At 69.7% G+C, this 56,754-nt stretch carries 51 protein-coding genes (2 of these 51 only partly in view); 28 read left to right on the plus strand and 23 right to left on the minus strand.

All coding sequences use genetic code 11. The features are described 5' to 3' along the window. From ILP86_RS05905 to ILP86_RS05940, 8 genes are all read left to right on the plus strand, one after another. Window positions 1-665: the 3' end of an HNH endonuclease signature motif containing protein gene (locus tag ILP86_RS05905; RefSeq protein WP_193761588.1), read on the plus strand. Its footprint begins 703 nt before the window's first position; only the last 665 of its 1,368 coding nucleotides appear in the window; its start codon lies off the left edge, out of view; it ends in the stop codon at window positions 663-665. 311 nt (window positions 666-976) lie between these two features. Beyond that, the gene (locus ILP86_RS05910; RefSeq protein ID WP_227750922.1) at window positions 977-2,506 is read left to right on the plus strand and encodes an ABC transporter substrate-binding protein; all 1,530 of its coding nucleotides are present in this window, start codon (window positions 977-979) and stop codon (window positions 2,504-2,506) included. 70 nt (window positions 2,507-2,576) lie between these two features. Continuing rightward, on the plus strand, window positions 2,577-3,518 hold the full coding sequence (locus ILP86_RS05915; protein ID WP_046749688.1) for an ABC transporter permease: 942 nt from the start codon (window positions 2,577-2,579) through the stop codon (window positions 3,516-3,518). Further along, on the plus strand, window positions 3,515-5,320 hold the full coding sequence (locus tag ILP86_RS05920; RefSeq protein ID WP_193761589.1) for a dipeptide/oligopeptide/nickel ABC transporter permease/ATP-binding protein: 1,806 nt from the start codon (window positions 3,515-3,517) through the stop codon (window positions 5,318-5,320). The genes ILP86_RS05915 and ILP86_RS05920 overlap by 4 nt, the downstream gene beginning before the upstream one ends. Next, window positions 5,317-6,150, plus strand: a complete 834-nt coding sequence (locus tag ILP86_RS05925) for an ATP-binding cassette domain-containing protein (protein ID WP_046749686.1) — start codon at window positions 5,317-5,319, stop codon at window positions 6,148-6,150. The genes ILP86_RS05920 and ILP86_RS05925 overlap by 4 nt, the downstream gene beginning before the upstream one ends. A 47-nt stretch (window positions 6,151-6,197) precedes the next feature. After that, a complete protein-coding gene (locus ILP86_RS05930) occupies window positions 6,198-6,785 on the plus strand; it encodes a TetR/AcrR family transcriptional regulator (RefSeq protein ID WP_046749685.1) in 588 nt (195 codons plus the stop codon). A gap of 34 nt (window positions 6,786-6,819) precedes the next feature. Beyond that, window positions 6,820-7,530 carry an alpha/beta fold hydrolase gene (locus ILP86_RS05935; protein WP_193761590.1) on the plus strand — a complete coding sequence of 237 codons (711 nt, stop codon included), beginning with the start codon at window positions 6,820-6,822 and terminating at the stop codon, window positions 7,528-7,530. Between the two features lie 72 nt (window positions 7,531-7,602). Next, the gene (locus ILP86_RS05940; protein WP_193761591.1) at window positions 7,603-8,592 is read left to right on the plus strand and encodes a methyltransferase dimerization domain-containing protein; all 990 of its coding nucleotides are present in this window, start codon (window positions 7,603-7,605) and stop codon (window positions 8,590-8,592) included. Window positions 8,593-8,708: 116 nt separating this feature from the next. On the opposite strand, the gene ILP86_RS05945 is transcribed toward ILP86_RS05940, so the two are convergent. From ILP86_RS05945 to ILP86_RS05955, 3 genes are read right to left on the minus strand one after another with little or no spacing between them, the layout of a single operon-like run. Continuing rightward, entirely contained in the window at window positions 8,709-10,055 is a 1,347-nt protein-coding gene (locus ILP86_RS05945) for an amidohydrolase (protein WP_113680982.1), read from the minus strand. 58 nt (window positions 10,056-10,113) lie between these two features. Next, window positions 10,114-10,437 carry a multidrug efflux SMR transporter gene (locus ILP86_RS05950; RefSeq protein ID WP_058632908.1) on the minus strand — a complete coding sequence of 108 codons (324 nt, stop codon included), beginning with the start codon at window positions 10,435-10,437 and terminating at the stop codon, window positions 10,114-10,116. Next, entirely contained in the window at window positions 10,434-10,802 is a 369-nt protein-coding gene (locus ILP86_RS05955) for a multidrug efflux SMR transporter (RefSeq protein WP_046749681.1), read from the minus strand. The genes ILP86_RS05950 and ILP86_RS05955 overlap by 4 nt, the downstream gene beginning before the upstream one ends. A gap of 207 nt (window positions 10,803-11,009) precedes the next feature. On the opposite strand from ILP86_RS05955, the gene ILP86_RS05960 reads away from it, so the two are divergent. Beyond that, on the plus strand, window positions 11,010-12,458 hold the full coding sequence (locus ILP86_RS05960) for a glyceraldehyde-3-phosphate dehydrogenase (RefSeq protein ID WP_193761592.1): 1,449 nt from the start codon (window positions 11,010-11,012) through the stop codon (window positions 12,456-12,458). A gap of 57 nt (window positions 12,459-12,515) precedes the next feature. Beyond that, window positions 12,516-13,577: a winged helix DNA-binding domain-containing protein gene (locus tag ILP86_RS05965; RefSeq protein ID WP_193761593.1), complete on the plus strand. Its 1,062-nt coding sequence runs from the start codon at window positions 12,516-12,518 to the stop codon at window positions 13,575-13,577. 64 nt (window positions 13,578-13,641) lie between these two features. Here ILP86_RS05965 and ILP86_RS05970 read toward each other — a convergent pair whose 3' ends face one another. Then, window positions 13,642-15,084: a helix-turn-helix transcriptional regulator gene (locus ILP86_RS05970; RefSeq protein WP_058632906.1), complete on the minus strand. Its 1,443-nt coding sequence runs from the start codon at window positions 15,082-15,084 to the stop codon at window positions 13,642-13,644. 109 nt (window positions 15,085-15,193) lie between these two features. Between ILP86_RS05970 and ILP86_RS05975 the strand changes: the two genes are divergently transcribed. Beyond that, window positions 15,194-17,056 carry a phosphoenolpyruvate carboxykinase (GTP) gene (locus tag ILP86_RS05975; protein ID WP_193761594.1) on the plus strand — a complete coding sequence of 621 codons (1,863 nt, stop codon included), beginning with the start codon at window positions 15,194-15,196 and terminating at the stop codon, window positions 17,054-17,056. Between the two features lie 278 nt (window positions 17,057-17,334). Here ILP86_RS05975 and ILP86_RS05980 read toward each other — a convergent pair whose 3' ends face one another. Both ILP86_RS05980 and ILP86_RS05985 read right to left on the minus strand, forming a co-directional pair. Further along, on the minus strand, window positions 17,335-19,221 hold the full coding sequence (locus ILP86_RS05980; RefSeq protein WP_193761595.1) for an ABC transporter ATP-binding protein: 1,887 nt from the start codon (window positions 19,219-19,221) through the stop codon (window positions 17,335-17,337). Between the two features lie 77 nt (window positions 19,222-19,298). Continuing rightward, window positions 19,299-19,505 (minus strand): hypothetical protein, encoded by a 207-nt coding sequence (locus ILP86_RS05985; RefSeq protein WP_045262938.1) that lies wholly within the window; start codon window positions 19,503-19,505, stop codon window positions 19,299-19,301. 74 nt (window positions 19,506-19,579) lie between these two features. Here ILP86_RS05985 and ILP86_RS05990 point away from each other — a divergent pair, with 74 nt between their 5' ends. Then, window positions 19,580-20,203: an HAD family hydrolase gene (locus tag ILP86_RS05990; protein WP_193761596.1), complete on the plus strand. Its 624-nt coding sequence runs from the start codon at window positions 19,580-19,582 to the stop codon at window positions 20,201-20,203. Here the strand turns inward: ILP86_RS05990 and ILP86_RS05995 are convergent. Beyond that, on the minus strand, window positions 20,200-21,660 hold the full coding sequence (locus ILP86_RS05995; RefSeq protein ID WP_046749673.1) for an MFS transporter: 1,461 nt from the start codon (window positions 21,658-21,660) through the stop codon (window positions 20,200-20,202). The two genes, ILP86_RS05990 and ILP86_RS05995, sit on opposite strands and share 4 nt — an antisense overlap. A 150-nt stretch (window positions 21,661-21,810) precedes the next feature. Between ILP86_RS05995 and ILP86_RS06000 the strand changes: the two genes are divergently transcribed. Genes ILP86_RS06000 through ILP86_RS06010 form a run of 3 tightly spaced genes read left to right on the plus strand, consistent with a single transcriptional unit; the run spans window position 21,811 to window position 22,678 of the window. After that, on the plus strand, window positions 21,811-22,308 hold the full coding sequence (locus ILP86_RS06000) for a metallophosphoesterase (RefSeq protein ID WP_113680979.1): 498 nt from the start codon (window positions 21,811-21,813) through the stop codon (window positions 22,306-22,308). Beyond that, window positions 22,305-22,514, plus strand: coding sequence for a hypothetical protein (locus tag ILP86_RS06005; protein WP_211368729.1), 210 nt, complete (start codon window positions 22,305-22,307; stop codon window positions 22,512-22,514). Before ILP86_RS06000 ends, ILP86_RS06005 begins: the two co-directional genes overlap by 4 nt. A 5-nt stretch (window positions 22,515-22,519) precedes the next feature. Further along, complete coding sequence (locus tag ILP86_RS06010) at window positions 22,520-22,678, plus strand: hypothetical protein (RefSeq protein ID WP_230977834.1); 159 nt, start codon at window positions 22,520-22,522, stop codon at window positions 22,676-22,678. A 30-nt stretch (window positions 22,679-22,708) separates the two neighbouring features. Here ILP86_RS06010 and ILP86_RS06015 read toward each other — a convergent pair whose 3' ends face one another. The 7 genes from ILP86_RS06015 to ILP86_RS06045 all read right to left on the minus strand — a co-directional run bounded on the left by ILP86_RS06015 (window position 22,709) and on the right by ILP86_RS06045 (window position 28,310). Next, on the minus strand, window positions 22,709-23,062 hold the full coding sequence (locus tag ILP86_RS06015) for a hypothetical protein (protein ID WP_046749662.1): 354 nt from the start codon (window positions 23,060-23,062) through the stop codon (window positions 22,709-22,711). Window positions 23,063-23,115: 53 nt separating this feature from the next. Further along, window positions 23,116-23,589 carry a 6,7-dimethyl-8-ribityllumazine synthase gene (gene ribH, locus ILP86_RS06020; RefSeq protein ID WP_058632892.1) on the minus strand — a complete coding sequence of 158 codons (474 nt, stop codon included), beginning with the start codon at window positions 23,587-23,589 and terminating at the stop codon, window positions 23,116-23,118. Further along, window positions 23,586-24,854, minus strand: coding sequence for a bifunctional 3,4-dihydroxy-2-butanone-4-phosphate synthase/GTP cyclohydrolase II (locus tag ILP86_RS06025; protein ID WP_058632891.1), 1,269 nt, complete (start codon window positions 24,852-24,854; stop codon window positions 23,586-23,588). The genes ribH and ILP86_RS06025 overlap by 4 nt, the downstream gene beginning before the upstream one ends. After that, the gene (locus ILP86_RS06030) at window positions 24,851-25,480 is read right to left on the minus strand and encodes a riboflavin synthase (protein ID WP_046749659.1); all 630 of its coding nucleotides are present in this window, start codon (window positions 25,478-25,480) and stop codon (window positions 24,851-24,853) included. The genes ILP86_RS06025 and ILP86_RS06030 overlap by 4 nt, the downstream gene beginning before the upstream one ends. Beyond that, entirely contained in the window at window positions 25,480-26,541 is a 1,062-nt protein-coding gene (gene ribD / locus ILP86_RS06035; RefSeq protein WP_193761597.1) for a bifunctional diaminohydroxyphosphoribosylaminopyrimidine deaminase/5-amino-6-(5-phosphoribosylamino)uracil reductase RibD, read from the minus strand. Before ribD ends, ILP86_RS06030 begins: the two co-directional genes overlap by 1 nt. A gap of 285 nt (window positions 26,542-26,826) precedes the next feature. After that, window positions 26,827-27,690 carry an Fpg/Nei family DNA glycosylase gene (locus tag ILP86_RS06040; RefSeq protein ID WP_193761598.1) on the minus strand — a complete coding sequence of 288 codons (864 nt, stop codon included), beginning with the start codon at window positions 27,688-27,690 and terminating at the stop codon, window positions 26,827-26,829. Window positions 27,691-27,746: 56 nt separating this feature from the next. Then, entirely contained in the window at window positions 27,747-28,310 is a 564-nt protein-coding gene (locus ILP86_RS06045; protein WP_193761599.1) for a GNAT family N-acetyltransferase, read from the minus strand. Between the two features lie 78 nt (window positions 28,311-28,388). Here ILP86_RS06045 and mfd point away from each other — a divergent pair, with 78 nt between their 5' ends. From mfd to ILP86_RS06065, 4 genes are all read left to right on the plus strand, one after another. Further along, window positions 28,389-31,964, plus strand: coding sequence for a transcription-repair coupling factor (gene mfd, locus ILP86_RS06050; RefSeq protein ID WP_193761600.1), 3,576 nt, complete (start codon window positions 28,389-28,391; stop codon window positions 31,962-31,964). Between the two features lie 35 nt (window positions 31,965-31,999). After that, a complete protein-coding gene (locus ILP86_RS06055; protein ID WP_046749654.1) occupies window positions 32,000-32,623 on the plus strand; it encodes a gamma carbonic anhydrase family protein in 624 nt (207 codons plus the stop codon). Beyond that, the gene (locus tag ILP86_RS06060) at window positions 32,620-35,622 is read left to right on the plus strand and encodes an aminotransferase (RefSeq protein WP_193761601.1); all 3,003 of its coding nucleotides are present in this window, start codon (window positions 32,620-32,622) and stop codon (window positions 35,620-35,622) included. The genes ILP86_RS06055 and ILP86_RS06060 overlap by 4 nt, the downstream gene beginning before the upstream one ends. Before the next feature lie 159 nt (window positions 35,623-35,781). Continuing rightward, on the plus strand, window positions 35,782-37,209 hold the full coding sequence (locus tag ILP86_RS06065; protein ID WP_227750923.1) for an APC family permease: 1,428 nt from the start codon (window positions 35,782-35,784) through the stop codon (window positions 37,207-37,209). Window positions 37,210-37,273: 64 nt separating this feature from the next. Here ILP86_RS06065 and gdhA read toward each other — a convergent pair whose 3' ends face one another. Continuing rightward, window positions 37,274-38,644 carry an NADP-specific glutamate dehydrogenase gene (gdhA, locus tag ILP86_RS06070; RefSeq protein WP_058632509.1) on the minus strand — a complete coding sequence of 457 codons (1,371 nt, stop codon included), beginning with the start codon at window positions 38,642-38,644 and terminating at the stop codon, window positions 37,274-37,276. A gap of 132 nt (window positions 38,645-38,776) precedes the next feature. Then, window positions 38,777-41,470, minus strand: coding sequence for a phosphoenolpyruvate carboxylase (locus ILP86_RS06075; RefSeq protein WP_193761602.1), 2,694 nt, complete (start codon window positions 41,468-41,470; stop codon window positions 38,777-38,779). A 107-nt stretch (window positions 41,471-41,577) separates the two neighbouring features. Here ILP86_RS06075 and nhaA point away from each other — a divergent pair, with 107 nt between their 5' ends. From nhaA to ILP86_RS06095, 4 genes are all read left to right on the plus strand, one after another. Next, complete coding sequence (gene nhaA / locus ILP86_RS06080; RefSeq protein WP_113680147.1) at window positions 41,578-42,747, plus strand: Na+/H+ antiporter NhaA; 1,170 nt, start codon at window positions 41,578-41,580, stop codon at window positions 42,745-42,747. 131 nt (window positions 42,748-42,878) lie between these two features. Further along, on the plus strand, window positions 42,879-43,484 hold the full coding sequence (locus tag ILP86_RS06085) for a MazG family protein (protein ID WP_082682688.1): 606 nt from the start codon (window positions 42,879-42,881) through the stop codon (window positions 43,482-43,484). An 84-nt stretch (window positions 43,485-43,568) separates the two neighbouring features. Then, window positions 43,569-44,819, plus strand: coding sequence for a HisS family protein (locus ILP86_RS06090; RefSeq protein WP_227751076.1), 1,251 nt, complete (start codon window positions 43,569-43,571; stop codon window positions 44,817-44,819). An 81-nt stretch (window positions 44,820-44,900) separates the two neighbouring features. Next, window positions 44,901-45,722, plus strand: a complete 822-nt coding sequence (locus tag ILP86_RS06095) for an SGNH/GDSL hydrolase family protein (RefSeq protein WP_374168944.1) — start codon at window positions 44,901-44,903, stop codon at window positions 45,720-45,722. Here ILP86_RS06095 and ILP86_RS06100 read toward each other — a convergent pair. Next, window positions 45,691-46,233, minus strand: coding sequence for a glyoxalase/bleomycin resistance/extradiol dioxygenase family protein (locus ILP86_RS06100; protein WP_046749648.1), 543 nt, complete (start codon window positions 46,231-46,233; stop codon window positions 45,691-45,693). The two genes, ILP86_RS06095 and ILP86_RS06100, sit on opposite strands and share 32 nt — an antisense overlap. Window positions 46,234-46,320: 87 nt before the next feature. On the opposite strand from ILP86_RS06100, the gene ILP86_RS06105 reads away from it, so the two are divergent. Beyond that, a complete protein-coding gene (locus ILP86_RS06105) occupies window positions 46,321-47,112 on the plus strand; it encodes a helix-turn-helix domain-containing protein (protein WP_193761605.1) in 792 nt (263 codons plus the stop codon). A 33-nt stretch (window positions 47,113-47,145) separates the two neighbouring features. Here the strand turns inward: ILP86_RS06105 and ILP86_RS06110 are convergent, their stop codons facing one another. From ILP86_RS06110 to ILP86_RS06130, 5 genes are read right to left on the minus strand one after another with little or no spacing between them, the layout of a single operon-like run. Next, window positions 47,146-48,375: an APC family permease gene (locus ILP86_RS06110; RefSeq protein WP_193761606.1), complete on the minus strand. Its 1,230-nt coding sequence runs from the start codon at window positions 48,373-48,375 to the stop codon at window positions 47,146-47,148. 4 nt (window positions 48,376-48,379) lie between these two features. Further along, entirely contained in the window at window positions 48,380-50,083 is a 1,704-nt protein-coding gene (locus ILP86_RS06115) for a CocE/NonD family hydrolase (RefSeq protein ID WP_193761607.1), read from the minus strand. After that, on the minus strand, window positions 50,080-51,378 hold the full coding sequence (locus ILP86_RS06120; RefSeq protein ID WP_058632516.1) for an MFS transporter: 1,299 nt from the start codon (window positions 51,376-51,378) through the stop codon (window positions 50,080-50,082). The genes ILP86_RS06115 and ILP86_RS06120 overlap by 4 nt, the downstream gene beginning before the upstream one ends. 35 nt (window positions 51,379-51,413) lie before the next feature. After that, the gene (locus tag ILP86_RS06125) at window positions 51,414-52,442 is read right to left on the minus strand and encodes an alpha/beta hydrolase (RefSeq protein WP_193761608.1); all 1,029 of its coding nucleotides are present in this window, start codon (window positions 52,440-52,442) and stop codon (window positions 51,414-51,416) included. Beyond that, on the minus strand, window positions 52,439-53,449 hold the full coding sequence (locus tag ILP86_RS06130) for an alpha/beta hydrolase (protein WP_193761609.1): 1,011 nt from the start codon (window positions 53,447-53,449) through the stop codon (window positions 52,439-52,441). Before ILP86_RS06130 ends, ILP86_RS06125 begins: the two co-directional genes overlap by 4 nt. 105 nt (window positions 53,450-53,554) lie before the next feature. Between ILP86_RS06130 and ILP86_RS06135 the strand changes: the two genes are divergently transcribed. After that, window positions 53,555-54,559, plus strand: a complete 1,005-nt coding sequence (locus ILP86_RS06135; RefSeq protein WP_193761610.1) for a LacI family DNA-binding transcriptional regulator — start codon at window positions 53,555-53,557, stop codon at window positions 54,557-54,559. Here ILP86_RS06135 and ILP86_RS06140 read toward each other — a convergent pair. Further along, window positions 54,540-55,010 (minus strand): PaaI family thioesterase, encoded by a 471-nt coding sequence (locus ILP86_RS06140; protein WP_193761611.1) that lies wholly within the window; start codon window positions 55,008-55,010, stop codon window positions 54,540-54,542. The genes ILP86_RS06135 and ILP86_RS06140 overlap by 20 nt on opposite strands. Before the next feature lie 108 nt (window positions 55,011-55,118). On the opposite strand from ILP86_RS06140, the gene ILP86_RS06145 reads away from it, so the two are divergent. The 3 genes in view from ILP86_RS06145 to ILP86_RS06155 are tightly spaced (each overlapping or abutting the next) and all read left to right on the plus strand, a layout consistent with a single transcriptional unit that may run on beyond the window. Continuing rightward, a complete protein-coding gene (locus tag ILP86_RS06145) occupies window positions 55,119-55,517 on the plus strand; it encodes a GntR family transcriptional regulator (protein ID WP_193761612.1) in 399 nt (132 codons plus the stop codon). After that, window positions 55,514-56,584, plus strand: a complete 1,071-nt coding sequence (locus ILP86_RS06150) for a DUF1648 domain-containing protein (protein ID WP_046749642.1) — start codon at window positions 55,514-55,516, stop codon at window positions 56,582-56,584. The genes ILP86_RS06145 and ILP86_RS06150 overlap by 4 nt, the downstream gene beginning before the upstream one ends. Further along, window positions 56,581-56,754 carry the beginning of a CPBP family intramembrane glutamic endopeptidase gene (locus ILP86_RS06155; RefSeq protein WP_193761613.1) on the plus strand. It continues 777 nt past the right edge of the window, so 174 of the gene's 951 nt are visible here — the first part of the coding sequence; its start codon is at window positions 56,581-56,583; the stop codon falls past the right edge of the window. The genes ILP86_RS06150 and ILP86_RS06155 overlap by 4 nt, the downstream gene beginning before the upstream one ends.

Below are 56,754 nucleotides of genomic sequence, written 5' to 3' on the forward strand. Positions count from 1 at the left end.
GCGCCGCATTCGCCGCCCGGAAGGATGCGACGGCCCCGGACGCGCCCGATGCCGATCGTCGCACCGTGCCGATGATCCAGGCCGATGCGCTCGCGGTGTTCGCCGGGCATGTGCTCGACTGCGAGGCTCGCGTGCCGTTGGCGGGCGCGACCGTCATCGTGCGGGTGGATCTCGACGCGCTGGAAGCGGGTGTGGGATCGGCCGAGATCGACGGAATCGAGCAGCCCGTCAGCATCGGAGCTGCGCGGCGGATGGCTGCGGGCGGGGGAGTGATCCCGTGCGTACTCGGTACCGTGAGCGAGGTGCTCGACTGGGGGCGGGAGAAGCGCCTCTTCACGCGGTCGCAACGACTGGCCCTCGTGGAGAGGGACGGCGGCTGCGCCATGTGCGGACTCCCCCCGGAGATGACGAAGGCGCACCATATCCGCTGGTGGACACGCGACCAGGGGCCGACCGATCTCTCGAACGGCGTGCTGCTGTGCGAGACCTGTCATCACCGCATCCACGACAACGGGTGGGGCATCCGCATCGGTGGCGGTGGCGGTGGCGGTGGCGGTGGCGGTGGTGGTGGTCGCGAAAAGGTGTGGTTCCTGCCGCCCGCCTCGGTTGATCCGGCGCGCACTCCGCGGCTGGGTGGGCGAGCACGCTTCGATGTCGCTGCCTGAGAGGGGCGCTGCCTGAGAGTGGTGCTGCCTGAGAGGGGCGCTGCCTGAGGGTGGTGCTGCCTGAGAGGGGCGCTGACTGAGGCGGGCGTCGGCTGAACGGGGTGCCGATCTGCCGCTATGCCTGCGCGCTCGGACAAGCCCGGTGCGCCCCCGGGCATGGGGTGGGGCATCCGTGGCAAGAATCACCCTTGCGCTCTTTTTCCACGCCTGTAGACTAACCAGCGCGACACATCGAGGTGACGCCGGATCCGGCTACCGGCCAGCGGCACTCCGAGCCTTCTTCACCACCCTTGCACCCGAGAGAAGGAACCATGAAACGAATGCCCCTCGCGCTCGCCGCAGCCGTGGCCGCGACCCTCGCGCTCACCAGCTGCAGCGGCGGCGCAACGCCCTCCCCGTCCGACGGCAGCGCTGCCGAAGGCCCCGACGCCCTGAACATCGGCAACTTCCTCGACATCACGTCGTGGGATCCCTCCCTCGCCGACATCGGCTTCGACGGTCCGTACCTCTCCGCGGTCTACGACGCCCTGATCGCCCTCGACGCCGACGGCGAACCGATCCCGTCGCTGGCCACAGACTGGACGGTCGCCGACGACGACCTGAGCATCGACCTCGACATCCGCACCGACGCCGTGTTCAGCGACGGCACCCCGGTCGACGTCGACGCCGTCATCACCAGCCTCGAGTACCTGAAGGCCGGAGCGCGCTCCGGGGAGGCCTACGTCAACGTCGCCTCGTTCGAGAAGGTCGACGACGACACCGTGCGCATCGTGCTCACACAGCGCGATGACACGATCCTCTACTTCATGGGCCTCGGCCGCAGCTACGTGGCCTCGCCCGCGGCCATCGAGGCGGGAACACTCGGCAGCGAGCCGATCGGCTCCGGCCCGTACGTCCTCGACAGCGCCACGAGCGTCGCCGGTGCGGAGTACCACTTCACCAAGACCGCCGACTACTGGGATGCCGAGACCTATCCGTTCTCCGAGCTCGCGATCTACCCGATCACCGACGCCACCGCCCGACACAACGCGATGCTCAGCGGCCAGATCAACGTGCAGTACGGCGACGTCGCCAACCTCGAGCAGGCGAAGCAGCAGGGCTGGAACACCGCGGAGCGCGTCTCCGGCTGGGCCGGACTCGTCATCACCGACCACACCGGCGCGAAGAGCGAGCCCCTCGGCAAGCTCGAGGTGCGCCAGGCCCTGAACTACGCCTTCGACGGCGCCGCGATCCTGGCCGCCGTCGGCAGCGGTGCCGGCGTCGCCACGAACCAGGTGTTCCCCGACGGCGGCACAGTCAACGACCCCGCCCTCAACGAGACCTACGCCTACAACATGGACAAGGCCAAGAAGCTGCTCGCCGACGCCGGCTACCCCGACGGGTTCGCGATCTCGATGCCCATGTCGCCGATCTTCGAGATGTGGAAGCCCTCCGCGGAGCAGGCGCTCAACGAGCTGGGTGTCACGGTCACCTGGGACAACATGCAGATGCCCGACTACCAGCTGAACGCGCCGAACTACCCGATGTTCATCTCGTTCCTCGCGATGGACGGCAACGACGTCGCGACGGTGGCCCGTCAGGTCACCAGCGTGCAGTGGTTCAACCCCGAACCCGACTACGCCCAGAACGAGGTCATCGCCCCGCTCGTCGACAAGGTGCAGAAGGAACGCGGCGACGCGCAGACCGACGCCGTCAAGGAGCTCAACAAGGCCCTCGTCGATCAGGCGTGGTGGTCGGTCTGGTACCAGGCCAACAACATCTACTACACGGCACCCGGCATCCAGCTGCAGCCCGTCGTCGGGATGATGTTCCCCACCCTGCGCTACATCACCCAGGGCTGATGCCCTCCGGGGGCGGCCACGACACGGCCGCCCCCGGGTCCTGCCCCCTCCGACCCCTCCCGAGGTTCTCATGCTTGTGTTCACGGCGAAGCGGGTGCTGTCCGGCATCCTCCTGCTCGTCGCGGTCTCGATCGGCACCTTCTTCCTGGCGCACCTGGCCATCAGCGACCCGACCGCATCCCTGCTCGGCACCACGGCGAGCCCAGCGCAGCAGGCGGCGTTGGCCGAGAAGATCGGTCTCGACCGTCCGCTCCTCGTGCAGTTCTGGGACTGGCTCTCACACGCCGTGCTGCTCGACTTCGGCGTCTCCTGGCGCAACTTCCAACCGGTGAGCGCGCAGCTCGCGATCAAGGTCCCGGTGACGCTGAGCGTCGTGACCTTCGCGACGCTCATCACCGCGGTCGTCGGCATCGGGTTCGGCATGATCACCGGACTCCGACCCGGCACCTGGTTCGACCGCATCATCAAGGGCATCTCCGTCGTGCTGTTCGCACTCCCGGGATTCTGGGTCAGCCTCGTGCTGGTGATGTGGCTCGCCGTGCAGCTGAAGTGGTTCCCGGCCGTGGGCTACGTGCCCCCGACGCAGTCCGTCGACGGCTGGCTGCGCTCCATCACCCTTCCGGCGATCTCGCTCGCGCTGGGCGGCATCGTCGCGGTGTCGGAGCAGCTGCGCAACGCCGTCATCGCGCAGAGCCGACAGGACTGGGTACGCACTCTCCGCAGCCGAGGACTCTCCGCCGCCCGCGTCAACCTGCACATCCTCCGAAACGCCTCGCCGGCGGCCCTCACCGTGATCGCGCTCATGTTCGTCGGCCTCCTCTCCGGCGCGATCGTGGTCGAGCAGATCTTCAGCCTCCCGGGGCTCGGCCAGCTCACGAATCAGTCATCGCAGAACGGCGACATCCCCATGCTGCTCGGCATCACGGTCGTCTCCGTCGTCTTTGTCGTCCTCATCAACCTCCTGCTCGACCTCGTGCTCGGCTGGATCAATCCGAAGGTGCGCGTCGCATGACCACGACAGACATCAGGGTCGCGTTCGACCGCGCGGCGCAGAAGCGGAGGTCGAGCCTGTTCCGGCGGTTCCTCCGTCACCCCGGCGGGTACATCCCGCTCGCGATCTTCGTGCTCATCGTGCTGGTGGGCGTGTTCGCCCCGCTGCTCGCACCGATGGACCCGAACTTCGTCGACCTGTCCGCTGCGAAGGCCGCACCGGGACCGGAGCATCTGCTCGGTGGCGACTCCACGGGGCGGGACATCCTCAGCCGCCTCATCTACGGCACCCGCACGACGCTGTGGGGCGCGCTCATCACGATCGTCACCGCCCTCGTGATCGGTGTGCCCGCCGGTGTCGCCGCCGGTTATTTCGGGGGAGCGTTCGACCGGGTCTCCACATGGATCAGCGATGCCCTGCAGTCGATCCCCGGCATGATCATCCTGCTCGTCGTGGCTGCAGGGTCTCGCAACAACTTCGAACTGCTGATGGCCACCGTCGGCGTGTTCATGGTGCCCGGCTACTTCCGCATCGCCCGCTCGCAGACGCTCGCCGTGCGCAGCGAGCCCTACATCGACGCTGCGAGGGTCTCCGGACTCTCCGACGGACGGATCATCTTCCGCCACGTGATCAAGGCCGTCTATCCGCCCGTGATCATCCAGACGGCGCTGACCGCCGGTATCGCGATGGGCATGCAGGCAGGCCTCCAGTTCCTCGGCATCGGCGACTCCAACGTCCCGAGCTGGGGAGCCATGATGCTGGAGGGCTTCCGCCTCATGCTCACGTATCCGCTCATGCTGCTGTGGCCGTCGGCGGCCCTCGGGCTCACGATCGCGGTGCTCGCGATCATGGGGTCGACGCTCGCCGAGCTGGTGCAGGTGCGCACGCCACGGGTGTCCCGTCGTCGGAAGGACGTCGCCGTCTCCGCTGCCGGGTCCGCCGCCCTCTCCGGACCGGATTCCCCGTCCGGCACGGCGCAGCACGCCGCGGAGGCCTCGGCTCTGCGCGTGGAGAACCTCCGGGTCGTGCACGCCACACCGAACGGCGAGACCGAGGTGGTGCACGGGGTGACCCTCGACGTCGCCCCCGGCGAGGTCGTCGGCATCGTCGGCGAGTCGGGATCCGGCAAGTCGCAGACGGTCTTCTCGGTGCTCGACCTGCTTCCGGCCACCGGGCGGGCGACCGCCGACGCGATCTGGGTCGGTGGTGTCGACGTCACGCAGGCGACACCCGCGCAGCGCCATGCCCTGCTGGGGCGCTCCATCGGCTACGTGCCGCAGGAGCCGATGAGCAACCTCGACCCCTCGTACACGATCGGCCATCAGCTGGTCGAGCCGCTGCGCCGCACGCATGGGCTCAGCAAGGCTGCGGCGAAGGAGCGCGCCAGGGCGATGCTCGTGCGAGTGGGCATCACCGACCCCGACCGGGTGATGCGCAGCTACCCCCACCAGGTGTCGGGAGGCATGGCGCAGCGGGTGCTGATCGCGGGGGCTATCGCCGGCAAGCCGTCGCTCCTCGTCGCCGACGAACCGACGACCGCGCTCGACGTCACGGTGCAGGCCGAGGTGCTGGAGCTGCTGCGCGAGCTGCAGGCGGAGTACGGGATGGCGTTGCTCATCGTCACGCACAACTTCGGCGTCGTGGCGGACATCTGCGATCGGGTGATCGTGATGCGCGGCGGCGACATCGTGGAGTCGGGCCCTGTCGACGACCTCTTCGCCGCCCCCGCCGTCGACTACACGCGAGAACTGATCGCCGCGTCGCTCGACGACGCCGAGGGCAGAGCCGAGCTCGACCGCCGCGCGACGGGAGTCCCCGCATGAACCCGCTGCTCGAGGTGAACGACCTGGTCGTGGAATACGGTCGCGGACGGCAGGCCTACCGGGCACTGCACGGCGTCTCGCTCGACATCGCACCCGGGGAGTGCCTCGGTCTGGTCGGAGAGTCCGGGTCGGGGAAGTCGACGCTCGGCAAGGCCATCCTCGGGCTCGCTCCCGTCACAGCCGGCAGCATCCGGTTCGACGGGCGCGAGATCAGCCACCTCGGCACCCGTCATCGCCGAGCGCTCGCCGATGACGTGCAGGTCGTCTTCCAGGACCCCTACGGCTCGCTGAATCCCGCCATGACGATCGGCGACATCCTCGCTGAGCCGCTGCTCACCACCGGCATCGGTGCCAAGGCCGCAGAGGCGAAGGTACGGGAGATGCTCGATCGCGTGCGGCTGCCGTCGACGTCGGTGGACCGGTATCCGAGCGAGTTCTCCGGCGGGCAGAGGCAGCGGGTCGCGATCGCCCGCGCGCTGGTGCGGGGCCCTCGCCTGATCGTGTGCGACGAGCCGGTGAGTGCGCTCGACCTCACCACGCAGGCGACGATCCTCGACCTGTTCATCGAGCTGCAGCGCGACACCGGTGTGGCCTACCTTTTCGTCTCCCACGACCTGGGCGTCGTGCGACGGGTCTGCCATCGGGTCGCGGTGATGTACCGCGGTGAGCTGGTCGAGGTCGGGGAGGGCGAGCAGGTGACCCGTGCCCCCGAGCACCCCTACTCCGAGCGCCTTCGGCTGGCCTCGCCTGTCGCCGACCCGCGCGCCCAGCGCGAACGTCGCGCGCAGTGGCTCGCTCTGCGGGAGGTGCGCGATGCGGCGGTACGGTAGCTCCAGGCCGGAACACTCCACGCAGCAGAATCGGCCGGAAGGACGACATGCCGAAGATCATCGACCACGACCAGCGTCGACGGGACATCGTCGAGGTGGCGAAGAGCATCATCCTGAAGGGCGGATTCGAGGCGGCGACCATGCGCAGCATCGCCGCCGAGGCCGGATTCGCGAACGGTGCCCTGAAGCACTATTTCCCCGGGAAGGAGAGCATCGTCGCCGCCACCTTCGAGACCGTGCTGCTCGAGCACGACACCTGGCTCCAGGAGTCGATCTCCGAGGGCGCGACGCCCGAGCGGATGCTGCAGCAGGTGCTCGAGGGCACGCTGCCGAGCAGTGTCGGGGAGATCGCGAGTGGGCGTGTGCTCCTCGCCCTCTGGGAGTACGCGATGTCGAACGATCAGCTCACGGTGCTCTACCGCACGCATCTCGCGCGGTGGCACGCGATGCTCGTCGAGCGGATGGAGGCGGCGCGCGATGCCGGATCCATCCGGGATCAGGACTATGCGGCCCTCGCGAACGAGTTCATCTCGGTCGCCGTCGGAGCGACGGTGATCAACCTCATGTATCCCGAGGGCGAGCGCATCGCCGACTACGAGGACTATATCCGGAAGTTCCTGGCGCGACTCCGCTGACCGCGAGGCGCCGCATTCGAGAGGAAGGCGCCTCATGACCGCACCACTGTCCGTCTCGCACCATCCGGGAGCGGGGCGTCCTGTCGTGTTCCTGCACGGCCTGGCCTCGAGGGGGCGTCTGGACTGGCCCGAAAGCGAGTGGGACGCCGTTCTCGGCGATCAACCGCGTGTGGTGATCGACCTTCCGGCTCACGGCGACAGTATCGCGCTCGGGACCGCGACGACATCGGCCGTGACCGACGCCATCGCCGCATCGATCCGTGCGGCCGTCGGTGAGCAGGAGGTCGACCTCGTCGGCTACTCGCTCGGGGCGCGGCTGTCATGGGACCTCGCGTCCCGTCACGACATCGCCGTTCGGCGGCTCGTGCTCGGCGGGCTCAGCGCGGGGGAGCCCTTCTCCTTCGTCGACCTCCCGGCCGCGCGAGCCTCCCTCGCGGACGGCAGCGCGCCGAGGGATCCGCTCACGGGCATGATCCTCGGCATGGTGTCGATGCCGGGCAACCGTCCTGCCGACCTGCTCGATCTGATCGAGGGTCTGGCGGCGGAGCCCTTCGTCGCCGATCGCGGCGGGCCGAGCGTTCCGGTCCTCCTGATCGGTGGAGTCGACGACGGGATGGCGGCGGGGATCGACGACCTCGCGGCGCTGCTACCCGATGCGCGGACATGGCGCGTTCCCGGCGACCATCTCGCGGCCCTGCACGCACCGGGGTTCCGGACCGCGGTGCGGGAGTTCCTCGCGGATTGAAGCCCCCTCGACATCCGGCTTCAACCATGATCTTTATTTCCAACATTCGTAGATAATTCGAAAGGCTCGCTCATGACCGAAACCCCCACCGCCGACGCGGCGCGGATCCTCGACATCGCCACCGGCTACATGGCCTCCAAGCAGCTCTTCCAGGCCAGCAGGATCGGCCTGTTCGCCGCGATCGCCGACGGGGCGGACACGGCGGCCGCGATCGCCGAGCGGTGCGCGGTCAGCGAGCGCATCGCGACGCTGCTCGCCGATGCGATGACCGCCAAGGGCCTGCTCACCAGGACCGGCGGACGCTACGCGCTCGCCGAGGACGCCGCCGCGTACCTGGTCGGCAACGAGGCGGCGATCGACCTCGCTCCCTTCCTCACGTTCCTCGACGAGATCAGTTACCCGCACTGGCTGCAGTTCGCGCATACGGTCGACACGACCGAGCCGGGCGACCTGCAGATGGACGACGCCCGCTGGGCGACCTTCATGGCCGGCGTCATGACGTACAACCGTCTGCACGCGCAGGAGTTCGGCCGTCACGTCGACCTCGACGGTGCGACCAGGGTGCTCGACTTCGGCGGCCTGTCCGCCGAGTTCGCGCTGTCCGTCATGGCGGACAACCCCGAGCTGCACACCACGTTCCTCTACGCTCCCGGCTTCGAAGACGGCATCGCCGACGCGGTCGCAGCTGCGGGAGTGCAGGAGCGTGCCACGGTCGAGGTCGGCGACACGGCGACCACCGCTCCCGAGGGAGAGTACGACGCGGTCTTCGCGAACCACGTGATCCACCGCTTCTCCGCCGAGGAGAATGCGCAGATCTTCCGCAACCTGCGGGCGGCTGCCGTCGACGGCGCGACCCTGACCGTGCTCGACTTCTTCCTGGACGAGGATGTGGAGCAGCGCGGGCTCGACGCCCTGCACGCGGGCGAGTACCTCGTGATCGACGGCACCGTCGTCTATCCCGAGACCGAGGTGCGCGGATGGCTCGCCGACGCCGGCTGGTCGGTGCGCGACAAGGTCGCGCTGCCCGGCAGCCCGCGGGTGCTCGTGGCGACTGCGGTGTGAGACTCGTCCCGGCGCCGGGTGACCGGCGCCGGGGCACACGACTGGTCCGAGGGGGATCAGAGGCGGGCGGCATGCGTGAACATGCCGCCCGCCGTTTTCGTGCATCGCTTTCGAGATCAGCCGCGCGAGAAGACCGTGCGCCCGTCCACGATCGTGCGGGCGACGCCGATCGTCGCGAGGTCGCGGCCGGGCGTCAGGGGGTCCTCATCGAGGACGGTGACGTCGGCGACCATGCCGATGGCCAGCGAGCCCTTCCATGTCGAGGCGCCATCCTGTCGAGCAGGGTCGACGGTGACGGAGCGCAGCAGCCGGTTCCTGGTGCCCGCGTCGTCCGTGGCGCCCGTGGCGGTGAGCAGCGCGAGGGACGCGTCGAGACCCAGCCGCCAGTCCGGGCTCGCGACGGGGGAGTCGCTCGTGATCGTGGTCAGCGCGTCCGAGGTCAGCATCTCGGCGAGCGGCCATGCGGAGGCGAGTCTGGCTTCTCCCAGTTGCATCGCCGCCCAGGAGTGCGTGTGCGCCGCGATCAGCGGCTGCACCGCGAACCCCGCGCCGATGCGCCCCATCCTGGCGATCTGCTCGGTCGTGGCGAGATCGCCGTGCACGACATAGTGCGGACCCGACGGCGTGGGGTGCTGTGCGTGCAGGCCCTCCAGCACGGACAGGAACTCGGCGATCGAACGGTCTCCCGTCGCGTGCACCGCGATCTGCAGCCCGCGGGCAGAGGCCAGTTCGAGCATGCGTCGGAAGGCGGTGCGGGCGTCGGGCTCGCCACGGGTGAGCAGTCCGCCGGTGGTGCCGTCGGCGTAGGGTTCATCGACCCAGGCGGTCGCCATCGGGGGGATGCCGTCCGCGAAGATCTTCACGCCGGGGATCGCGAGCCATCGAGGGTCGGAGGGCGGTGCGGGGATGCGCACCCCGCGCTCGAAGTCGTCGAGCGTGCTCTCACCGTCGATCGTGCCGAACAGTCTCAGCAGGGTCACGCGGGAGGTCTGGGCGCGCTCGCGATGCAGCTCGAGGTAGGTGTCGAGCATGTCGGAGCCGAAGCATCCGGTCTCGCCGTCGTCCTCGCCGGGGCCGATCCCCGGCTCGGTGTAGCTCGTGATGCCGAGCTCGGCGAGCAGTGCCCATGCGCGTCGCAGCGCCGACCGGCGTTCCCCCGACGTCGACACGAGCCGTCCGGACGGCTGCTCCTCCGGCGGTGTGTCGGAGAAGAAGAGATGCGGCCACCGTGCCCCCAGCCATGCGGCGTGCAGGTGGGCGTCGTTGATGCCGGGGATCGCGGTGCGCCCGTCCAGCTCGATCACCGCGCGCGAATCCAGAGCCTCCGCCTCCGCACCCAGAGCGACGATCACCCCGTCGCGGACGGCGAGCGACTCCGTGATCGTGTCGGAAGGGTCGAGGGTGCGGATGCGGCCGCCGCGGATGATCAGGTCGGCATCGTCGCCGTGGAGTGACTGTGTCATTATTCCACCAGTGTAGACGCAAAACTGCTGCCGAGGAGAAGCTCATGGCGCGTTGTCGTCAGTGGCCGCCGCCGAACTCGATCATCGCGACTCCGACCGCGATCAGCGCGACGCCGATCGCCATCATGGCCGAGAAGTGATCCTTGAAGATCACCCGCCCGAGCACCGCGGTCAGCGCGACACCGGCGGCGGCCCAGATCCCGTAGGCGACGCCCACCGGCATCCCCATCGCGAGGATCGTGCCGAGCAGGGTGAAGGCGGCGAGATAGCCGACGACGATCACGGGGATCCAGCGGCGACGGCGCAGGCCCTCGGATGCGCGCAGGCTCAGCGTCGCCGTGACCTCGCTCGCGATCGCGAGGGCGAGGAACACCCAGGTCACGACGTCGCCTCCGTCGTATCGCGCGTATGGGATCCGAGTTCGACGAGCAGCACGCCGACCACGATCACGCCGACGCCGACGATCTGCACCGGTCCCAGCAGCTCGCCGAACAGCACCGTGCCGAGCGCGGCGGTGAGCACGACGCCGATCGCCGACCAGATGCCGTATGCGACGCCGACGGCCATGCCGCGGTCGAGCACGACCGACAGCAGCCAGAGCGACCCCGTGTAGCCGAGCACCACGACGACGAGCCAGAACGGATGCGTGAACCCCTCGGCGGCGCGGAGGGAGAGGGTCGCACTCACCTCGAGGGCGATCGCGAGCAGCAGGGGCGGCCATGCCGAGCGGCGGGGGCTGGGGGTCATCGCGAGCCTTTCGTGGAGCGTCCGAGGGGGAGAACGCGACGGGTGACCGGGGGATTCCCGCGAGAAGCCGGGCCTGCTCGACCCCGGTCCGCAGCCGTCGGATTCGGCACGTGTTCCTGCGACTTGTACGCTGGATGCATCCCCCGATCCACCCGGCAACTCGCGCGCCGGCGACCTCGGCGCGCGCTCACACATGCAAGGACGCAGATGAACGATTCCGCGGCACACCGCGACGACTGGACAGAGAGCGAAGAGCTGGCGGAGCGGATGATCCCGCTCATCGGGGCACTCCGACGGGAGCACGACGTCGTCACGTCGCTCCACGGGCATCGTCTGCTCGGCCTGTCGCCGACGGGGCTGGTCGAGGTGCACGAGCGTGTCGCCCAGCTCGGTCACGAGCGTCTGCCGATCGAGGACAGCCTTGCGGTGCTGGAAGCGATCCATGCTCTCGCGCCCGGGGCATCCTCCCTCGACGTCGCCCGCCTGGTCGCCGGCCACGCGGAGAGCGGTCAGCCGTTGGAGGCCTATCTCGCAGATGTGCTCGCTCCGGCCATGGGAGCTGTCGCCGCTGAGGCCACCGACGTCGTGCTCTACGGGTTCGGGCGGATCGGCCGCCTCCTCGCTCGTATCCTCATCGCCCACACGGGAGGCGGGAGCGGGCTGCGTCTGCGTGCCATCGTCGTCCGCCGCGGTGCCGAGAACGATCTCGTCAAGCGCGCGTCGCTGCTGCTGCGCGACTCCGTGCACGGCCGCTTCGCCGGTTCGGTCACGGTCGACGAAGATGCCGAGCAGATCATCGCGAACGGCACCCGCATCCAGGTGATCTACTCCGACGACCCGGCGACCATCGACTACAACGCGCACGGCATCCACGACGCGATCGTCGTGGACAACACCGGACGCTGGCGCGACGAGGCGGGGCTCTCCCAGCACCTGCAGTCGAAGGGCGTCGCCCGCGTGCTGCTCACGGCCCCCGGCAAGAGCCCGCTCAAGAACATCGTCCACGGCATCAACGACGACACCATCGCCGACTCCGACCGCATCATCTCGGCCGCGTCCTGCACGACCAACGCCATCACTCCGGTGCTCGCGGCGATCGATGAGGCGTACGGCGTCGTCAAGGGGCACGTGGAGACCGTGCACTCGTTCACGAACGATCAGAACCTGATCGACAACTTCCACAAGGGCGACCGACGCGGACGTTCGGCCGTGCTCAACATGGTCATCACCGAGACGGGGGCGGCCAAGGCCGTGGCCAAGGCGCTCCCGCAGCTCGAGGGCAAGCTCACCGGCAGCTCGATCCGCGTCCCGACGCCCGACGTGTCGCTCGCGGTGCTGCACCTGACCATCGAGCGTCCCGCGACCAAGGACGAGGTCAACGACTACCTGCGCCGCGTCTCGCTGCACTCCAAGCTCCGTCAGCAGATCGACTACGTGGAGAGCCCCGACGTCGTCTCCACCGATTTCGTCGGCTCGCACCGTGCCGGCATCGTCGACGGCCTCGCCACCATCGCCGACGAGGACACCCTCATCCTGTACGTCTGGTACGACAACGAGTTCGGATACTCCTGCCAGGTCATCCGTGTGCTCGAGGTCATGGCGGGCTCGCACCCGATCGTGCTGCCGGAGCGCCGCGAGGTGACCCTGCAGGGCTGAGTCTCGCCGTTCGCCGGGTTTCGTCGTATCGTCCGGAGTACCCGGCATGATGAGGTCATGAAAACCGCGGCTCAGCGCACCGATCGTCTCCGTTCGCAACGCCTCCGTTCGCATCGCCTGACCGCTCCGGCGCGCACCGTGACGGATGCGGCGCAGCACATGCTCGCCGTGCAGAGTCAGGACTTCACGGCCGGTCGGTGGGCGCTCGCCGTGCGTACCCGCGGTGAGCCGACACTGCGCGACGTCGACCGGGCCTTCGACCGCGGCGACATCGTGCGCGCGTGGACGATGCGCGGCACCCTGCACACCGTCCCGGCGCGAGACCTCGGTTGGATGCTCCAGGTCACCGCCGGGCGGCAGCGGCAGCAGGCAGCCACCCGTCACCGTGACCTCGGCATCGACGACGACATGGTCGCCGCTGCCTTTCGCGCCCTGACGCCGCGCCTGCGCGATGGCGGGTGCACGCGTGCGGAGGTGTTCGAGGTGCTGGAGGGGATCGGCATCGACCCCTCCGGTCAGCGCGGCATCCACCTGCTGTTCACCCTCACGATCGCCGGGCTGATCTGCCAGGGACCGGTCGTGGCCCGCGCCGGTGTCGCCCGCGAACAGCGCTTCGTCCTCGTGGAGGAGCACATCCGCGAGCACGCAGCACCCGACGATCCGCTCGCCGAGCTGTTCGTCCGCTACGTCGACGGCCATGGTCCTGCCGGGGTCGCCGACTTCGCGTGGTGGTCGGGCCTCACTCTGGGTCAGTCGCGTGAGGCGGCAGAGCGGGCGGCCTCCAGCGTCGAAGAGGTCGACGAAGGGCTCTTCGTCGCGTGCCGGCCTCCGCGTCGGGCGAGCGGCGCCGCATCGGTCCATGCTCTCGGCGCGTTCGACGAGTACTACATCTCCTACGCCGATCGCACGGCCGTATGCGACCCGGCGTATCTGGCGGCGATCGGGCCGGGGAAGAACGGCATGGTGCGTCCGACGATCGTCGAACAGGGCCGCGTCATCGGCTCCTGGTCGCATGCGAGCGCGACCAGGAGTGCACCGCCCGAGCTCTTCGAGGCGCCAGAGGATCCCGAGGTCGTGGCCGCAGCCCTTGCGCGGTTCGCCCGCTTCGCCGACGACTGAGACGCCCGCCCGAGCCCGACCCGCCCCTACTCGCTGGCGTGGCGCCTACTCGCTGGCGTGGCGCCTACTCGCTGGCGTGGCGGGCGAGGAAGCTGTAGACCTCGTTGTCGTCGACGCCCGGGAACGCGCCGCGGGGGAGAGGGGAGAACATGTGCGTGTGCACGCGCGCGCTCGGCCAGGCCCGTCCGCTCCACCGATCGCTCAGCTCGGCCGAGGGGCGACGGCAGCACGACTCGTCGGGGCACGTCGATACCGCGCGGTCGTTCGTCTCGCGTCCACGCCACCACCGTGCGTCGTCGAAGGGCACCCCGACCGTCACCGAGAACTCGCCGTCGGTCGACGACCCGGTCTGCGTCGAGCACCAGAAGGTGCCGGACGGGGTGTCGGTGTACTGGTGGTGCTCCACCGTGCGGTTCTGCTGCGTGAACGCGGCGCGGGCCTGGAACTTGCGACACACCCGCTGTCCCTCCACGGCACCGGTCACATCCATCGGCAGCGGCAGGTCGTCGTTCTCGTACACACGGGTGATCGCCCCGGTGGAGTCGACGCGCAGGAAGTGCAGCGCCATGCCGAGGTGCTGTGTCAACAGGTTCGTCATGCGCATGCCCGCCGCCTCGTGCGTGACGCCGAAGCCGTCGCGGAAGTCCTCGACGGCGAGGTTGCGGTCCTTCTTCGCCTGTTGCAGGAACGCGACGGAAGCCGTCTCCGGCATCAGGCAGCATGCGGCGAAGTAGTTGATCTCCAGGCGCTGCTGCAGGAAGTCGGCGTAGTCGGTCGGCGGGGTGTGTCCGAGAAGTCGGTGTGCCATCGCCTGCAACGCCATCGAGCGCAGGCCGTGACCGCCGGGGATCGAGGCCGGCGGCAGGTAGATCCGCCCGTTCTCGAGGTCGGTGACCGACCGTGTCGAGTGCGGGAGGTCGTTGACATAGATCAGTTCGAACCCGAGCTTCTCGGCCATGATGCTCACGGTGCGGTGGGTGAGTGCACCCTGCACGTGTCCCGCAGCCTTGAGGTGCTTCTCGGCGAGCTTCTCGATCTCGGGGAGGTAGTTGTTCTGGGCGCGCATCCGCAGCCGCAGCTCGGTGTTGGCGCGGCGTGCTTCCTCCGGGGTCGCGATGGCCTCGCGCTCCCGCCTCTCCAACTCCCGGTGCAGGCCGAGAACGGATTCGATCGTCTCGTCGCTCATCCCCTTGGTGACGCGCACGGGGGCGACGCCGAGCTGCCGGAACACCGGGCTCTCCTGCGCGCGCTCCAGGGCGATCTCGAGCGCGGCACGCCGGTTCGGCGGCTCACCGGAGATGAGATCGGTCACCTCGGTCTTGGTCGCTTGCGCGATCGCCTGAAGGAGGGAGAGCTTGGGCTCGCGCTTGCCGTTCTCGATCAGGCTCAGCTGCGAGCCGGCGACGCCGACCAGCGCGCCGAGCTCATCGAGCGTGTAGCCGTTCTCCAGTCGGTGGTGACGGATGCGGTGGCCGAGGGTCGTGAGGTGGATGCCGGAGGACGCCATTCCTTGAGTCTAGCGAAAGAATTCCAGTTCTTATCGCTTGAAATGGCCGAAAGTCGCGTTCGAACCGGAAGAAGATAGGTGCAACGCCCCACACTTCTAAGGAGCAGTCATGGCCATGGCCGAAGTCCTCACCCCTCGCACGTCTCCCGTCTCCCCGACGCGCACGTTCGGGGCGGCTCCGACGTATGACACTCCTGCCATGGCCGAGCTGGCCGCCTGGGTCGAGGAGATCCGGGCGCTCACCCAGCCCCACTCCGTGCACTGGGTCGACGGCTCGCGGGCCGAGAACGACTGGCTGCTGCGCGGACTGGTCGACGAGGGCAAGCTGATCAAGCTCAACCCCGAGTGGCGACCCGGCTCGTACCTCGCGCGCTCGCACCCCAGCGACGTCGCTCGCACCGAGGGGCGGACGTTCATCGCCTCCGAGCGCGAGGAGGACGCTGGCCCCACGAACAACTGGGCGGCTCCGGCCGAGATGCACGCCAAGATGGATGAGATCTTCGAGGGATCGATGCGTGGGCGCACCATGTACGTCGTCCCGTTCTCGATGGGACGCGTCGGCGGCCCGCTCTCGCACATCGGCGTGCAGATCACAGACAGCGCCTACGCGGTCGCCTCGATCGGCATCATGACCCGCGTCGGCGATGCCGTCACGCGTCAGATCGCCGAGGGTGCGCCGTGGGTCAAGACCGTGCACACGGTCGGTGCCCCGCTCGCGCCGGGTGCGCAGGACGTGGAGTGGCCCTGCAACGACGACAAGTACATCGTGCACTTCCCGGAGACGCTCGAGGTCTACTCATACGGCTCGGGCTACGGCGGCAACGCGATCCTCGCCAAGAAGTGCTTCGCGCTGCGCATCGCCTCGGTGATCGCCCGCGACGAGGGCTGGCTCGCCGAGCATATGCTGCTCATCCGCGTGATCGACCCGCAGGGCAAGGCCTACCACGTGGCTGCGGCCTTCCCTTCGGCCTGCGGCAAGACGAACCTCGCCATGCTGCGTCCGACCATCCCGGGCTGGCGCGTCGAGACCCTCGGCGACGACATCGCCTGGATCCGTCCGGGTGAAGACGGTCGCATGTGGGCCATCAACCCCGAGGCGGGCTTCTTCGGCGTCGCACCTGGCACCGGCGAATCGACCAACGTCACCGCGGTCGAGACGCTCTGGGGCAACACCATCTTCACCAACGTCGCGCTCCGCCCCGACGGCGACGTGTGGTGGGAGGGCCTGACCGACGAGGCACCGGCGAACCTGATCGACTGGGAGGGCAACGACTGGACCCCCGAGTCGGGACGCCCTGCCGCGCACCCCAACTCCCGTTTCACGGTGTCGGCGGCCCAGTGCCCGCAGATCTCCGAGGACTGGGAGGAGGCCGTCCCGCTCGACGTCATCCTGTTCGGCGGACGCCGCGCGAGCAACGTGCCCCTCGTCGTCGAAGCAACCGACTGGACGCACGGCGTGTTCCTCGGCTCGAACATCTCGTCCGAGCGCACGGCTGCCGCTGAAGGCACGGTCGGGGAGCTCCGCCGCGACCCCTTCGCGATGCTGCCGTTCTGCGGCTACAACATGGCGGACTACTTCGGCCACTGGCTCAAGGTGGGCCGCGGTCTGCGCTTCGACCGCGCACCGCGCATCTTCCAGGTCAACTGGTTCCGCCGCGGCGACGACGGCCGGTTCCTGTGGCCGGGCTTCGGCGACAACTCGCGCGTCGTCGACTGGATCATCCGCCGCATCGCCGGTGACGTGCCCGCGGTCGACAGCCCGATCGGACGCCTGCCGCGCGTGGAAGACCTCAATCTCGACGGACTCGACATCCCCGCCGCCGACCTCGAGGAGCTGTTCTCCGTCGACGCCGAGGCGTGGAAGACCGAGGCCGATCTGACCGAGGAGTTCTACGACACCTTCGGCGACAAGGTTCCGGCGGCGCTGCGCGCCGAGCTGGCCTCGCTGCGCTACCGCCTCGACAAGGCGTAGCTCCCCAGACCGGTGCCGGTTCGGGGGAGCCGGCACCCTCAGGGCCTCGTGCCCTGCAAACCCGCGAAGGCGGGACATCAGAGACGAACCCATGGCTGAGTGGTCTCCGACGTCCCGCCTTCGTGTTGTTCGGGCGCTGGTCGAGACCCACGCTCGTCGTCGAGACCCACGCTCTCAAGCGTGGGGGAGGATGGGTCTCGACGAGCACGATGGGTCTCGACGCCGCGGGGGCGGGGGTGGGGTGCGGGGGCGAGGGTGGGGCGGGGGCGGGGTGGGGATCAGGTCAGCAGCTGGTGCCGGGCGAGATCGCGGTACAGCGGCGTCGACTCCACGAGCTCGGTATGCGTGCCCTGGCCGACCACGACGCCGTCCTGCAGGACCACGATCAGGTCGCTGTCGACGACCGTCGACAGGCGGTGGGCGATGACCACGAGCGTGCGGTCGGTGGAGACCGCATCGATGGCCTCGCGCATGCGCTGCTCGTTCACACCGTCGAGCGACGACGTCGATTCGTCGAGCAGCAGGATCGGGGCGTCGGTCAGCAGCGCGCGGGCGATCGCGAGTCGCTGACGCTCACCGCCGGAGAGCATCACGCCGTCCTCGCCGACGGGTGCCTCGATCCCGAGGGGGCTGCGCTCGAGCACGTCGCCGAGATTCACGGCGCGCAGCACGCGCTCGCAGTCGGCGTCGGTCGCCTCGGGAGAGGCGAGCCGAAGGTTCTCGGAGAGAGTGCCGGCCAGCGTCGGCGCGTCCTGCTCGACGTAGCCGAAGTGGGCGCGCAGCTCGTCGCGCGGATACGTGCGCGCGTCGTGGCCGTGCAGGCGGATCGAGCCGCCCGTCGGGTCGTAGAAGCGCTCGATGAGCGACAGGATCGTGCTCTTGCCGGCTCCGCTGGGGCCGACGAGTGCGACGCGGGAGCCGTGGGGCACGGCGAAGGACACGCCACGGAGCACCTCGTGGTCCTGCACGGTGGCCGTCGCTTCCTCTGCGGACTCCAGGTGTGCATCCGCGAGCAGGGTCCGGGCCTCCTTGGCTGCGGCCGCACGGGCAGCGACGACGTTCGCGGGGTAGTGGAAGCGCACGTCGCGGAACTCGATGGCCGGTGCGTCGGGGGTCGGCGTCTCGCGAGGCAGCGACGCGGCGATTTTCTCGTCGTCCTGCGACTCGGTCGGCAGATCGAGCACTTCCTGGATGCGACCGAGCGCACCTAGGGCCTGGTTCACCGAGGTGATGGCGCCGAACGTGGTGGCCAAGGGCATCACGAGCAGGAACAGGAACATGATGAACGAGATCAAGGAGGCGATCGTGATCGCTCCGGCCGCCACACGGAAGCCGCCGACGCCGAGGACCACCAGCAGCGAGAGCTGCAGGGCGATGCCGGAGACGGGCACGACCATGGAGGAGATCTTGGCGATGCGCACGCCGATCCCGTAGGCGTCTGATGCGAGGGCGGTGACGGCCGTGGTCTCGCGTTCGGTCGCCCCGGAGGCGCGGATGGTGCGGATCGAGCCGACGGCACGCTCCACGCCGGAGGCGAGCTCACCCACCTTCTCCTGCTGGGCGGTCGATGCGGTGCGGATACGTCCGCTCAGCAGCACGACGACCGCGACCGAGATGCCGATCACCACGACGATGAGCAGCAGCAGGATCGGGTCGATCACGAGCATCGCGATCAGTGCTCCGGCGAAGAGCACTGCGCTGCCGACGGCATCGGCGAGGCCCTGGGTGAGCACGGCGTAGAGCAGCGTCGTGTCCGTGCCGACGCGTGAGACGAGGTCACCGGTGCGGCGGGCGTCGAACTCGGAGGTCGGCAGGTGCAGGATGCGGGCGATCAGCTTGCGACGGCTCGAATACACCACGGCGGTGCCGGTGCGCTGGAGCAGGTAGTGCTGGAAGCCGGAGATGATCGACGACACGATCACGAAGCCGACCAGGAGCCAGACGAGGATCCCGATCCCCGTATCGGACTGCACGGCTTCGATGACCTGACCCACGAGGAGCGGCTGCACGAGCGACGTCGCTGCGCCGATGACGCTGAGCACGGCGACCACGATGAGGGTGCGCTTGTGCTCGAAGAGGAAGGGGAGGAGCTGGCGGAACGTCGCGCGGGGGCCTTCGGGCTGTGCGCCACGTCCGCGACGGCGTGCTGTCGCCGAACCGGACATGCGGGACCTCTATCTGGAGATGGTACTTCGACCGTACTTCGTTCGCGGTCGGATCCTATGGAGTGGCTGTAAGAGCTTCAGGAGCGGCCGAAACGGCGGTGGGCCGCCTGTTTGCTCACACCGAGAGCGCTGGCGATGGCCTGCCACGAGTAGCCGAGGTTGCGTGCGCGACGCACGTTCGCCTCCTCGGCGCGGGCGACCTCCTTCCGCACCTCGGCGAGGCGGTGCAGGGCGGCCAGCGGCTCGCTCCCGTCGTCCTGGGCGATTGCCGTCGGCAGTGTCATGATGAACCTCCTGCCTCAATATTCGTTGACGCGGGCCGGGAAGTCAATACATGTTGACGTGACAGTCTGGGGCGATGACTTCGAAGAAGTGGGTCCTGTTCGACATCGGTGGAGTTCTCGAGGTCGTCGACGACGACGCATGGCAGCAGGAGTGGTGGGATCGCTGGCAGGTGGCGAGCGGTCTCGACCGCGGTGTCTTCGATGCGCGCATCGCGGCCGCCCATCTTCCCGCGATCGACGTCACCACGGGGACGGAGTCGGATTTCTGGGACGCGGTGAGCACAGCGCTCGACCTCGATGCCGCGCAACGCAGCGCCATGCGCGCCGACTTCTGGGACGCGTACTGCGGCACCGCCAACGGGGAACTGATCGAGTACGCGCGAACCCTCTCGTCGCGCGCGGGAACCGCGATCCTCTCCAACTCGGCCGATGGCGCGCGAGAGGAGGAGGAACGCCGCTTCGGGTTCTCCGAGATCTTCGATCCGATCTGCTACAGCCACGAGCAGGGTGTCAACAAGCCGGAACGTGAGGCCTACCTGCGTGCGCTCCAGCGCATGGGGGCGAAGCCGGGAGACGTGCTGTTCATCGACGACCACCAGGTGTCGGTCCACGGAGCCGAAGCGGCCGGGATCCGCGCCGTGCGGCATGTCGACAACGCGACGACGATCGCCGCGATCGAGGGATTCCTCGCGGACTAGAGCTCGACGGCTGCGGCCACGCCGAGGTCGTCGTCGTAGTCGTGGTCCTTCGTCTCCGGCGAGAGGATCAGCGCGATGAAGGTCAGCACACCCATCGCCGACAGGTACAGACCGACCAGCCAAGGCGCGCCGCCGGCCACCTCCCACAGCTTCAGAGCGATGAGCGGGGCCACCGCCGCGCCGAGGATGGAGGAGACGTTGTAGGCGATGGCCGACCCCGTGTACCGGACGTTCGTCGGGAACAGCTCGGGCAACAGGGCTCCCATGGGCCCGAACGTGGCGCCCATCAGCATGAAGCCGAACACCAGGAACGCCTGCGTGAGCGCACCCGTGAACTTGGGGTCGATCGCCGGGAGCAGGAACGCGTTGAAGGTGAGGCCGAACACGATGATGGTTCCCGTGACCCACAGCAGCAGCTTGCGCCGGCCCACCGCATCGGCGATGGGACCCGAGAGCAGGGTGAAGACGCCGAAGAACACCACGCCGATGATCTGCATCAGCACGAAGTCGGTGTAGCCGAAGCCGAGTCCCGGATAGAACTGCGCTGCGAACTTGGTGGGATCGAACGAGGCGCCGGTCGCCTCGGCCGCCGCCTTCGCCGCAGCCGAAGCCGTCTCCAGCGACGCGGGCTTGGTGCCGTAGGCGAGGGTGAAGTTCGTCATCAGGTAGAACAGCACGTACGTCGCCAGCATGATGAACGTGCCGAGGATGAGCTGCTTCCAGTGGTGGCGGAACACGGTCGCGAGCGGGAGCTTGCGGATCACGCCCTTCGTCTCGGCCTTCTTGAAGGTGTCGGACTCGACGAGCTTGAGCCGCACCCACAGGCCGATGATGACCATCACGGCGGAGAACAGGAACGGGATGCGCCAGCCCCAGGCGAGGAACGCCTCGGACTTCAGTGCCGGGTTGTCGGCGTGCGGCAGCAGCCAGTTGATCGCGAGGAAGAGGAAGTTCGCGATGATGAACCCGAGCGGGGCTCCCAACTGCGGGAAGGTGCCGTACCAGGCGCGCTTGCCCTTCGGGGCGTTCTCGGTCGCGACCAGGGCCGCCCCAGACCACTCGCCGCCGAGCGCGAAGCCCTGCGCGAGGCGGAGGATCAGCAGCAGCAGTGCCGCCCACCAGCCGATGTCCTGGTAGGTCGGCAGCAGACCGATCACGAAGGTCGCGATGCCCATCGTCAGCAGAGATGCCACGAGCGTGGCCTTGCGTCCGAACTTGTCGCCGAAGTGGCCGAACACCACAGCGCCGATCGGTCGGGCGACCATCGCGGCGCCGAAGACGGCGAACGAGGAGAGGAGCGATGTCGTGTCGTCGCCGGTGGGGAAGAACAGCACCGGGAACACGAGCACGGCCGCCGTCGCATACGCGTAGAAATCGTAGAACTCGATCGTGGTGCCGACCAGGCTCGCGGTGATGACGCGCGAGCGGGGATTCGCCGGCGCAGTGGCAGTGCTCATGTGTGTTCCTCCGATCGAGTCCCCGGTATACCAAGGGACTCGGGCGAGTTTACGCCTTCCTGAGTGTTTGCTGTACGCGCATGTCGCGTGTCATCCCGGAGAGCGCGTGCGGTGCGTAGAGTCGGGGAGGCGGAACGCGGGGAGGACACCATGGCGACGAGGATGCTGCTGCTCGCTGACACGCATGTCCCGAAGAGGGCGAAGCGGCTGCCGGAAGCCGTCCTGCGGGCGGTCGACGAGGCGGACATCGTCGTGCATGCGGGCGACTGGGTGGACGAGGCGACGCTGGACCTGCTCGCGTCCAAGGCACGCATGCTGCAGGGCGTGTTCGGCAACAACGATGGCGATGAGCTGCGCGCGCGGCTCCCCGAGATCGCCCGCTTCGCCGTCGAAGCCGTCGCCGTCGCCGTCGTGCACGAGACGGGGCCGTCGCGGCAGCGCGAGAGTCGCATGGACGAGGCCTTTCCCGACGTCGACCTGCTGGTCTTCGGGCACTCCCACATTCCGTGGGACACCGTGTCGCCGGCGGGCATGCGGCTGCTGAATCCCGGGTCGCCGACCGACCGTCGACGACAGCCCGCCCGCACGATGATGTGGGCCGAGATCGACGGTGCCGCGGTGAAGGTCACGCTGGTGACGCTGCCGTGAGCGATGTTCCCGTGTACCGCGCGCCGATGCGTTCGCGTGACGACCGGGTTCCCGCAGGAGCCGCGGTCGAACGTGCTCTCGTCCTCGGCGTGTGCGGGCTGGGTGGACGCCTCGATGCCGCCCCCGAGGGGCTGACGGACGCGCTCGTCGCGGTCGACCTCCGCCACGGCGAACGCCCGATGCTGCTCAGCTCTGGCCGCCGCTGACCACCGTGCAGCAGCACCCCGAGCGCGTGGGCGCACTCGCGGTGGACGCTCTGCTCGCGGAACTCGAGGGTGCCGGGTCGGCCGGTCTCGACCGACCGCAGACGCCGCTGGTGGGAACGGAGCTCATCGTGAGAGGGAGCACAGCGCCTCCCCGGAAGCGTTGAGCGCTCCGGGCGTCATGTCGACGTGTGCGGTCAGCGCCAGATGACGGCGAGTCCCGCGTTCAGGAGTGCCAGGATGCCGATCAGCCAGAACACGGCCGGCGGCACGGCGTCTCCGCGCTTCTGTCGCGCCGAACCGATGCCGAGGAGCGCGCCGATGATGACCAGCACGACCAGCTTGACGCCGATCTTCACGTAGTTGAGGTCGTAGTCGATGCCCCACGGCGCGGCGAGGGCGAGACCTGCGACACCGGCGATCGCGAGACCGTAGTCCATGATCTTCGTGATCTGGCGCTTACCGCCGAAGGCCTGCGCGGCCCAGGCGCCGAACAGCACGGCGAAGCCGATCAGGTGGATGAACACGACGATATGACGCAGGGTCTCCATGCCCTCACCGTACGAGCGTGGAGCCCTCCTGCGCTAGCAAGGGCAGGCTGACCTCAGCCGCGGAGCTCCCTCGTGACGAGAGCGGTGCGCAGGGCGGCATCGGCCGCCTCGGCGCCCTTGTCCTCCTTGGAGCCCGCCAGCCCCGCGCGGTCCAGTCCCTGCTGCTCGTCGTCGAGAGTCAGCACGCCGAAGCCGACGGGCTTGCCGGCATCCAGTGCGACCCGAGTGAGGCCGTCGGTGGTCGCCGCCGAGACGTACTCGAAGTGCGGGGTTCCGCCGCGGATGATCACGCCCAGCGCGACGACCGCGTCGGCTCCCCCGGCGAAAGCGGCCTGCGCGGCGATCGCGAGCTCGAAGGAGCCGGGCACGCGCACGAGCCGGTGCGTGGCGTCGGCGGCGTCGAGCACGCGCTCCGCCCCGGCGATCAGGCCGTTCGAGATCGTCTCGTGCCAGGTGCCGGCGATGATGACGACGTTCAGACCCCGCCCGTCGATGTTTCCCGTCTCGGGTGCTCCTGCGCCGCTCATTCGTCGTCCTTTCCGTGGGCGAGTGCCTCTGCGAGGTCTGCTTCGCCGATGATGTGACCCATCCGGTCACGCTTGGTCTCCAGGTACTGGTGGTTGTTCGGACCCACTCCGACGATCAGCGGCACCTGTTCGATCACGTCGAGGCCGAGTTCGCGCAATTGCGCGACCTTGTCGGTGTTGTTCGTCAGCAGACGCACCTTCGATACGCCGAGGTCCGAGAGGATGCCGGCCGCCGCGGCGTAGTCGCGCGCATCTGCGGGCAGGCCAAGAGCGAGGTTGGCATCGACGGTGTCGAGGCCCTCCTCCTGCAGGCTGTAGGCGCGCAGCTTGTTGATCAGGCCGATCCCTCGCCCCTCGTGGCCGCGCATGTAGATGACGATCCCGCCCTCCTTCTCGATCGCGTCGAGTGCGGAGTCGAGCTGTGGGCCGCACTCGCACTTCAGCGACCCGAACGCCTCGCCGGTCAGGCACTCCGAGTGCACGCGTACCAGCGCGGTGTCGCCCGGCTCGCCGGAGACGACCGCGATGTGGTCGGTGCCGGTGATGCGGTCCTTGTACGCGAGGAAGCGGAACGTGCCGTGCGTGGTCGGGACGGTGGCGTCGGCGCGCAGGCTCACGCGGCGTCCGCGGTGCGCACTGGGCGTCGCGCCATCGGGGTCGATCTCGTTCAGGTGGGCGATCAGCTGCTCGATCGTGATCACGGGTACGCCGTCTCGCGCACCGAGCTCGATGAGTCCGGGCAGGCGCATCATGCTGCCGTCCTCCGCGACGACCTCCGCGATCGCTCCGACCGGGCGGAGCCCCGCCAGCTTCATGAGCTCGACGGCGGCCTCGGTGTGGCCGCTGCGCTCGCGCACGCCGCCGTCGACCGCCCGCAGAGGCAGTACGTGGCCCGGGCGGATGATGCTGGTCGACGTCGACTCCGGGTTCGACAGCACGTTCAGCGTGTGGGCGCGGTCATGGGCGCTGATGCCGGTGGTGACCCCCTGCGCGGCGTCGACGCTCACGGTGTAGGCGGTCGAGCGGGCGTCTTCGCTGGCGGCGACCATCGGCGGCAGGTTGAGGTGGTCGGCGAGGTCGGCGGGCATCGGGGCGCAGATGAAACCGGACGACCAGCGCACGGTCCACGCCACCCACTCCGGCGTCGCGAGCTCTGCCGAGAGGATGACATCGCCCTCGTTCTCGCGGTTCTCATCGTCGGCGACGAGGACGGGTCGCCCGGCGCGCAGGGCTTCCAGGGCTTCGTCGATCGTGGAAAGGCTCATCGCGAGCCTCCTTCCGGTGCAGCCCGGAACGCGAGGAGGCGTTCCACGTGGCGGGCGAGGATATCGGTCTCCAGGTTCACGCGGTCCCCCACGGCGCGGACGCCGAGGGTCGTCGCTGCGAGGGTCTCGGGGATCAGCGAGACCTCGAACCACGGAGAGGGGTCTGCAGGGGCGCTGACGGCGCTCACCGTCAGCGAGGTGCCGTCGACCGAGATGGAGCCCTTGTCGACGACGAGTGGGGCGAGATCGGCGGGCAGACTGATCCGGAGCACGCTCCACTGCGCGCCGGGCCGCACCTCGAGCACCTCGCCGACCCCGTCGACGTGGCCCTGCACGATGTGTCCGCCGAGTCGGGCGCCCACCGGCATGGCCTTCTCGATGTTCACGCGGGTGCCGATGGTCGCCGACCCGATCGCGGCCACATCGAGCGTCTGCTTCATCACGTCGGTGTCGAAGGTGTCCGCGGTCGAGCCGACCACGGTCAGGCACACGCCGGAGACGGCGATCGACTCGCCGTGCACGGCATCCGCAGCGGCGCGGGGCGCGCGCACGGTGAGTCGCCAGCCGTCGCCCGCGGGGGTGATCGCGGTGATCTCGCCCATCTCCTCGATGATTCCGGTGAACATCAGGCGGCTCCTTCGCTCTGGGGGTTCGTGGTTTGCGCAGGGTCCGCCGCGTCCGCGGGGTGTGCGACGGCGAGCAGGTCCTCGCCGAGAGGTACCCATTCGTCGACGACGAGGCGGCGCGCCTCGCCGATGGATCCGACGCCGATCTCCGTCAGGGCGAGCCGGCGTCCGCCCAGCAGCACGGGCGCGATGTAGGCGAGCACCCGGTCGGCCAGCCCCGCCGCGATGAAGGCGCTGGCGAGCGTCGGGCCGCCCTCCACGAACACGCTCTGCACGCCGCGGGCATGGAGGTCGGCCGCGACGGCATGCAGGTCGCGGGTGTCGAAGAACAGGGGCGTCTGCGGGTGGCGATGCACCGCTGCCGCGGCGGGTGTGGGCCGCGTTCCGATGATCACGGGGATCGGCTGATGCGGGTGCAGAGCGTCACCGTCGCGGGCCGTGAGAGCGGGGTCGTCGGAGAGCACCGTTCCCGTGCCGACGACGATCGCATCGGCCGCTGCCCGGCGACGGTGCACGTCGGTGCGGGCTGCGGATCCGGTGATCCACCGGCTCGACCCGTCATCGGCGGCGGCGCGGCCATCGAGGCTCTGCGCCCACTTGACGGTGATGTGCGGACGGCCGAGTCGCTGGGCGGTCAGCCATCCGGCGATGAGGGCGTGCGCGGCATCCGCCTGTTCGCCGGACTCGACCTCGACGCCGGCAGTGCGCAGACGTTCCGCGCCGCCCCCGGACACCGCGCCGGGATCGTCGAGAGCGTAGACCACCCGTGAGATGCCCGCCTCGATCAGGGCGACGGCGCAGGGGCCAGTGCGGCCGGTGTGGTTGCAGGGTTCGAGTGTGACCACGGCCGTCGCGCCTTCGGCTTCGCCGGGAGCGAGTTTCGAGAGAGCGTCGACCTCGGCGTGCGGAGTGCCGGCGCCGTGGTGCCAGCCCTCGGCGAGCACGGTGCCGTCGGGGGAGAGGATGACCGCGCCGACCTGCGGGTTCGCCCCGCGGGGCCCGCGTGCGGCGAGATGGAGAGCGCGGTCCATCGCGGTGCGCTCTGCCGCGTTCACTGCCATCCGTCGTCCTCCTCTGAGGCTCCGGATTCGGGCAGGGATGGCGGAACGGACGCACGTATGCGTCTCGTGCTGCCTCCCTTCCGGACTAGCGAGGTCTCCCTCGCATCACCGTCGGTCCCGGAATTCCACCGGATCGGCATCTCGATCTCTCGAGACGCTCGCGGACTGTCACCGCCGGTTCGGATTCCCACCGACCCCGGAGCACGTTGTTGATCTGAGTGTAGTCAACGCATCTGCGCAGATTTCATTCCAAGACATGCATCCGGGTGCGCCACGCGCTCGCCGTCACTTGAGAAGCCGGGACAGTCGCCGGTCGGCGAGCACCTTGCCGCCTGTCTGGCAGGTGGGGCAGTACTCGAGCGAACGGTCGGCGAAGAACACGCTGCGGACCGTGTCGCCGCACACCGGGCAGGCCTCCCCCCGGCGGGCGTGCACCTGCATCCCACGGCGCTTCGCATCCTTCAGGTCGGCCGGTGGCTTGCCGGAGGCTTCGGCGACCGCTTCGGTGAGCGTGTCGCGCATGGCATCGAAGAGGCGATCGATCTCGGCACCGTCGAGCGTGTCGGCGATCGCATACGGCGACATGCGAGCGGCATGCAGGATCTCGTCCGAGTACGCGTTGCCGATACCGGCGATGACCGCCTGGTCGCGCAACAGCCCCTTGATCTGCATGCGGCGGCCGTCGAGCAGGGCGGCGAACGTCTCGCGCGTGAACGCCTCGTCGAGCGGATCGGGTCCCAGCCTGGCGATGCCCGGCACCTCCTGCGGATCGCGGACGACATACACCGCGAGCGACTTCTTCGTGCCCGCCTCCGTGAGATCGAACCCGCTCCCGTCGTCGAGCGCGACGCGCAGGGCGATCGGCGACTTGCCCGGCTTGATGAGCGTCGTGGGGAGGGTCTCGTACCAGCGCAGCCAGCCGGCCTTCGCGAGGTGGAACACCAGGTGCAGTTCGTCGCCGCAGGAGAGCACGACGAACTTGCCGAGACGGGTGGACGCCGTGATCGTCTGCCCCTGAAGCGCATGGATCGGCGGATCGTACGTCTTCAGCGCGGCGATCGCCGAGACGGTGGCGCGCGTGATCGTGTGCCCCACGGCGCGCTCGCCGAGGAAGGTGGACAGCCCTTGGACTTCCGGCATCTCCGGCATGCGTTCATCCTGTCATCGGCCGCCGACACTGTCACGTCCCGGCTCGTGAGCGCGCCTCAGAGGATGGGCCAGTCCACGGGGGTGCGGTCGTCGCTCGGCAGCAGCCCGGCCAACCAGCCGTCGTCACGGCCGCGCGGGCCGGTGAGCGCCTGTCGCTGCAGACCTTCGTAGTGGAAGCCGAGGGCGCGCGCGGCACGGGCGGAGGGGATGTTCCCGACCACGGCCTGCCAGCGGATGCGGACGAGTCGGAGCCCGACGAACCCCCAGTCGACCACGGCCCTGCCTGCTTCCGCGAGATACCCCTTGCCCCTGGCGGCCTCCGTCACCCAGTAGCCGATCTCGGCGGTGGCGCCCGTGAAGTGCTCGGTCAGGTTGTGCAGCCCGATCATGCCGACGAGCTCGCCCTCCGCGAACATGCCCCAGACGGCCTCCGACTCCGTGTCCCATTGCTCCGCGACGAGGCGCACGAACTCCGCGGCGTCCTCGCGGGCATAGGGGCTCGGGACGGTCGTCCAGCGCGGGATCTCCGGGTCCTGACAGGCGTCTGTGATCGCATCGATGTCCGCCTCCGTCGGGGCGCGGAGGACGAGGCGTTCGGTGGTGAGGACGACGGATTCCATCCCGACAGCCTAGGGAGAACGATGCCCCTGCGAACGCGGAGCGGCCGGAGTGTCGGTGGGCGCGACTAGTCTTGTCCGGTGACTGTTCCGGGGATTCTGCGCGCCTTGGAAGAGGCGTCTCTGTACCGCGATGCCCTCAGCTGGGCGCGCACCGACGCCGATCTCGGCCTGGTCGACGGGCTCGATGCGCCCGCGCTCGCCGGGCTGCTCGAGAAGCGCGCCGCGGCAGGGCACCCCGCCGCCCTGCTCGCCGTCGTCCCCACGGGCAGGAGGGCGGAGAGCCTCGCGCTCGCGATGCACGCCTACCTTCCGGAGGCCGATGTCCTGACCTTCCCGGCCTGGGAGACGTTGCCGCACGAGCGGCTCAGCCCGAGCCCCGACACGGTCGGCCAGCGGCTGCAGACCCTGCGCCGGATCGCCGAGTGGTCGGGCGATCACCCGCTCGTCGTCGTGGCGTCCGTGCGCGCCGCGCTCCAGCCGATCGCGGGCAACCTGGGAGAGATCGCCCCGCTCGAACTCGCCGTCGGCAGCAGGGGGAACGAACTCGACCTCGTGGTGGAGCAGCTGGTCGAGCGCGCTTATTCGCGCGTCGACATGGTGTCCCGTCGCGGAGAGTTCGCGGTGCGCGGCGGCATCCTCGACGTCTTCCCTCCGACGTCGGAGCATCCGTATCGCGTCGAGTTCTTCGGCGACGAGATCGACCAGATCCGCGCGTTCTCGGTCGCCGATCAGCGCTCGTTGCCCGGCGACGTCACCGGTGTCGATCTGCCTCCCACCCGCGAGCTGCTGCTCACCGCCGAGGTCCGAGATCGTGCCCGTGCCCTGGTCGAAGGCTTCCCCGCGATCTCGGGAATGCTCGAGAAGATGGCCGAGGGCATCCCGGTCGAGGGCATGGAGTCGTTGCTCCCCGCCGTCGCAGGGCCGCTGAAGTCGCTGGCCGAGTACCTGCCCGTCGGCAGCGCCACGGCGATCATCGACCCGGAGCGTTCGAGTGCGCGTGCCATCACCCTCGGCGACACGAATCGCGAGTTCCTCGATGCCGCGTGGAGCGCCGCGACCTCGGGGGCGTCGGCTCCCATCGACCTCGGTGCCGGCGACTTCCTGACGATCGCCGAGCTGCGCGAGGTCGTGCGGGATCGGGACGGCGTGTGGTGGCGGCTAAGCCCGTTCGGAGCCGGGCTCGGCGAGGGCGACGCGGACGCCACGAACCTCGGCGCCGCCGTCATCCCGTCCTTCCACGGCAACGTCGACGGCGCGATCTCCTTCGTCGAGGCGAAGCTGACCGACGGGTGGCGCGTCGTCGTGATCGCGGCCGGTGGCGGTCTGGTCGACCGCGCACGCGACGTGCTCGCCGACCGCGGCCTGGCCGCCCGAGTGGTCGAGACGCTCGGCGATGCACCGGAGGGCGGCGTCGCGACGCTGGTCACCGGGTCCGTGGAAGCCGGCTTCCAGGTGGCGGAGGCGAAGCTCGCGGTCCTCACCGACAACGAGTTCTACGGCCGCACGATCGGCGGCGACCAGCGCGTGGTCAAGAAGCTCGCATCGCGCCGCAAGAACGTGGTCGACCCGCTGCAGCTCAAGCAGGGCGACTTCGTGGTACACGCCACCCACGGCATCGGCCGCTTCGTCGAGATGACCAAGCGCGAGGTGTCCACCGGCGGACGCAACGCCACGAAGTCCATCCGCGACTACCTCGTTCTCGAGTACGCGCCCTCCAAGCGCGGGTACCCCGGCGACAAGCTGTTCGTTCCGACGGATCAGCTCGACCTGCTCTCGAAGTACGTCGGTGGCGAGGCCCCCACGCTCTCGAAGATGGGCGGCAGCGACTGGTCGCAGGCCAAGGGCAAAGCACGCAAGGCCGTCCGCGACATCGCCGTCGAGCTCGTGAAGCTCTACTCCGCCCGGATGAGCGCGAAGGGCCACGCGTTCGGCCCCGACACCCCGTGGCAGCGCGAACTCGAAGAAGCCTTCCCGTTCGCCGAGACCCAGGACCAGTTGCAGACCATCGACGAGATCAAGGCCGACATGGAGCGGCCGATCCCGATGGACCGTCTGCTCTCGGGCGATGTGGGCTTCGGCAAGACCGAGGTCGCCGTCCGTGCCGCGTTCAAGGCGATCCAGGACGGCAAGCAGGTCGCCATGCTCGTGCCGACGACGCTGCTCGTGAAGCAGCACCTCGAGACGTTCACGGAGCGCTTCGCGGGCTTCCCGGTGAAGGTGCGGCCGCTGTCGCGCTTCCAGACCGACAAGGAGGCGCGCCTCACCCTGCAGGGCCTGCTGGAGGGCTCGGTCGACATGGTGATCGGCACCCACCGCATCCTCACCGATCAGGTGATCTTCAAGGACCTGGGCCTGATGATCATCGACGAGGAGCAGCGCTTCGGCGTCGAGCACAAGGACGCGCTCAAGAAGATGAAGACGAACGTCGACATCCTCGCTATGAGCGCGACCCCGATTCCGCGCACGCTGGAGATGGCGGTCACCGGCATCCGCGAGATGTCGACCCTGGCGACGCCACCGGAGGACCGGCATCCGATCCTCTCGTTCGTCGGTCCCCGCAGCGACAAGCAGATGGCGGCGGCGATCCGACGCGAGATCCTGCGCGAAGGCCAGGTGTTCTTCGTGCACAACCGGGTGCAGTCTATCCAGCGGGTCGCGAGCGAGCTCGCCGAGCTGGTGCCGGAGGCCAGGATCGCGGTCGCACACGGTCAGATGGCCGAGCACCAGCTCGAACAGGTCGTCGACGACTTCTGGGAGCGCAAGTTCGACGTGCTCGTGTCGACGACCATCATCGAGACCGGACTCGACATCGCGAACGCGAACACGATCATCATCGACCGCGCCGACAAGTACGGACTCAGCCAGCTGCACCAGCTGCGCGGCCGCGTCGGTCGTGGGCGAGAACGCGCCTACGCCTATTTCCTGTACGACGAGATGAAGCCGCTGAGCGAGACTGCCGCCGACCGTCTGCAGACGATCGCGGTCAACAACGAACTCGGCTCGGGGATGCAGGTCGCGCTCAAGGACCTCGAGCTGCGTGGTGCGGGCAACATGCTCGGTGCCGAGCAGGCCGGTCATATCGCCGGCGTGGGCTTCGACCTCTACCTGCGCATGATCGGCGAGGCCGTGGCGACCTTCCGCGGCGACGAGGTCGAGACCGGGCAGGAGCTGCGGCTTGAGCTGCCCCTCGACGCGCGCATCCCCGAGTACTACATCGACAGTGAGCGGCTGCGCCTCGAGGCGTACCAGAAGCTCTCCGCCGCATCCGCTGCGACCGCGAAGGACGATGCCATCGACCTCGTCGTCGAAGAGCTCGTCGACCGCTATGGCACTCCGCCGGAAGAGGTCGAGGGGCTGCTCGCCGTCTCCCGCCTGCGCCGTCGTGCGGCACGGGCGGGGCTGACGGACGTCGTGGTGATGGGGTCGAACCTGCGCATCGCGCCCGCGCGGCTCGAGGACTCGATCAAGGTGCGGCTGCAGCGTCTGTACCCGAAGGCGAAGCTCGTCTCCGGGGGAGAGGCTCTGGTCGTGCCGATGCCCATGGTCCCTGCTGCAGTCGGCGTGGGGCTCGAACCCCTCCCCGATGCGCAACTGCTCGAGTGGGTCGGACAGCTGTTCACGGCGATCTTCCCCGAACCGGTCAAGGCCGAGTAGCGCGGGGCCCCGGGCGGCGGTACTAGTCTGGCCGCATGTTGTACGAGCACCTCGGGGCTCGCCCCCGCATCCATGACACCGCCGTCATCGCCCCCACCGCCGTCGTCTCCGGAGACGTGGAGATCGGGCCGGGCTGCCAGGTGCTGCACGGCGCCGTGATCACCGCCGAGGGAGGCGCGATCACCCTCGGTGAGCACGTCATCGTCATGGAGAACGCGCTCATCCGGGCGACTGCGGCGAACGCGGTGCACATCGGATCGCACACCCTGATCGGCACGCTGTCGAGCATCGCCGGTGCGACCGTGGGGGAGGAGACGTTCCTCGCCTCGGGGTCGCGGGTGTTCAACGGCTCTCTGATCGGATCGCGCTGCGAGGTGCGCGTCAATGCGATCGTGCTCCGCCGCGCGGTGCTGCCTGAGGGCACCGTCGTGCCGATCGGCTGGGTGGCTGTCGGCGACCCGGTGCAGCTGTTCTCGCCCGACCGGGAGGAGGAGATCGCGGCGGCGCAGCCCGACCTCGACTTCCCCGGGCACGTCTTCGGGGTCGACCGGGACACCCCCGACCTGATGGTGCAGCTGACGGAGCGCTACGGCAGCTCGCTGGCACGGCATGCGCAGGATGTGAGCCTCGACGCGCACCGCGGGCAGTCCCACGCATGACGGGCGACGTGGGCCTGGTCCGCCCCGCCGTCAGCACGGCCGACGCCACGCGTATCGCCCTCGACTGCTGGGGGATCGCGGCGACCGCGGAGGAGCTGGGCAGCAACCAGGATCGGAACTTCCTGCTCACCACGCAGGACGGGGCGAAGAGCGTGCTGCGGATCGACAACCCGGTGTTCGGCGATGACGAGCGCGAGGCGCAGCACGTCGCACTCGATGCCTACCGTGACGCAGGCGTCGAGGTCCCGGCGGTCCTCCCGGGGCTCGACGGCGCGCTCACCCAGCGCTGGAACGGCTTTGCCGCGCGGCGCAGCGAGTGCGCGCCGGGCGAGCCGATGGTGGATGCCGGATACCTCGCACCCGTCGTGCTCGCGGAGTTCGGGGCGCTGGCCGGCGCATCCGTGAACGCGCTGTCGGCGCTGGATCATCCCGGCCTCGACCGTCGGCAGATGTGGGACATGCGCGTCGCGTACGAGCAGATCGATGCGCTCGCGCCGTCGATCGCCGATGCCGCGCTCCGGGGACGGGTGCTGCGCGCCGCGGCCAAGGCGCATGCCGCCGTCGAGCCTCTCGCCGACCGGCTCCCCGTGCAGGCGATCCACGGCGACCTCACGGACGACAACGTGATGGGGGAGCGCGGCGACGACGCACGGCTGCACCCGCGCACGGTGCTCGATCTCGGCGACCTCGGGCTTGGCTGGCGCGTCGCCGAGCTGGCGGTGTGCGCGGCATCGATGCTGCACCACGAGCCCGAGCGGCCGTTGCGGGTGCTCGAGACGGTCGCCGCGTTCCATCGCCATGCGCCGCTGAGCGACACGGAGGCGAGAGCGGTCTGGCCGCTCGTGGTGCTGCGTGCTGCCCTGCTGGTCGCGAGCGGGTGGCGTCAGCTGGAGATCGACGGGGACAACGACTACGCGCGTGAGAGGGTCGCGGGCGAGCAGGCGATCTTCGACGCCGCGACACTGCTGCCGCTCGTCGAGATGACAGAGCACGTGCTCGCCACGGTCGGCGTCGATGAGAGCCCCGGCTTCGATGCGGCGGATGTGGTGACCGATCCTGACGCCGCTCCTCTGGCCGCGCTCCTGCCGGATCTCACCGGTCGCGTCGCCGTGGTCGATCCGGGTGTCGAGTCGGCGGACCTCGACGGCGGACGCTGGCTCGAGGAGACGTCGGAGCGGGAACTGGTCGCCGAGGCGATCGAGCTCGGGGTCGCCGTAGCGGTCCTGCCCTACGGGGGGTTCCGGTTGACGCGAGCGGTCATCGACGACGCGGAACCCGGGGCTACCTGGGCGACGGCGTGTGAACTGCATCTCCCTCCGGGCCCTCGCGTGAGGGTGGCGGCTCCGGCGAGCGGGCGGGTGACGCAACGGGGCGGGGTGGCCCGTCTCGTCCTCGATCTCGACGGTGTTGGAGACGACGGTGTTGGCGACGACGGTGCTGGCGACGGTCACGACTGGGTGCTGCAGATCTCGGGGCTCGATGCGGAGGAGCGGCGCGAGCGCCCTGTGGACGTCGGCGAGACCGTGGGCTGGATCGCTGCCGCATTCGAGCCGCGGCGCCTGACCATCGGCATCCACCGCGATGATGCTCCCGAACGTCAGGCGGACGGTGCGCCACTCGTCGCGCCCGAGCGCGTCCCGGCGTGGAGCCGTCTGACCGCCGACCCCGCCCCGCTGCTCGGGCTGCCGTCTTTCGTGCAGCGCGACGACGCGGCCGCGGAGTTGCGGCGACGTGAGCGGATCTTCGCCTCCGCGCAGGAGCGCTACTACGAGCGTCCTCCGCAGATCGAACGCGGATGGCGGCACCATCTGATCGACACCACAGGGCGCACGTACATCGACATGGTGAACAACGTCGCCGGCCTCGGGCACGCGCATCCGATGGTCGCGGAGGCGGCAGGCCGCCAGCTGCGCACCCTGGCCACGAACTCCCGCTTCCTGTTCCGCGACCTCGCGGAGTACAGCGAACGGCTGCTCGCCCTGATGCCGGTAGGAAGCGGGCTCGACACCGTGCTGCTGGTCAACAGCGGCTCCGAGGCGGTCGATCTGGCGATCCGTCTGGCCCAGGCCGCGACCGGACGACGCACGGTCGTCGCACTGCGCGAGGCGTATCACGGCTGGACCGCGGCGAGCGATGCGGTCACCACCAGCGCGTACGACAACCCCTCCGCGCTCGAGACGCGTCCCGACTGGGTGCACGTCGCGGATGTGCCCAACCGCTTCCGCGGTACGTATCGAGGGGCGGATGTCGCCGCCGACTACCTCGCCGACCTCGCGAGCGATCTCGACCGGCTGCAGGACGAGGGGCGGGAGGTCGCAGCGTTCCTGTGCGAGTCGATCCTCGGCAACGCGGGCGGGGTGGTGCTCCCCGAGGGCTACCTGGATGGTGCCTATGCGCAGATCAGGGCGGCGGGCGGACTGTGCATCGCCGACGAGGTGCAGGTCGGCTTCGGGCGGATGGGGTCCGCCTTCTGGGGGTTCGAGCTCGCAGGCGTCGTGCCGGACATCGTCACGATCGCGAAGCCCATGGGCAACGGCTATCCCATCGGCGGGGTGATCACGTCGAAGCGCATCGCGGACGCGTTGTCGACGCAGGGGCAGTTCTTCTCATCGGCCGGTGGGAGCTCGCTCAGCTGTCGTGTCGGACTCGCGGTGCTCGACGCCATGGTCGAGGACGACCTGCAGCGCAACGCCGCCGTGATCGGCGCCCGCCTCGCCGAGGGGCTTCGCGGCCTCGTCGATCGGCATCCGCTGGTGGCTGTCGTGCACGGGGAGGGCCTGTATCTCGGCGTCGAACTCGTGCGTGACCGCGACACGATGGAGCCGGCGGCCGCCGAGGCCGCGGCGATCTGCGAACGGATGCGGGAGCTCGGTGTGATCGTGCTGACCACCTCCGAGAGATCCAACGTCCTGAAGATCAAGCCGCCGCTGTGCCTCACAGCCGAGAGCGCCGACCATGTCGTCGCGATGCTGGATCGGGTGCTCGCCGGAGGATGGTGACCGCGGCGCGGATCTTCGAATCCCGCGGTCGGTCCGATTGTTAAAAGCGCATTTCGAACCGAATTCGCCGTAGCGCAGATGATTCCCTCCGGTCCATACTGTTGCTCAGCGTCGGACGACCCGAAGTCCGACCCATGCGCTGTCCCCCGAGGAGTACCCATGGCCACGAAGACGAAGCCGCTCGCGCAAGGTGGAGGAACGCTGAAGAGAAACCTCGGGCTGTGGGCGATCGTCGGCCTCGGTCTCGGGTACATGACGCCGACCGTCGTGTTCGACACCTTCGGCATGGTCGCCCGAGACACCGACAACGTCGTACCGGCGGCCTACCTCGTCGCCCTGGTCGTGATGGTCTTCACCGCGATCAGCTACGGCAAGATCTCCAGTGCGATCCCGAGCGCCGGGTCTGCGTACACCTACGTGCGCGAGTCGATCCACCCGAACCTCGGGTTCATGGTCGGCTGGACGTCGCTCATCGACTACGTGCTGCTGCCGATGGTGAACTGCCTCATCATCCGCAGCTACCTCGAGGCGCTGTTCCCCGAGATCCCCGGGTGGATCTGGGTGGTGCTCTACTGCATCCTGGTCACGAGCATCATCTACCTGACGATGCGCGGCACCTCGAACATGAACATGATCCTGCTGGTTTTCTCGATCGTCGTGATGGCCGTGTTCGTCGTGATGGTCGTCGCACAGCTGATGCGCGGCGACGGTGCGGGCACGGTCGCCTCGCTGACGCCGATCTTCCACGACGGCGCCACCATGGGGGCGGTGCTGATGGGCGCCACGATCGTGTGCTTCTCGTTCATCGGCTTCGATGCCGTCACCATGTACGCGGAGGAGGCGAAGGATCCGAAGATCATGCCGAAGGCGATTCTCCTCACCGTGCTGCTGGGTGGGGCGATCTTCCTGATCTCGGGCTACCTCACGCAGCTGCGTTTCCCCGACTGGAACGAGTTCGCCCCCGGCGGCGACATGCAGTTCGTCGAGGACTCGACGCTGCCGATCATCGGCAACCTGGTCGGCGGCCCCGTGCTCATGGCCGTGCTGACCGCGGCCGGTTTCTGCGCGACCCTGGCCTCCGGTCTCGCCTCGCACGCCTCGGTGTCTCGCATGCTGCTGGTGATGGGGCGCAACAACGTGCTGCCGCAGCGGGCGTTCGGCTACATCAACCCCCGCACCCACACCCCGACGTTCAACATCGTGCTGGTGGGCGCCATCTCGCTGCTCGCGATCCCCTTCACGCTCGAGCTGATCGCGGCGTGGATCAACTTCGGCGCGCTGATCGCCTTCACGTTCGTCAACATCTCGGTGATCGCCTGGTTCGCGATCCGCAAGGGCCGTCGCAAGACCCCGGGCGACATCTTCAGCTTCATCGTGATGCCGGGGATCGGCATGGTGCTCACCGGCCTGTTGTGGGCGAACCTGCACGAGGACGCGCTGCGCGGCGGTCTGGTGTGGACCGCGATCGGGGTGGTCTACCTCGCGATCATCACCAAGGGCTTCCGCAAGAAGGTCGTCGCGTTCGACGAGAACCAGGCGGTGACCGGGTACAACAAGGTGGTCAAGGTGCCGGTCGACGAGAGTTGACCCGCTCCGGTCGCGATATGTCAGCTCAAAAGGTGGAAACAGCTGACATATCGCGACCGGAAGGTCAGATGACGCCCTGAGCGAGCATCGCGGCGGCGACGCGCTCGAAGCCGGCGATGTTGGCCCCGGCCACGTAGTCGCCGGGGACGCCGTGCCGCTCTGCGGCGTCGAAGGCGGCGCCATGGATGTCGCCCATGATCTCGCGGAGCTTGTTCTCGCTGTCGCCGAAGCTCCAGCGCTGACGGGAGGCGTTCTGGCTCATCTCGAGCGCCGAGGTCGCGACGCCACCGGCGTTCGCGGCCTTGCCGGGGGCGAACAGCACTCCGGCCTTCTGGAAGGCGTCGACGGCGTCGGGCACGCAGGGCATGTTCGCACCTTCCGACACCGCGCGCACGCCGTTGGCGATCAGGGCCTCCGCATCGGCCAGGGAGACCTCGTTCTGCGTGGCGGAGGGCACCGCGATGTCGACGGGCACCTCCCACACGCTGCCGCCTTCCACGAAGCGGGCGCTCGGGCGACGGTTGGCGTACTCGACGATGCGGGCGCGCTCGACCTCCTTGATCTGACGCAGCAGGTCGAGGTCGATGCCGGCGTCGTCGACGACGTAGCCGGACGAGTCGGACGCCGTGACCGCGGTCGCACCGAGCTGGGTGGCCTTCTGGATCGCGTAGATGGCCACGTTGCCGGAGCCCGAGATGCCGACGCGCTTGCCGTCGAGGGAGTCGCCGTGCACGGCGAGCATCTCCTGCGCGAAGAACACCGCGCCGTAGCCGGTGGCCTCGGTGCGCACCTCGGCCCCGCCCCATCCGGTGCCCTTGCCCGTGAACATGCCCGACTCGTGCCGGTTGGTGACCTTGCGGTACTGACCGAAGAGGTAGCCGATCTCGCGCCCGCCGACGCCGATGTCACCCGCGGGGACGTCGGTGTGCTCGCCGAGGTGCCGGTAGAGCTCGTTCATGAACGACTGGCAGAAGCGCATGACCTCGGCGTCGGAGCGGCCGTGCGGGTCGAAGTCGGACCCGCCCTTGCCGCCGCCGATGCCCTGACCGGTGAGAGCGTTCTTGAAGATCTGCTCGAAGCCCAGGAACTTGATGATCGACAGGTTCACCGAGGGGTGGAAGCGCAGCCCGCCCTTGTACGGGCCGAGCACGGAGGAGAACTGGATGCGGTAGCCGCGGTTGACGTGCAGCTTCCCGGCGTCGTCGATCCACGGCACACGGAAGAGGATCTGACGCTCGGGCTCGACCAGGCGCTCGAGGATGCCGCCGTCGACGTATTCCGGGTGACGCTCCAGGACGGGTGCGATCGAGTGCAGCACCTCGTGGACGGCCTGGTGGAACTCCGGCTCGTGCGGGCTGCGGGCGAGCACCGTGTCGAAGACGGGCTGCACGGAGTCGGCGAGCGGATGGAAGTCGGCGGGAGACGTAGCGGTCACGCGGAAGGGCTTTCTGGTGGGGGATGGGGTGCGGGCGATCGTGTCGCGCGCGAAAGCAGAGCCGGGTGAGGCGGAGGTTTCACTCTAGCGTCGGCCACAGCCGCGTCAGCGCACCCGGCGGGAGGGCTCGGGTCACCCGGTGTTCTGCAGCCCGGCGGCGACCCCGCTGACCGAGAGCAGCAGCAGCCGCTGCTGCTCCGCGTCGGCTCCGGAGCCGGTCGGGCCGTGATCCGCCGAACGCAGGGCACGCAGCGCCCGGAGCTGGAGGAGCGAGAGGGCGTCGACGTAGGGGCTGCGCAGCTGCACGGCCCGCTGCAGCACGGGCTTGTTCTCGAGGAGTCCGGTGCCGCCGGTGAGACGGATCACCCAGCGCCGCGTGAGGGCGAGCTCGTCCAGCACGAGCTGGGCCAGGTCGTCGCGGTCGCCGAGGGCGAGGTACTGGCGGGCGATGCGCTCGTCGGTCTTGGCGAGGCTCATCGCGACGTTGTCGATCATGGTGCGCAGCAGCGGCCACTCCCGGTACGCCTCGACGAGAAGTTCCTCGTCGCCGACGGCTTGCAGGGCGGAGCCGAGTCCGAACCAGCCGGCGAGGTTGATGCGGGCCTGCGTCCAGGCGAACACCCACGGGATGGCGCGGAGGTCCTCGAGCGACTCGACCGACAACCCGCGTCGTGCCGGGCGCGAGCCGAGCGCGAGCAGACCGATCTCCTCCATCGGGGTCACGGTGGCGAACCACGATGCGAACCCCTCGGCCTTCACCAGCGAGAAGAAGCGCTCACGGGAGGCCGCGTCCATCGTCGAGGCGACCTCGGCGTAGCGCTCTGCCGCACGGCTGGTGCGCTCCTCCTCGGTGGGGGACGACGCCAACAGGGTGGCCGCGGCGACCTGGTCGATGTGCCGCATCGCGATCGCGGGCTCGCCGTAGCGCGCGAAGATGACCTCGCCCTGCTCGGTGAGCTTGAACCGGCCGTCGACGGAGTGCGGCGGCTGCGCCAGGATCGCCGAGTTGGCAGGGCCGCCCCCTCGTCCGAGTGCGCCGCCACGACCATGGAAGAGCGTCAGCTCGATGTCGTTGTCCTGCGCCCAGCGGGCGATCTTCTCCTGGGCTTCGTACAGCGCCAGGTTCGCGGCGACGGGGCCCACGTCCTTCGACGAGTCCGAGTAGCCGAGCATGACCTCGAGCCGGTTGCCGGTCGCGGCCATGCGCTCGCGGAACTCCGGGAAGGTCACGGCCTCGGCGAGGATGCCCGGGGCGGCCTGGAGGTCGGCGAAGGTCTCGAACAGCGGCACGACGTCGAGCACAGGCGCATCGTCGCCGAGCGCGTATCGGGCGAGACGGTGCACGTTGGCGAGGTCGGAGGCTGCCTGGGTGAAGGAGACGACGTACCGCCCGGCCGCACGCAGACCCCGGTCGTGCTGGATGTCCGCGATCGCGCGGAAGACGTCGAGCACCTCTTCGGTCTGTGCGCTGACGGCTTCGCCCGCATCGAGCTCGGCAAGAGCCTTCGCGTGCACCTGGGAGTGCTGACGCACCTCGAGCTCGGTCAGGTGGAAGCCATAGGTCTCGACCTGCCAGATGAGGTGCTGCACCCCGCCGAACGCGTGGCGCTTCGCGCCGGCATCCGCGAGCGACGCCTGCACCGCCCGCAGGTCGGCGAGCAGTTCCTCGGGACGCGCGTAGGGCTGGCCGCCGTCTCCGCGGCGGGTGTCGGCGACGCGGCGCGCCAGCACGAGCAGCACGCGACGGTGCGGCTCATCGGGGGAGCGGGTGGCGAGCTCGGCCGCCAGGTCGGGCTCCGTCTGGGCGAAGCGCTCCCAGAGCGCCGTGACCTCGGCGCTCGGCGGCGTGTCGTCGGCGGCGAGGGTGAGGGTCCGGCCGATGCGCCCCAGCGCGCGCTCGAGGCCGCGGAGCACATGGTCCGCCGCGATCTGCGACGCCTCCCGCGTGACGGAGGCCGTGACGAACGGGTTGCCGTCGCGGTCACCGCCCACCCAGGAGCCGATGCGCACGAACGCGGGGACCACCGGAGCGCTCGCACCCGAATCGTCTCCGCGGAGGGCATCGTCGATGCGGCGGTAGACGTGCGGCACCGTGGTGAAGAGCGTCTCGTCGAACACACCCATCACGGTGCGCACCTCGTCGGTCGGAGTCGGCTTCTGCGACCGCAGCGGGGCCGTGCGCCAGAGCGTGTCGATCTCCTCCAGCATCCGCCGGCGCGCACGGTGCTCCTCCGCACCGCCTTCGCTCGCCGCATCGTGTTGCGTGAGCAGCTCGGACAGACGGCGGATGCTCGACGACACCGCGCGACGGCGCGCTTCGGTCGGGTGCGCGGTGAAGACCGGGTGGAAGCGGAGCCCCTCCAGCCGACGTCGCGCCTCGTCGTCGCCCACCTCGGTGCGCAGGCGCGCGTATGCGGTGGCGACGGTGTCCGCGGCGTCCTCGCGACCCGGCTGGCCGGCGCGCTCGCGCAGCACACGCACGCGCTGATGCTCCTCCGCGAGGTTCACGAGGTGGAAGTAGCAGGTGAAGGCGCGGGCGACCTCATCGGCACGGGCGACCGTGAACGACTCGGCGATGGCCGCGGCGCGCTCGAAGGCGTCCGAGGTCTCGTCCTCATAGGCCTGGATCGTGGCGAGGCGCAGACGTTCGACGTCGTCGAACAGGTCGTCGCCACCGGCCTCGCGCAGCACCTGACCGAGCAGCTGGCCCAGCATGCGGACGTCGGTGCGCATGGCATCGGGGATGCCCTGGCCCGCCTCGAATCGGCCGATCACGCGGATGGCCTCGGTGTTCGTGGGTTCGGAGAAGGAGTGTGCGGGGGTCACCCCTCGAGAGTATCCCGCGTGCGAGGGGTCGCCTGCACGCATGACGACGTACTCCGTCACCGCGCCGTCCGGGGTGCGCGGCACGCGCGCGACCTACGATGGACGGGATGCGCATCTCAGCGAACCCCCTCCGCGGACAGCAGTTCCCCGCCGTCCTCCTCCTTCTCGCGGCCGGGCTCGGCCTGCTGCTCGCGAACCTCCCGACGCATGATGCGCTCGCCGCCCTCCTCGACGTCCACATCGCCGTGCCAGGCACCGCCCTCGACCTGTCGATCGCGCACTGGGTGTCCGACGGTCTCCTCGCCGTCTTCTTCCTGGTCGTGGCCATCGAGCTGCGCCACGAGCTCACCCACGGTGAACTCGATTCCCCGCGCAAGGCGGTGCAGCCTGCCATCGCGGCCACCGGAGGAGTGCTCGTCCCGATCGCGGTCTACCTGCTGATCGCCGGTGGGGACAGCGTCACGGCACCGGGCTGGCCCATCCCGACGGCGACCGACATCGCCTTCGCGCTCGGGGTGCTGGCGATGTTCGGCAAGGGACTCCCGTCGCGGGTGCGCGTCTTCCTGCTCGCCCTGGCGATCCTCGACGACATCATCGGGATCGTCTTCATCGCCGTGCTGTTCGCCGTCGATGTGCAGTGGCTGCTGTTCGGACTCGCGATCGTGGGCGTGGCCGTGTTCTGGGCGCTGAGCCGACTCCTGCATGCGAAGGGCCACCCCCTGATCGCCGTTGCCATGGTCCTGGTCGGCGTCGTCACCTGGGGTCTGGTCGCCTCCTCCGGCATCCACGCGACGATCGCCGGCGTGCTGCTCGGACTCGTGATGGCACCCGTCCCCGCCGAGCGCACGCGACACGCGCTCGAGCCGACGGTGAACGGGGCGATCCTGCCGCTGTTCGCCTTCGTCGCGGCGTTCGTCGTGATCCCCGCCGTCTCGATCACGCAGCTGTCCCCGGCATTCTGGGCGATCGTGGTCGCCCTGCCGGTGGGCAAGATCATCGGCATCTCGCTGTTCGGCTGGATCGCGATGCGCATCCGCCCGAAGGGATCGGACCCGGCGTTGCCGTTCGCCGACATCCTCTCGGCCGGCGCTCTCGGCGGCATCGGGTTCACGGTGTCCCTGTTGTTGGCGAACCTCGCTTTCGCGGAGGACGGCGGCATCAGGGATCAGGCGATCCTCGGTGTGCTGGTGGGCTCGCTGATCGCGCTGGTGCTCTCCGGCATCATCGTGTCGCTGCGTGCGCGCTGGTACCGTCGGCTCTCATCCGCGGCGTCGTGATCCGGCGTCGTGATCGCGCGTCGTGATCGGTCGCCGTCGTGAACCGGTCATCGGGAGACGGAGGAACCGTGAGCGTTGAATCCGAGGTCCGCTCGCCCGGGGAGGACCCGCTGCGCGAGGCTGCCGAGACCATGCGCGCGGTCAGGGAGCGCTGCGTGTGGTCGCAGCAGATCACGCATCGCGACCTCGTGCCCTATCTGATCGAGGAGTCGCACGAGGTGATCGATGCCGTCGAGGTCGGCTCTCGCGACGACCTGCGCGAGGAACTGGGGGATCTGCTCTGGCAGGTGCTGTTCCACGCGGCGATCGCCGCGCAGGACCCGGACGATCCGTTCGACATCGACGACGTGGCGCAGACGCTCACGGAGAAGATGGTGCGTCGTCATCCGCATGTGTTCGCCGGGGAGGTGGCTGAGACTCCCGAGCAGGTGCTGGTGCACTGGAACGCCGCCAAGGCCGCGGAGAAGCGCACCCGACGCAGCGTGCTCGACGGAGTGCCGCGCGGGATGCCGGCGCTCGCGCTCGCGCAGAAGATCGCCGGGCGGGCCATCGGCGCAGGAGTGCCCGTCGAGCGGGTCGCCTCTGCCGCCGCCCCCGCCTCGGAGGAAGAGCTGGGGGACGCGCTCCTCGCGCTGGTGGCGACCGCCCGCGAGCAGGGGTGGGACGCCGAGCGCGCCCTCCGCGAGCGGCTGCGTGCGCTGGAAGACGACGTGCGCGCCGCCGAAGCCGCGCGCTGATCCCGGCGCGACCCCATCCCGGCACGACCGAGTCGGCAGACCTGGGAAGATGGAACCGTGGCTACCGTGAACCCGCCGCGCGGCATGCGCGACATCCTCCCCGCCGACAAGGCCCGCCGTGAGCGTGTGCTCTCCGTCATCCGCGAGCGCTATCTCGCGCATGGATTCGACGAGATCGAGACGCCCGTCGTCGAGGAGTACGACCGTCTGCATGCCGGCATCGGTGGCGACAACGAGAAGCTCTCGTACAACATCCTCCGCCGTGGCCTGGATGCCGACGCGATCCGCGCCGCCGTCGACGACCCCGCAGCGCTCTCCGACCTCGGCCTCCGCTACGACCTGACGGTGCCGCTCGCGCGTTTCTACGCGAGCAACCGCGGTCAACTGCCGACCGTCTTCCGCTCGATCCAGATCGGACCGGTCTGGCGGGCGGAGCGCCCGCAGAAGGGCCGCTACCGCCAGTTCGTGCAGTGCGACATCGACATCATGGGGGACGACACCGCACGCGCCGAGGCCGAGCTGATGGTCGCCTCGCTCGACGCGGTCGACGCTCTCGGCCTCGACGGGGCGACCGTGCGCATCAACGATCGCCGGGTGCTGGAGTGGATGCTCGACAGCTTCGGGTTCACCGCCGAGGAGCGTCCCGGCGTGCTCATCACGATCGACAAGCTCGACAAGATCGGTCCGGAGGGAGTGGCGACCGAGCTCCGTGAGCGCAGCGCATCGACCGCAGCCGCCGACGCGTTCGACGCCTTCCTCCGCCGCCCGCAGACGCTGGAGTACAACCCCTTCGGCGAGCGGCAGATCCGCAAGGCGCTGCCCGACGGAGCTCCGGCCGACCTGGTCGAGCACTTGGTCGGCATCGGCGAGGCCGTGGCTGCGGGACGGGGACAGTCCGACATCCCGCTCGTCTTCGACCCGTTCCTCGTGCGCGGCATGGGGTACTACACGGGCACGATCTTCGAACTCGCGCATCCGTCCGTCAGCTACTCCCTCGGCGGTGGCGGACGCTACGACGGCATGATCGGCCGGTTCCTCGGGCAGCAGGTGCCCGCGGTGGGCTTCTCGCTCGGGTTCGAGCGCCTCGTCGACCTGATCGCAGAGGAGTCGGACGTCACGACGAACGCGGTCGTGCTGATCCACGACGCCGACGTTCCGGTGCACGAGCTCGTGACGCACAAGGCCGCGCTCATCGCGGACGGCGCCAGGGTCCGACTCGAGCGCCGCACCAAGAACGTCAAGGCGCTGCTCGAGCGTTCGGCGGTCGACGGCTACACCTCGTTCGCGATCGTGTCCGCCGGTGCCGCAGACCTGGAGCTCAAGCCCCTGTCCTGAGCCTCCTGCGGCCGGCCTCCGGAACCTCCCGGGCCGATGCGCGTTCACGCCGCGTTCACGCCGACGGGGTGCAATCGTGGGGTGAGTCGCATCGGCACCGCGTTCGTCGTCCGCATCGCCCTGGCGGGTGCCGCTCTGGCCGTCGTGCTCGGTGTCGTCCGCGTCGTGCTGGTGCAGCAGGCCGCGCTCGCCCGACGGCGGATCGGGAAGCCGCTGGGGGAGGACTCCCTCGATGCGGATCGTGTCTGGCGCCGCTCCCTCGGCGGCGAGCCGCTGGAGCTGCTGGTGCTCGGCGACTCGATCGCGGCCGGGCTCGGTGCCGAGCGCCGTAAGGAGACTCTCGGCGCTCGACTCGCGAAGGCGACGGGGCGCCGGTTGCAGCGACCGGTGCGGTTGCGCACGGTGGCCGTCGTAGGGTCGGAGTCTCCCGATCTGCCGAGCCAGTTCGATGCGCTCCCCGAGGGGTACCTTCCGCACGTCGCCGTGATCGTCGTCGGCGGCAACGACGTGACGCACCGACTGCCTCCTGCGCTGTCGGCACAACATCTGCATGAGGTGATCCGCAGGCTGCGCGGCATGGATGCCGAGGTCGTCGTCGGCACGTGCCCCGACCTGGGCGCGCTCCGCGCCGTGCCGCAGCCGTTGCGGCGGATCGCCTCCGGTCTGTCGCGCCGCCTGGCCGAGATCCAGGCCGAGACGGCGCGGCGGGCGGGCGCGGAGCCGGTCGATCTGCGTCGAGCGGTGGGTCCGATGTTCTTCGACGAGCCCGAGGCGATGTTCAGCCTCGACCGCTTCCACCCGAGCGCCCTGGGCTACCGCCGTACGGCCGAGGCACTGCTTCCGGCGGTGTGCCGCGCGGCGGAGCGGTCGCTCAGCTCGCCTCGTCCGCAGGAGACCCGCTGAACGACGCCGCCCACTCCGCCACTCGACGACTGCTCTCCTCGTCCGAGATGTCCTCGACGCGCGTCATCACAGACCAGCGCACCCCGAACGGATCGCGGATGCTGGCGAAGCGATCACCGGAGACGAAGGGTGCGGGTGCTTCGCGCACGGTCGCTCCCGCGGCGACCGCCTTCTCGACGACCGCATCGACGTCCGCGACGTACAGCCCCATCGAGTAGCAGTCGTCGTCGCCACCGGGGGAGCGCACGAGGTGGTACTCGGGATTGGGCTCCCCGAGCTGGAGCAGGCCGAGGCCGAAGTCCAGGTCGGCGTGCGCGACCACGCCGCCGAACTCGGTCACGTCGACGACTCTGGCCCCGAAGACGTCGCGGTAGAACGCGATGGCCTGCTTCGCGTCGGGGATGGCGAGGAAGGGGGTGAGCGAGGTGGCGCTGTGCGGGCGCCCGTTCGTCGTGTACGTGCCGTTCGCGCCGGCCGTGGGGGTGTGCGTCGTGGTGTGGTCTGTGCTCATGACGCCACGGTAGAACGGGCGATGCGGCGGCGGCTTGAAGATCCGCGACAGCCTCGCCCTGTCGGCGTCGGGGCCTACGCTGGGCCGATGGTGAACCCGACCCGCGGGGTGCTCTACCCCGCTCGCCTTCCGCAGTTCCACCGGCTGCCACCGCCGCCGGCAGCCGCGGAGCTGGTGGAGTGGTTCTGGATCCCGGAGTGGGACATCGAGCCTGGGCGCTCGTCACGGCAGGAGATCGTGGCGTATCCGGCGCTGAACCTGGTCGTCGACGCGAACACCGTCACGCTCGCCGGAGCGACGACGCGGGCGTCGCACCGCGATCTGCGGGGGAGCGGCTGGGCCGTCGGGGCGCTGCTGCGTCCGGCAGCGGTCGCCGTGCTGATCGACGCTCCGGCGTCTCTCGTCGACGACGAGTGGGAACTCCACGACGGGAGCGGCACCGGCGCGCTGCGCGCTGCCGTCGTGTCGACGATGAGCTCGGGCGAGGGGCGACGCGAGCGGGCGGTCGAGGCCTTCTCTCAGTGGCTCGAGGATCGTGCGGGGCCGGTCGGCGAACCGGAACGCCGGGCCAACGCGTTCATGGACGTCCTGATGGGCGATGGCGCCGCGCTCACCCCCGAGGAGGCCGCCACGAGGTTGGCCGTCTCGGTGCGCACCCTGCAGCGGATGACCCACCGCCACGTGGGGCTCTCGCCCGCCGCGATGATCCGACGTCGGCGGCTGCAGGAGGCGGCGCAGCGAGTGCGAGAGAACCCGGAGACCGACCTGGCCTCGATCGCCGCCGAGCTCGGCTACGCGGATCACGCGCATCTCACGCGCGACTTCCAGGCGGTCCTCGGCATCGCACCGCGCATGTACCGCTCCCAGGCGCGGGGCTGACCGCGGCGCGTCGAGCTCAGGCGTGCGCGGGGCTCAGGCTCTTTCGAACCGCAGCCGCAGCAGCCGGTATCCGACCCCGAGGAGGACGACCCCCGTACCGATCAGTGAGGCCAGCACGGGAAGAGTGTTCACCAGCACCAGGCAGCCGAGCGCTCCGAGCACGTGCAGCACCCGTGGATACCGACGCGCGGACCCGCTCTGACGGAATGCGGCGGCGTTCGCGATCAGGTAGTACAGCAGCACGCCGAAGGAGGAGAAGCCGATGGCGCCGCGCAGGTCGGCGATGAGGACGATCGCGACCACGATGAGCGCGATGGCGATCTCCGCGCGCTGCGGGACCTGATGGCGCCGATCGATCTTCGCGAGGAATCGAGGGACGTCACCCTCGCGAGCCATGGCCAGGGCCGTACGACCGATCCCGGTGAGCAGAGCCAGCAGGGCACCGAGGGAAGCGGCGGCAGCAGCGATGCGGATCACGGGCGCCCAGGTAGATGCCCCGGCGGCCACCAGTACATCGACCAGAGGAGCGGTCGAATCGGTCGCACCGGCGCCGAGCACCAGGACGACGACGAGTCCCACCAGCGCGTACACGACGACCGTGCCGCCCAGCGCCAGCACGATGGCACGGGGGATCGTGCGTCCGGGATCGACGACCTCCTCACCCATGGTCGCGATCCGGGCGTACCCCGCGAATGCGAAGAACAGCAGGCCGGCCCCCTGGAGCACTCCGTAGGCCGTGGCATCGGGGAGGGGGGTCGGGGTCGCCGCCGGAGCGCCGGCGAACCCGAAGACCACGACGACCGCGAGGCCGAGCAGGGAGCACACCACGAGGATGCGGGTGACCAGGGCGGTGCGGGTCACGCCGAGGCAGTTCACGGCGGCGAGCAGCACGACAGCGGCGACCGCGACGGGCAGCTGCCAGCCGGCCGGTGCCGCGTAGGCGGCGAACGTCATGGCCATCGCCGCGCAGCTCGCGATCTTGCCGATCACGAAGCTCCATCCCGCGATGAAGCCCCACCAGGGGCCCATCTCCGCGCGGGCGTAGGCATAGGTGCCACCCGCGACCGGGTGGGCGGCGGCGAGCTGCGCTGATGAGGTGGCATTGGCGTATGCGACGACCGCGGCGATCGCGAGGGCGATGAGGACGCCGCTGCCAGCGACCCCGATCGCGGGAGCCCACACGGAGAAGACACCGGCGCCGATCATCGAGCCGAGACCGATGGCGACCGCGTCTCCGAGCGTCAGACGACGGGCGAGGGGCATCCCGTCATCGTGTCACGCGCCGGTGAACAACGGGTGAAGAGGCGTGCGAGCGTGACGGCACGACGGCCAGTGCGGGCAGCGTGAGGGTCGCCGGCGCCGTGCCGCCGACGCGGACGGTCTGATCGCTGGGGATGAGCCGCGAGTGGTCGCGCACCGGGTCCTCGGTTCCGGGGTTGCGCAGGTGCAGCGGGTGCGCGCCCGACGACACCTGCACGCGCAGGCGTGACCCCGCCGCGAACCGGTGGGCGAGAGGCGCGAGTTCGAGACGGATCCGGCCCGCCTCGTCTGTGTGCGTCTCGTCCGTGTGCACCTCTTCCGGCCGAAGGCGCCGGTACCCGTCGGTGAGCGCCCGCGAGACCCCTCGCGCGTCCACCTCGCACAGACGCACGAACAGATCGGCACGCGGGTTCGAGGACGCGAAGGACAGCGTGATCATGGGCGTGCCGATGACGAGGAGGTCGTCGGGAAGCCGGTCGCCCGTGAAGACGAGCACATCCGCCCGGCGTTCGCGGGTGTGCTGGGGGCGGCGCCCGGCGGAGAACGGATTGAGGGTCCTGCCGCCCGCATCCGGGGTCGGGGCCACCGGATCGTAGCGGTACGTGAGGTCGGCCGCGGGGCTGGCGACGCCCGTGCCGTCGAGGCGCCCGTCGCGGGTGAGCTCCAGCTCCACGGCCGTATACGGCGGGGGCCAGCTGTCCAGCTCCCGCCAGCCGCCGCCACCTGTCACGTCGATGCGCACCCCTTCGGTCTGCGCCGTTCCGGTGAACGAGCGCAGCACCTCGCGGACGCCGATGACGGTGATGTCGGGCGCCCCGTGCACCCAGTCGCCGACGATGAGGCGCACCGGACGACCCGCATCGCGCAGGGCCGCGTAGTCGTCGAGCTGGCCCACGAGGAACAGATCCTGCCAGCCGGCGACCAGCGTGACGGGCGGGATGGAGTCGACGTCCTGCGCGAAGTGCATCGGCTCCCACCAGGGGTCCCCCTGATCGCTGTGCTCGACCCAGTCGCGGTAGAACTGCGGATCGGCGCCTCGGGCCACGCGCACGGCATCCGCCGGCGGGACGGCGAGCGCGCCGCGACGGAATCCGCGCCGGGCACGCAGCAGCGCCCAGGCCTTCGACGGCAGCGCCCGCTCCTGGATGTCGAGGGCGTATGCCCACGTGAGCGGGGTGTCGATCGAGAATCCGCCGCCCGGGTAGAGGATGGCATCGTCGAAGCGCCGCGCGGAGATGGCGATGCCGAGCGCGTCGGGGCGGTCGTCGCCGTCGCAGTACGCCCACTGGGTCACCCCGAAGTAGCTCCCGCCCCACGAGTGCACGCGTCCGGTCGCCCACGGCTGCGCGCGCAGCCACCGCATCGTCGCCTGCCCGTCGGCGACCTCGTCGTGCAGCGGATCGAACGTCCCGCCGGAGCCGAAGGTGCCGCGACAGCTCTGCACGACCACATGGTGCCCTCGCTCGGCCAGGAAGAGCGCGACGCCGGCGATCCCGTCGCGGCCGTACGGCGTGCGGATCAGGATCGTGTCGCCTCCGGATCCTTCCGCGTGCCAGTGGTCGGTGAGGAGCGCGGCGCCGTCGTCCGAAGCCACCCGGATGCCGGTCGTCCGGACGACGTCCTGGTGCGTCTTCGCCGGCATATCGGCGACGCGGGCGAGCCGCCGGTACTCGCGCCGCGCGGCGCCGCCCAGGCGGGGAGCATCGGTCATCGCACGCCCTTCACTCGGGTGACCGCGAACGCGGCGATCACGGCCATCACGACCGCGCCGATGTAGAGGGCCGCGAAGTTCTCACCTGTGGGCGAGCCTATGCGGGTCGCGAAGAATCCGAAAACGGGGACGAGGATGCCCGGCAGCAGGTAGGCGAGAGCCACGATGCCGAGGTCCTTGCCGGCGTCCTCGACCGAGGGGAGGCACTCCGTCATCAGCGCGACGTCGGCGGCGATGTAGGCGCCCTGCCCCGCCCCGACGATCGCGATGCCGACGAGGAAGAAGGCGATGTCGCCGAAGGAGATCGCGAGGATGAGCCCTCCGGCGCTCGCGAGGGCGCCGATGATGACGCTCGGCTTGCGGCGACCCGTGCGATCGGAGATCACGCCGAACACGAACGCCATGACCAGGTTCATCAGCGTGAAGGCCGCTGTGGCCTGAGTCTGCACGGCGGCTATCTCGGTCGGGTCGTCGATGCCGAAGCGGCCGGAGATCGTGAGGTAGAGATAGCTCGTGACCGAGACGATCGACGCGGTCATGAAGAAGCGGCACACCCACGCCCACGCGAAGTCCGGGTAGCGACGCGGACTCAACCAGAAGGTGGCGAGCACCCCGCTCCAGTCGAGCGGCTCGGCGGGCAGCAGTCGCCGGATGTCCTTCAGCGTGAAGAACAGGGTGAGCGCGAGGACCACGGAGAGGCCGCCGGGGATCAGGAACATGCCGATCTGGCCCATGGGCGCGACGATGCCCGCGAGGGAGACTCCGCCGAGGATGCCGATGGCGGTGGCCGCTCCGGTGACGGCGGACATGATCGCGCGGATGCTGCGGCGGATCTGATCCGCGAACAGGGTGTGGACGGTCATCGACACGGCACCCCATCCGACGAGGACCAGGATCGTGCCGACGCCGAGCACGAGGAGGTTCGGTGCGGTCGCCTGGATCACGTAGCCGATCAGGGCGATCAGCGCGCCGGAGAGGATCCAGGGGCGGCGGATGCCGAGGCGGGACATCGAGCGGTCGCTGAGCCGACCGAAGATCGGCGTCGTGATGAGGATGGCGGCGCCGCCGAGGGTGAGGATGATGCTGAGGTTGCCCGTCGCCTGGTCAGGGTCCCATTCCTTGAGCAGCTGCGGGATCGCGACACCGGCGACGCCCTGGGCGATGCCGGAGCCGAACCACGCGAGCACGAAGGTGATCCAGAACAGGCGCGTCTGGCGCTGTCCGGGGATCGCATCGGCGGTGAGCGGGGGAGCGGGATCTGCGGGGAAAACGGGATCGACGGCGTGGGTGGACATCTTCGTCTCCTGGTCTCGGTCGGGGTGGGAACTGCTCATGGCCGCGTGCCGGTGGTGGTCGCGGCTCCGTCCGGCGGTCGGGGCATCGGATGGGAGTCGGCGCGGTAGGCACCGGCGAGCTCTTCGACGAAGGCGTCGCGCCATTCGCGGGCTCCCTCCCAGCATCCGGTGAGCCCGGGAGACGCGTGGTCGTGCCCGAGTCCGATGTGCAGCACGACGGGGACGCCTGCTTCACGCAGGCTGTCGGCGTACGCGATGGCACCGTCGCGGAGCGGGTCGTACTCGGCGGCGAGGATGAGTGCGGGCGCGAGCCCGCGGTGATCCGGCGCATCCAGTGGTGAGGCCACGGCGAGCGGCGCTCCCGCGCGATACAGCCCGGCGAGGTGCTCGATGCCCGTGCGCTCGGCGGGCCGAAGGCGGCGGTGCATCGAGTCGCCGAACAGCCGCAGTGCCGCGGGCAGCACTTCGAGCGCCTGGTGATGCAGCGGCTCTCCGGCGTCGCGCAGGCGCAGAGCGGTGGTCGCCGCGATCGTCGCCCCCGCGGAGTTGCCTCCGACACCGAGCCGGTCGGCATCGACGTCGAGTTCGGCGGCGCGCTCGCGGAGGTCGGCGAGAGCGGCCACGGCGTCGTCGACGGGGGCGGGGAACGGGTGCTCGGGAGCCAGACGGTATTCGAGCGCGACGATCTGCACTCCTGACCGCAGCGCGCGATCCGCGCACAGGCGGTCGTTGAGGATCTCGTCGATCGTGCCGCCCGTCCACCCGCCGCCGTGCAGCCACAGCATCGTCGGCATCGCCCCGATCGCCGACGTCGGGCGGAACCGACGGGCACGCAACGGTTCCGCTCCGCCCGACACCACGAGATCGTCGATCTCCACCTCGGCGGGAACGGGAGCGGTGAACTCGACGGCGAGGCGGTCGCTCAACTCGCGCTGCGCCCGGCGACGGGCTGCCATCTCGCGAGACTCGAGGTCGGGGAGCGTCGCGGAGAGTTCGCCGATGCGCTGGATCCATTCGCGGATCTCGGGACCCAACGGCGGCTCGAGGTACTCGGGAGCGCTCATGCGGTCGCTCCTGGGTGGAGCGTGCGCAGCTCGGAGACGACGAGACGGTGTGCGACGTCTGCGGAGGGCACGAACCCGGTCGATCCCAGCGAGCCGTGGGTCTGTCCGATGAAGCGCATCGCCGTCACCGGCACGCCGGCCGCCGAGAGTGCGCGCGCATAGGCTTCCCCGTCACCACGCAGGGGGTCGAGCTCCGAGGTGAGGATCAGTGCCGGCGGCAGGCCTTCGTGAGAGGCGGCCCGCAGCGGGGAGGCGTACGGTCGGCGTGCCGCCGCGGCATCGTCTCCGACGTACTGACGCACGAGCGTCCGGCCGACCGCGCGCACGATGACGCCAGGCATGCGGGCATCGATGCCACTCATGTCGGCATGTCCCATGGTCAGATCGAGGGCGGGATTCTCCAGCAGCTGCAGCGCGATCGGATGCGCGGAGCGATCACGGTTCATGAGCGTCACGGCCGCGGCGAGGTCGCCTCCCGACGATGCTCCGCCGATGGCGATCCTCTCGGGCGACGCCCCCAGCTCCTCCGCGTGCGCGTGGGTCCATTCGAACGCCGACCAGCACTGCTCCGGCTGCGTGGGGAAGCGCTCCTCCGGCGCATGGGCGTAGTCGGCGGCGACGATCACGATGCCGGCGTCGTGTGCTCTGACCCGGAAGCGCGCATCCCACGAGACCCAGTCGATGCCCGCGATGGTGAACCCGCCGCCGTAGAAGTACACGAGCACGGGGAGCCCCGACCCTGGCGGTGTGCGTTCCTCACCGGGCCAGTAGACCCGCACGCGCACGTCGGGGTGCCCGTCGACCGGGACGATGTGGTCCTCGGTGGTGGTCGGCAGCGGGGTGATACCCAGCGCGGCGCTCACGGCGTCGTCATTCTGAGCCGCGACCCGGCGGCGGCCCGCGGGGTCTGCGGGCTCCGAGGCGAGCAGCGGTGCGACGCGTTCCTCCCACGCCGCCACCGCGCTGTCGAGCGCGGGGCGTCGGAACCGGGACCGTGCTGTCGGCATCGGGCATCTCCTTCGATGGGTTCGCGTCTCGGCGGGGTTCCCGCAAGACGAGTTCCGACCTAGTCTGGGCAATCGAAGAACTTCGATGAAGAGAGAACACGGGCGATGCGCGCACGACCAGGCAGGGTCACCATCTACGACGTCGCGGAGCGCGCCGGGGTGAGCATCTCCACCGTCTCGCTGGCGGTGAGCGCCCCCCACCGGGTACGACCGGAGACCCGCGAACGCATCGTCGCGGCGGCCACGACCCTCGGTTATCGGATGACGCAAGGCCGCCGGGTCGGTGCCGCCCGCATCGCGGTGGCCGCGCCGTTCACGACCTACCCGTCGTATCTGCGCCGCCTCTCCGGAATGCTCCGGCGGGCCAGGGACGCGGCGGTGGACATCATCCCCTACGACCTCGATTCCGCGGCAGCCGCGGATGAGCCGCTGCTCGACGTGCTGCCCACGCGCACGGACGCGACCGGTCTGGTGGTGATGGGGGTTCCGCTCGGGGGAGCAGCGCGGCGGGCGAGCAAGGCGGCGCGCATCCCGGTCGTCTATGTCGACGTGGTGCCGACGCGGTCCGACGTGGGCGGTCCGGTCGTCCTCGTCGACGACCGCGACGGCGGTGCGCAGATCGGCCGCCACCTCGCCGGGCTCGGGCATCGCCGTGTGCTCTTCGTCCATGAGCCGCAGCGCTCGCCGGCGTACGTGTCGGCCGGGATGCTCCGCATCGAGGGGCTGACGCAGCACCTGGGGGTGACCGACCTGGCGGTGGCGCATCCGTCCTCGGTCGACGGTCGCGTGATCGCCGCAGCCCGAGCCGCAGGAGCGACGGCGATCGTCGCGAATCACGACCAGTTCGCCGTCGCCGTCCTGTCCGCCCTGCGCTCCGGCGTCGACACCCCGCCACTGGCGGTCGTCGGCTACGACGACGGCGAGGTAGCCGAGGCGCTCGACCTCACCACCGTGCGCCAGCCGTTCGAGGAGAGCGGACGCACGGCCCTCGAGCTCGTCCTCGGACTGGTGTCGGGGGCGTCGACCGCGCGCGAAACCGTGCGACTCGCCCCGACGCTGATCGCGCGGTCTTCGACGCTCGGCGTCGGGTTCAACCCCGCGAGGCGGTGACGCGCTTCTTCTCCCGGATGTAGACCTCGCGACGCACCTTCGCCACGACGTCGCCCTCCCGGTCGGTGATGACCGTCTCGAACCACTCGAGCACCTTGGCGCCCCCGTGCGCCCGCTCCCGGATTTCTGCGGCCTTCTCTTTCGACACGTCGAACTCGGCCGTCAGCACTCCACGTCCCGGCTTGAGGAACTCGATCTCGCCTCGGGTGTCCCACACGACGTAGTCGCGTCCGAGCTGATGCATGACCAGCATGAAGAAGTAGGGATCGGTCATCGCCGACATCGATCCGCCGAATGCGGTCTTGACGTAGTTGCGGGTGAAGACGTTGACGTGGAGCTCGACGGTCGCGTGCGTCCAGTCCTCGCGGAAACGACGGACGCGGATCCCGCTGAAGAGGTTGGGGATCCACAGGCTCATGCCGATCGCGAGACGGCGGGGAGTGATGCGCATGAGGTCAGTGTGGAGCACCCGACCGAGTCCGACAAAGACGTCTGGAGGGTTGTCACAGTTGTTATAGTTCGCATAGAATAAGTAGAGATTCCACGAGAGGAGGCCCGGATGCTGATCCGCGTCGATCCCGACAGCCCTCGCGCACTGTATGACCAGGTGGCGGCTTCGGTGCGCTCCGACATCCTCGCCGGCGTGCTGGCGCCCGGCGATCGCCTTCCCGCGGCTCGCGACGTCGCCGAAGCGCTGGACATCAACCAGCACACCGTGCTGCACGCGTACCAGCAGCTGCGTGACGAGGGATTGGTGGACCTCCGCCGCGGCAGGGGAGCGGTCATCGCGGCCTCGGCCGCGCCCCTGGCCGACCTGGCGCACGACATCGACGACCTGGTGCGTCGCGCCGCAGCGCTCGGCGTCTCCGCCGACACGCTCGCCGGCATCGTCCGCGCTCACCGCGACGCCGGCACCGGTAGGCACCCGATCGAGAACCCCGAGGAGGATTCGCCATGACCGATCACGAAACCACCCACGACCTCACGCGCACACCGCCTCCACTGCTGCGACGCGCCCGGCTGGCCTTCTTCCTCGTCGCGGTGATCCTGCCGGTCGTCATCACGGCGATCGCCGTCGTGGTCCTGCTGACGTGGTTGCCCGCGCTGCCGCCGGAGGTCGCGACGCACTGGGGGCTGAACGGTGCCGACGGTTTCGGAGCTCCGGCCACGTACCTCTGGATCCTCCTCGGTGTCGGCCTCGGGCTGCCCGTGCTGATGGCCATCGTGACACTCGCCGCGGTCGGTGCGCACTGGGGCGGCGCTGCACGGCTGATGGGTGCGCTCGCCGCCGGCATGTCGTCCCTCGCCGCCGTCTTGAGCCTCGGTTCGCTCGCGATCCAGCGCGACCTCGCCGACCCGGCTGACGCTCCGGGGATCGGCGGCGTCATGGCCCTGGCCTTCGGGGCGCTCGCGGTGGTCGGTGCCATCGCGTGGGTCGTGCAGCCGCGAGTGCGAGCGGAACAGGGACGCACACTCGAGCCTCGGTACGCCGTGCACGTCGCGAAGGGGGAGCGCGTCGTGTGGGTCGCCACGACCACGATGCCGCGCGGGGCGCTCCTGCTCCTTTTCGTCGTGCTCTTCGGCCTCGTCGTGGTCGCCGCGTTCATGCTCGGCACCGGCGTCGAGGGCGGCTGGATCGTCGCGGTGGTCGCGCTCGTCGTGGGCTTCGCGGTGGCGGCGACCACGTCCTTCCGCATCAAGGTCACCCCCGAAGGCTTCTCCGCCCGCTCCCTGCTGGGGTGGCCGCGTGTTCGCATCCCTCTCGATGAGGTCGAGTCCGCCCGCGCCGTGGACATCTCGCCGTTCGGCGAGTTCGGTGGATGGGGATGGCGCATCGCCGTCGACGGTCGCACGGGCATCGTCATGCGACGTGGCGCGGCGATCGAGGTGTCCCGCCGCGGTCGACGGCCCTTCATCGCGACGATCGACGGTGCGGAAGAAGCTGCCGCACTGCTGCAGTCCTATGTCGACCGCTCGCGAACACCGGATTCCCCCTCGACCGACGACGGAAAGGCGACCTCATGAACGACCGGATCCTGCACGCGCGTCGCGTGCCCTGGGCTGCGGTGATCGTCTTCGTGGCGGTGTCCTTCGCCCTCGCCTGGCTCGTGGCGCTGCCACTGTGGCTGGGCGACGGTCTCGCCGAGCCGATGTCGGTCTTCCTGCTGCCGATCATGATGTTCACTCCTGCGATC

The sequence above is a fragment of the Microbacterium sp. R1 genome, assembly GCF_015159725.1.
Classification (GTDB): Bacteria; Actinomycetota; Actinomycetes; order Actinomycetales; family Microbacteriaceae; genus Microbacterium; species Microbacterium oxydans.

Coding starts and splice junctions, on each gene's coding strand:
- ILP86_RS06025 (WP_058632891.1), bottom strand. CDS start 24,854: ATGAGCCTTTCCACGATCGACGAAGCCCTGGAAGCCCTGCGCGCCGGG.
- ILP86_RS06065 (WP_227750923.1), top strand. CDS start 35,782: ATGGCCACGAAGACGAAGCCGCTCGCGCAAGGTGGAGGAACGCTGAAG.
- ILP86_RS06135 (WP_193761610.1), top strand. CDS start 53,555: ATGCGCGCACGACCAGGCAGGGTCACCATCTACGACGTCGCGGAGCGC.
- ILP86_RS06125 (WP_193761608.1), bottom strand. CDS start 52,442: ATGAGCGCTCCCGAGTACCTCGAGCCGCCGTTGGGTCCCGAGATCCGC.
- ILP86_RS06150 (WP_046749642.1), top strand. CDS start 55,514: ATGACCGATCACGAAACCACCCACGACCTCACGCGCACACCGCCTCCA.
- ILP86_RS06115 (WP_193761607.1), bottom strand. CDS start 50,083: ATGACCGATGCTCCCCGCCTGGGCGGCGCCGCGCGGCGCGAGTACCGG.
- ILP86_RS05925 (WP_046749686.1), top strand. CDS start 5,317: ATGAACCCGCTGCTCGAGGTGAACGACCTGGTCGTGGAATACGGTCGC.
- ribD (WP_193761597.1), bottom strand. CDS start 26,541: ATGGCAGTGAACGCGGCAGAGCGCACCGCGATGGACCGCGCTCTCCAT.
- ILP86_RS06085 (WP_082682688.1), top strand. CDS start 42,879: ATGCGCGCGGTCAGGGAGCGCTGCGTGTGGTCGCAGCAGATCACGCAT.
- ILP86_RS06100 (WP_046749648.1), bottom strand. CDS start 46,233: ATGAGCACAGACCACACCACGACGCACACCCCCACGGCCGGCGCGAAC.
- ILP86_RS05945 (WP_113680982.1), bottom strand. CDS start 10,055: ATGACACAGTCACTCCACGGCGACGATGCCGACCTGATCATCCGCGGC.
- ILP86_RS06105 (WP_193761605.1), top strand. CDS start 46,321: ATGGTGAACCCGACCCGCGGGGTGCTCTACCCCGCTCGCCTTCCGCAG.
- ILP86_RS05920 (WP_193761589.1), top strand. CDS start 3,515: ATGACCACGACAGACATCAGGGTCGCGTTCGACCGCGCGGCGCAGAAG.
- ILP86_RS05965 (WP_193761593.1), top strand. CDS start 12,516: ATGAAAACCGCGGCTCAGCGCACCGATCGTCTCCGTTCGCAACGCCTC.
- ILP86_RS06120 (WP_058632516.1), bottom strand. CDS start 51,378: ATGTCCACCCACGCCGTCGATCCCGTTTTCCCCGCAGATCCCGCTCCC.
- ILP86_RS06055 (WP_046749654.1), top strand. CDS start 32,000: ATGTTGTACGAGCACCTCGGGGCTCGCCCCCGCATCCATGACACCGCC.
- ILP86_RS05915 (WP_046749688.1), top strand. CDS start 2,577: ATGCTTGTGTTCACGGCGAAGCGGGTGCTGTCCGGCATCCTCCTGCTC.
- ILP86_RS05940 (WP_193761591.1), top strand. CDS start 7,603: ATGACCGAAACCCCCACCGCCGACGCGGCGCGGATCCTCGACATCGCC.
- ribH (WP_058632892.1), bottom strand. CDS start 23,589: ATGAGCGGCGCAGGAGCACCCGAGACGGGAAACATCGACGGGCGGGGT.
- ILP86_RS06015 (WP_046749662.1), bottom strand. CDS start 23,062: ATGGAGACCCTGCGTCATATCGTCGTGTTCATCCACCTGATCGGCTTC.
- ILP86_RS05910 (WP_227750922.1), top strand. CDS start 977: ATGAAACGAATGCCCCTCGCGCTCGCCGCAGCCGTGGCCGCGACCCTC.
- ILP86_RS06130 (WP_193761609.1), bottom strand. CDS start 53,449: ATGCCGACAGCACGGTCCCGGTTCCGACGCCCCGCGCTCGACAGCGCG.
- ILP86_RS05975 (WP_193761594.1), top strand. CDS start 15,194: ATGGCCATGGCCGAAGTCCTCACCCCTCGCACGTCTCCCGTCTCCCCG.
- ILP86_RS06110 (WP_193761606.1), bottom strand. CDS start 48,375: ATGCCCCTCGCCCGTCGTCTGACGCTCGGAGACGCGGTCGCCATCGGT.
- ILP86_RS06000 (WP_113680979.1), top strand. CDS start 21,811: ATGGCGACGAGGATGCTGCTGCTCGCTGACACGCATGTCCCGAAGAGG.
- ILP86_RS05995 (WP_046749673.1), bottom strand. CDS start 21,660: ATGAGCACTGCCACTGCGCCGGCGAATCCCCGCTCGCGCGTCATCACC.
- ILP86_RS06045 (WP_193761599.1), bottom strand. CDS start 28,310: ATGGAATCCGTCGTCCTCACCACCGAACGCCTCGTCCTCCGCGCCCCG.
- ILP86_RS05955 (WP_046749681.1), bottom strand. CDS start 10,802: ATGACCCCCAGCCCCCGCCGCTCGGCATGGCCGCCCCTGCTGCTCGCG.
- ILP86_RS06145 (WP_193761612.1), top strand. CDS start 55,119: ATGCTGATCCGCGTCGATCCCGACAGCCCTCGCGCACTGTATGACCAG.
- ILP86_RS05935 (WP_193761590.1), top strand. CDS start 6,820: ATGACCGCACCACTGTCCGTCTCGCACCATCCGGGAGCGGGGCGTCCT.
- ILP86_RS05980 (WP_193761595.1), bottom strand. CDS start 19,221: ATGTCCGGTTCGGCGACAGCACGCCGTCGCGGACGTGGCGCACAGCCC.
- ILP86_RS05985 (WP_045262938.1), bottom strand. CDS start 19,505: ATGACACTGCCGACGGCAATCGCCCAGGACGACGGGAGCGAGCCGCTG.
- ILP86_RS05960 (WP_193761592.1), top strand. CDS start 11,010: ATGAACGATTCCGCGGCACACCGCGACGACTGGACAGAGAGCGAAGAG.
- ILP86_RS05930 (WP_046749685.1), top strand. CDS start 6,198: ATGCCGAAGATCATCGACCACGACCAGCGTCGACGGGACATCGTCGAG.
- ILP86_RS06140 (WP_193761611.1), bottom strand. CDS start 55,010: ATGCGCATCACTCCCCGCCGTCTCGCGATCGGCATGAGCCTGTGGATC.
- ILP86_RS06090 (WP_227751076.1), top strand. CDS start 43,569: ATGCGCGACATCCTCCCCGCCGACAAGGCCCGCCGTGAGCGTGTGCTC.
- nhaA (WP_113680147.1), top strand. CDS start 41,578: ATGCGCATCTCAGCGAACCCCCTCCGCGGACAGCAGTTCCCCGCCGTC.
- ILP86_RS06030 (WP_046749659.1), bottom strand. CDS start 25,480: ATGTTCACCGGAATCATCGAGGAGATGGGCGAGATCACCGCGATCACC.
- ILP86_RS06040 (WP_193761598.1), bottom strand. CDS start 27,690: ATGCCGGAGATGCCGGAAGTCCAAGGGCTGTCCACCTTCCTCGGCGAG.
- ILP86_RS06060 (WP_193761601.1), top strand. CDS start 32,620: ATGACGGGCGACGTGGGCCTGGTCCGCCCCGCCGTCAGCACGGCCGAC.
- ILP86_RS05990 (WP_193761596.1), top strand. CDS start 19,580: ATGACTTCGAAGAAGTGGGTCCTGTTCGACATCGGTGGAGTTCTCGAG.
- ILP86_RS05970 (WP_058632906.1), bottom strand. CDS start 15,084: ATGGCGTCCTCCGGCATCCACCTCACGACCCTCGGCCACCGCATCCGT.